General features: G+C 67.1%; 46 protein-coding genes and 1 pseudogene (2 of these 47 only partly in view). 24 read left to right on the plus strand and 23 right to left on the minus strand.

All coding sequences use genetic code 11. From position 1 onward, the window contains the following. Positions 1–587 carry the 5' portion of an SDR family oxidoreductase gene (locus DB30_RS06260; RefSeq protein ID WP_052547058.1) on the minus strand. Its footprint begins 328 nt before the window's first position, so only the first 587 of its 915 coding nucleotides appear in the window; its start codon is at positions 585–587; the stop codon falls past the left edge of the window. Continuing rightward, positions 584–1252 carry a TetR/AcrR family transcriptional regulator gene (locus tag DB30_RS06265; protein ID WP_146658141.1) on the minus strand — a complete coding sequence of 223 codons (669 nt, stop codon included), beginning with the start codon at positions 1250–1252 and terminating at the stop codon, positions 584–586. Before DB30_RS06265 ends, DB30_RS06260 begins: the two co-directional genes overlap by 4 nt. Before the next feature lie 220 nt (positions 1253–1472). Here DB30_RS06265 and DB30_RS06270 point away from each other — a divergent pair, with 220 nt between their 5' ends. The 4 genes from DB30_RS06270 (at position 1473) to DB30_RS06285 (ending at position 7871) form a co-directional block, all read left to right on the plus strand. Continuing rightward, complete coding sequence (locus DB30_RS06270; RefSeq protein WP_052547060.1) at positions 1473–2390, plus strand: penicillin-binding transpeptidase domain-containing protein; 918 nt, start codon at positions 1473–1475, stop codon at positions 2388–2390. Positions 2391–2501: 111 nt separating this feature from the next. Then, positions 2502–3884, plus strand: a complete 1383-nt coding sequence (locus tag DB30_RS06275; protein WP_052547061.1) for a DUF4215 domain-containing protein — start codon at positions 2502–2504, stop codon at positions 3882–3884. Between the two features lie 93 nt (positions 3885–3977). After that, positions 3978–6311, plus strand: a complete 2334-nt coding sequence (locus DB30_RS06280) for a protein kinase domain-containing protein (protein WP_052547062.1) — start codon at positions 3978–3980, stop codon at positions 6309–6311. 42 nt (positions 6312–6353) lie between these two features. Continuing rightward, a complete protein-coding gene (locus DB30_RS06285; RefSeq protein ID WP_052547063.1) occupies positions 6354–7871 on the plus strand; it encodes a flavin-containing monooxygenase in 1518 nt (505 codons plus the stop codon). A gap of 52 nt (positions 7872–7923) precedes the next feature. Here DB30_RS06285 and DB30_RS06290 read toward each other — a convergent pair whose 3' ends face one another. From DB30_RS06290 to DB30_RS06335, 10 genes are all read right to left on the minus strand, one after another. Beyond that, a complete protein-coding gene (locus DB30_RS06290) occupies positions 7924–8373 on the minus strand; it encodes a Fur family transcriptional regulator (protein ID WP_240480176.1) in 450 nt (149 codons plus the stop codon). A gap of 7 nt (positions 8374–8380) precedes the next feature. Further along, entirely contained in the window at positions 8381–8944 is a 564-nt protein-coding gene (locus tag DB30_RS06295) for a hypothetical protein (protein ID WP_052547064.1), read from the minus strand. A gap of 262 nt (positions 8945–9206) precedes the next feature. Continuing rightward, complete coding sequence (locus DB30_RS06300; protein WP_052547065.1) at positions 9207–9671, minus strand: hypothetical protein; 465 nt, start codon at positions 9669–9671, stop codon at positions 9207–9209. A 29-nt stretch (positions 9672–9700) separates the two neighbouring features. Beyond that, positions 9701–9919 carry a hypothetical protein gene (locus tag DB30_RS06305; RefSeq protein WP_146658145.1) on the minus strand — a complete coding sequence of 73 codons (219 nt, stop codon included), beginning with the start codon at positions 9917–9919 and terminating at the stop codon, positions 9701–9703. A 96-nt stretch (positions 9920–10015) separates the two neighbouring features. Continuing rightward, entirely contained in the window at positions 10016–11059 is a 1044-nt protein-coding gene (locus DB30_RS06310) for an FAD binding domain-containing protein (RefSeq protein WP_052547067.1), read from the minus strand. Next, the gene (locus DB30_RS06315) at positions 11059–13404 is read right to left on the minus strand and encodes a xanthine dehydrogenase family protein molybdopterin-binding subunit (RefSeq protein WP_052547068.1); all 2346 of its coding nucleotides are present in this window, start codon (positions 13402–13404) and stop codon (positions 11059–11061) included. The genes DB30_RS06310 and DB30_RS06315 overlap by 1 nt, the downstream gene beginning before the upstream one ends. Beyond that, positions 13404–14105 (minus strand): (2Fe-2S)-binding protein, encoded by a 702-nt coding sequence (locus DB30_RS06320; protein WP_146658146.1) that lies wholly within the window; start codon positions 14103–14105, stop codon positions 13404–13406. The genes DB30_RS06315 and DB30_RS06320 overlap by 1 nt, the downstream gene beginning before the upstream one ends. A gap of 254 nt (positions 14106–14359) precedes the next feature. Continuing rightward, entirely contained in the window at positions 14360–15295 is a 936-nt protein-coding gene (locus DB30_RS06325) for a hypothetical protein (RefSeq protein WP_052547069.1), read from the minus strand. 75 nt (positions 15296–15370) lie between these two features. Continuing rightward, a complete protein-coding gene (locus DB30_RS06330; RefSeq protein WP_052547070.1) occupies positions 15371–17383 on the minus strand; it encodes an MYXO-CTERM sorting domain-containing protein in 2013 nt (670 codons plus the stop codon). 173 nt (positions 17384–17556) lie between these two features. Continuing rightward, positions 17557–19395 carry a tetratricopeptide repeat protein gene (locus DB30_RS06335; protein WP_052547071.1) on the minus strand — a complete coding sequence of 613 codons (1839 nt, stop codon included), beginning with the start codon at positions 19393–19395 and terminating at the stop codon, positions 17557–17559. A 31-nt stretch (positions 19396–19426) separates the two neighbouring features. On the opposite strand from DB30_RS06335, the gene DB30_RS06340 reads away from it, so the two are divergent. Both DB30_RS06340 and DB30_RS06345 read left to right on the plus strand, forming a co-directional pair. Beyond that, positions 19427–20149, plus strand: a complete 723-nt coding sequence (locus tag DB30_RS06340; protein WP_165703647.1) for a DUF1415 family protein — start codon at positions 19427–19429, stop codon at positions 20147–20149. Positions 20150–20499: 350 nt separating this feature from the next. After that, complete coding sequence (locus DB30_RS06345; RefSeq protein WP_052547073.1) at positions 20500–21807, plus strand: AAA family ATPase; 1308 nt, start codon at positions 20500–20502, stop codon at positions 21805–21807. 5 nt (positions 21808–21812) lie between these two features. On the opposite strand, the gene DB30_RS42710 is transcribed toward DB30_RS06345, so the two are convergent. Beyond that, on the minus strand, positions 21813–22994 hold the full coding sequence (locus tag DB30_RS42710; protein ID WP_052547074.1) for a hypothetical protein: 1182 nt from the start codon (positions 22992–22994) through the stop codon (positions 21813–21815). Positions 22995–23014: 20 nt separating this feature from the next. Beyond that, positions 23015–24685, minus strand: coding sequence for a choice-of-anchor I family protein (locus DB30_RS06355; protein WP_146658148.1), 1671 nt, complete (start codon positions 24683–24685; stop codon positions 23015–23017). Between the two features lie 333 nt (positions 24686–25018). On the opposite strand from DB30_RS06355, the gene DB30_RS41240 reads away from it, so the two are divergent. Both DB30_RS41240 and DB30_RS06360 read left to right on the plus strand, forming a co-directional pair. Next, entirely contained in the window at positions 25019–25189 is a 171-nt protein-coding gene (locus DB30_RS41240; RefSeq protein ID WP_205632919.1) for a hypothetical protein, read from the plus strand. Between the two features lie 52 nt (positions 25190–25241). Then, positions 25242–26672, plus strand: coding sequence for a hypothetical protein (locus tag DB30_RS06360; RefSeq protein ID WP_052547075.1), 1431 nt, complete (start codon positions 25242–25244; stop codon positions 26670–26672). A 162-nt stretch (positions 26673–26834) separates the two neighbouring features. Here the strand turns inward: DB30_RS06360 and DB30_RS06365 are convergent, their stop codons facing one another. Further along, positions 26835–27716 (minus strand): hypothetical protein, encoded by an 882-nt coding sequence (locus DB30_RS06365; protein WP_052547076.1) that lies wholly within the window; start codon positions 27714–27716, stop codon positions 26835–26837. Positions 27717–27818: 102 nt separating this feature from the next. On the opposite strand from DB30_RS06365, the gene DB30_RS06370 reads away from it, so the two are divergent. The 3 genes from DB30_RS06370 (at position 27819) to DB30_RS06380 (ending at position 30330) form a co-directional block, all read left to right on the plus strand. After that, a complete protein-coding gene (locus DB30_RS06370) occupies positions 27819–28649 on the plus strand; it encodes an NYN domain-containing protein (protein ID WP_052547077.1) in 831 nt (276 codons plus the stop codon). Between the two features lie 168 nt (positions 28650–28817). Continuing rightward, positions 28818–29309 (plus strand): hypothetical protein, encoded by a 492-nt coding sequence (locus DB30_RS06375; protein ID WP_146658149.1) that lies wholly within the window; start codon positions 28818–28820, stop codon positions 29307–29309. A 565-nt stretch (positions 29310–29874) separates the two neighbouring features. Beyond that, positions 29875–30330 (plus strand): hypothetical protein, encoded by a 456-nt coding sequence (locus tag DB30_RS06380; RefSeq protein ID WP_205632920.1) that lies wholly within the window; start codon positions 29875–29877, stop codon positions 30328–30330. A 221-nt stretch (positions 30331–30551) separates the two neighbouring features. On the opposite strand, the gene DB30_RS06385 is transcribed toward DB30_RS06380, so the two are convergent. The 5 genes from DB30_RS06385 to DB30_RS06405 form a co-directional block, all read right to left on the minus strand. Beyond that, positions 30552–31922, minus strand: coding sequence for a carotenoid oxygenase family protein (locus DB30_RS06385; RefSeq protein WP_165703649.1), 1371 nt, complete (start codon positions 31920–31922; stop codon positions 30552–30554). Between the two features lie 145 nt (positions 31923–32067). Beyond that, positions 32068–33588 carry a hydroxymethylglutaryl-CoA synthase family protein gene (locus DB30_RS06390; RefSeq protein ID WP_052547082.1) on the minus strand — a complete coding sequence of 507 codons (1521 nt, stop codon included), beginning with the start codon at positions 33586–33588 and terminating at the stop codon, positions 32068–32070. 167 nt (positions 33589–33755) lie between these two features. Then, positions 33756–34265: a hypothetical protein gene (locus DB30_RS06395; protein ID WP_052547083.1), complete on the minus strand. Its 510-nt coding sequence runs from the start codon at positions 34263–34265 to the stop codon at positions 33756–33758. A gap of 104 nt (positions 34266–34369) precedes the next feature. Further along, positions 34370–35854, minus strand: a complete 1485-nt coding sequence (locus tag DB30_RS06400) for a DUF4215 domain-containing protein (protein ID WP_052547084.1) — start codon at positions 35852–35854, stop codon at positions 34370–34372. Between the two features lie 129 nt (positions 35855–35983). Then, positions 35984–37009, minus strand: coding sequence for a sigma-54 interaction domain-containing protein (locus DB30_RS06405; protein ID WP_240480178.1), 1026 nt, complete (start codon positions 37007–37009; stop codon positions 35984–35986). Between the two features lie 138 nt (positions 37010–37147). Here DB30_RS06405 and DB30_RS06410 point away from each other — a divergent pair, with 138 nt between their 5' ends. The 12 genes from DB30_RS06410 (at position 37148) to DB30_RS06465 (ending at position 52305) form a co-directional block, all read left to right on the plus strand. Continuing rightward, entirely contained in the window at positions 37148–38887 is a 1740-nt protein-coding gene (locus DB30_RS06410) for a SulP family inorganic anion transporter (RefSeq protein WP_052547086.1), read from the plus strand. Between the two features lie 36 nt (positions 38888–38923). Then, positions 38924–39685: a TetR/AcrR family transcriptional regulator gene (locus tag DB30_RS06415; protein ID WP_052547087.1), complete on the plus strand. Its 762-nt coding sequence runs from the start codon at positions 38924–38926 to the stop codon at positions 39683–39685. Beyond that, positions 39682–42333, plus strand: coding sequence for a phosphoenolpyruvate synthase (locus tag DB30_RS06420; protein ID WP_052547088.1), 2652 nt, complete (start codon positions 39682–39684; stop codon positions 42331–42333). The genes DB30_RS06415 and DB30_RS06420 overlap by 4 nt, the downstream gene beginning before the upstream one ends. A 59-nt stretch (positions 42334–42392) precedes the next feature. Next, on the plus strand, positions 42393–42905 hold the full coding sequence (locus DB30_RS06425) for a permease (protein ID WP_146658152.1): 513 nt from the start codon (positions 42393–42395) through the stop codon (positions 42903–42905). Positions 42906–43159: 254 nt separating this feature from the next. Beyond that, positions 43160–44689 carry a porin gene (locus DB30_RS06430; protein ID WP_052547090.1) on the plus strand — a complete coding sequence of 510 codons (1530 nt, stop codon included), beginning with the start codon at positions 43160–43162 and terminating at the stop codon, positions 44687–44689. Between the two features lie 368 nt (positions 44690–45057). Then, positions 45058–45921, plus strand: coding sequence for a PstS family phosphate ABC transporter substrate-binding protein (locus DB30_RS06435; RefSeq protein WP_205632921.1), 864 nt, complete (start codon positions 45058–45060; stop codon positions 45919–45921). Between the two features lie 28 nt (positions 45922–45949). Further along, positions 45950–47029, plus strand: coding sequence for a phosphate signaling complex PhoU family protein (locus DB30_RS06440; RefSeq protein ID WP_052547091.1), 1080 nt, complete (start codon positions 45950–45952; stop codon positions 47027–47029). An 84-nt stretch (positions 47030–47113) separates the two neighbouring features. Beyond that, positions 47114–48013 carry a phosphate ABC transporter permease subunit PstC gene (gene pstC / locus DB30_RS06445; RefSeq protein WP_052547092.1) on the plus strand — a complete coding sequence of 300 codons (900 nt, stop codon included), beginning with the start codon at positions 47114–47116 and terminating at the stop codon, positions 48011–48013. A gap of 9 nt (positions 48014–48022) precedes the next feature. Beyond that, entirely contained in the window at positions 48023–48892 is an 870-nt protein-coding gene (pstA, locus tag DB30_RS06450) for a phosphate ABC transporter permease PstA (RefSeq protein WP_146658153.1), read from the plus strand. Between the two features lie 23 nt (positions 48893–48915). Next, positions 48916–49665, plus strand: coding sequence for a phosphate ABC transporter ATP-binding protein (locus DB30_RS06455; protein WP_052547111.1), 750 nt, complete (start codon positions 48916–48918; stop codon positions 49663–49665). After that, entirely contained in the window at positions 49658–50467 is an 810-nt protein-coding gene (locus tag DB30_RS06460) for a phosphate ABC transporter ATP-binding protein (protein ID WP_052547093.1), read from the plus strand. The genes DB30_RS06455 and DB30_RS06460 overlap by 8 nt, the downstream gene beginning before the upstream one ends. A gap of 29 nt (positions 50468–50496) precedes the next feature. After that, entirely contained in the window at positions 50497–52305 is a 1809-nt protein-coding gene (locus tag DB30_RS06465) for a HAMP domain-containing sensor histidine kinase (RefSeq protein ID WP_052547094.1), read from the plus strand. Positions 52306–52433: 128 nt separating this feature from the next. On the opposite strand, the gene DB30_RS06470 is transcribed toward DB30_RS06465, so the two are convergent. Together DB30_RS06470 and DB30_RS06475 are read right to left on the minus strand one after the other, a co-directional pair. Then, positions 52434–53600, minus strand: coding sequence for a hypothetical protein (locus DB30_RS06470; protein WP_052547095.1), 1167 nt, complete (start codon positions 53598–53600; stop codon positions 52434–52436). 108 nt (positions 53601–53708) lie between these two features. After that, positions 53709–54035 (minus strand): hypothetical protein, encoded by a 327-nt coding sequence (locus DB30_RS06475; protein ID WP_052547096.1) that lies wholly within the window; start codon positions 54033–54035, stop codon positions 53709–53711. A 1103-nt stretch (positions 54036–55138) separates the two neighbouring features. Here DB30_RS06475 and rpoD point away from each other — a divergent pair. Then, positions 55139–56701, plus strand: a pseudogene (gene rpoD / locus DB30_RS06480) (RNA polymerase sigma factor RpoD); the annotation flags it as partial. A 149-nt stretch (positions 56702–56850) separates the two neighbouring features. Here rpoD and DB30_RS06485 read toward each other — a convergent pair. After that, a protein-coding gene (locus DB30_RS06485) for a serine protease (protein WP_052547099.1) crosses the window boundary here: on the minus strand, positions 56851–57671 show its 3' end. 1042 nt of this gene lie beyond the right edge of the window; the window shows 821 of its 1863 coding nt (coding positions 1043–1863); its start codon lies beyond the right edge, outside the window — the gene reads right to left on this strand; its stop codon occupies positions 56851–56853.

A 57671-nucleotide genomic window follows, 5' to 3' on the forward strand; every position in this document is an offset into this window, starting at 1 on the left:
ATCCAGCCTGGCGCGACCGCGTTGACCCGCACGCCCGTGCGCGCCCACTCGACCGCGGCGGTCTTGGTCAGGTTGATCATGCCCGCCCGCGCCGCGCCCGAGTGACCCATGCCCGGCATGCCCTTCCACATGTCGGCGACGATGTTCACGATCGACCCGCCGTGCTTCATGAAGTGCTGGGTGAACAGCTCGCGGGCCATCAAGAAGCCGCCGGTCAAGTTGGTGCGCACGACCGTCTCGAAGCCCTTTTGATTGATCGCCTCGAGCGGGGCCGGGTACTGACCGCCAGCGTTGTTGACCAGGCCATGCACGGACCCGTGCTGTTCGAGGATCGCGGCGATCGTGGCGGCCACGCCCGACTCCTCGCGGATGTCTTGAGTCAGCGCGCTGGCCTGGCCGCCGTCTTCGAGGATCTCGGCCTTGACCCGCTCGACCTTCTCGAGCTTGCGGCCTAGCAGCACCACGTGGGCGCCGAGGGCCGCGAGCTCGTGGGCGGTGCAGCGGCCGATGCCGCTGCCGCCCCCGGTGACGATGATGGTTTGACCGGCGAACAGGTCGCTACGAAATACGGAACGGTAGTCGCTCACGCTGGGGGCTCCTCTGCGGGTGGGGTTGGGATCGGGCACAGCGCCTCGATGCGAGCGGCGTCGCTGCCAAGGCCGCGCAGCAAGAAGCGCGTGGCGTGAACCAGCGTCTGCGCGGGCGGGGCCGGGCGCTGCCAGACCATGGACTCGAACAAGAGATCATCGAGCAGCGCCAGCGCGAGGTGGGCGGCCATGCGATCGTCGTCGACGACGAAGCTGCCGTCGCTGCGGCCAGCGGCGATCAGCCGCGCGAACGGGCGCGACAAGGTCTCGCGGCCCTCCAGCCAGATCTGCTCGATCTCTTCGCTGCTGGTGGCCTCACGAAACACGCGGATCAGCGGGACCTGCTCGCGCATCACCGCGTGAATGCGGACCAGCGCGGCGACCAAGCGCTGGTCGGCGGGCTCGAGGGCGTCGGCGGTGCTCTCTTCGAAGGCCTGCAGGTAGTGGCCCAGCACCTCGGCGCGCAGGTAGGGCAGCACCGACTGCTTGGACTTGAAGTACAGATAGAAGGTGCCCTGCGCGACGCCGGCCTCGCGGACGATCGCCGACACGCTGGTCTGGGCGAAGCCGCGATCCAGGAACAGGCGCTTGGCCGTCGCCACCAATTCTCGACGCCGGCCGGTGTTCGGGCCAGTGTTCGCGCGGGCTGCTTCGGAGCGGGGCATGGCTTCCGACTGGGCGGGTGACTGACTGTCAGTCACCACGCGAAAGGTGCCCGATGCTGTGAACCTATGTCAAATGCGATGATCACGCGCAGCTTGGGTTCGCGCCCGTCCCAGCGGGTCCAGGGCGCTCGGGCGGCGCAAATCTGGGCGGCTTGGATGCCCGCGCGCGATGGAACAAAGTCGCAAACCCGGGCGTCGGCCGCCGATGTCAGGAACTCGCGTGAGTGCCAAGGTCGCTTCGCTGCTCACGGTCGCCGCGCTGCTGTGCAGCTGCCGTCCCGCCGCCGAGCCCACGCCGCCTGTGGCCCAACCCAAGCCGACCGCAGCTGCTGCGCCCGCGATCACGATCGAGCACCGCCCCGCCCTCACCAAGCGAATCACCGAAGCCGGCTACGAGGGCGTGTTCGTCGTCCTGGATCCCGCGACCGCGACGCTGATCGTCTCGGACCCGGAGCTGGCCGAGCAGCGCTTCATCCCGGCGTCGACCTTCAAGATCCCGAACTCACTGATCGCGCTCGAGACCGGCGTCGCCGACTCGCCCGCGTTCACGCTGAAGTGGGACGGCGTGCAGCGCTGGGCCTCGAGCTGGAACCGCGACCACGACCTGCGCAGCGCGTTCGCGGTCTCGGCCCTCTGGTACTACCAAGAGCTCGCGCGGCGGATCGGCGAGGCCCGCATGGCCAAGTGGGTGACCGCGGCCAACTATGGAAACGCGGACATCTCAGGGGGCATCGACGCCTTTTGGCTCAACGGTGCCCTGCGGATCTCCCCGCGCGAGCAGGTCGAATTTCTTCAACGACTGGACACTGGCGCGAGCCCGTTCACACCCGCCACCGTCACGCGCTTTCTCGATGAGGTCATGATCTACGAACCTCGCCCGGGGGATTGGACGGGCGCAGCCCCGGGCACGGTTCGGGCCAAGACCGGCTGGGCCAGGTCCGAGGACTTCGCGGACCCGCTCGCGGCCGGGTTCAACGGCAACCTTGGGTGGTTCGTGGGCGCCGTGACCCAGGCCAACGGTGGGTGGGTTTACTTTGCGACGCTGCTGGTCAGCCCCGAGCCGGCCCCCGACAGCTTCGCGGACGATCGGCCCAAGCTCACCGCCGTGACCCTGCGCGAGCTCGGCTACCTGGACTGAGCAGGGGCGCACGAGCTTTGGCGACGTCGAGCCAACCCGGACCCATTCACAGCTGCTGGGTCTAATTCGATGGCCTGGACACGGGGGCCCAAGGTCGGCTCCAATGCGGGCATGCAACGGCTCCGCCTTGGCTCGCTCCTGACCTGCTCCCTGCTCGGCTCGCTCTCGGTGTCTTGTGTCGGGACGATCATCGAGGCCGACACCGTCGACACGGACACGAGCGGCGACGGCGACGGCGACGGCGACGGCGACGGCGAGACCGGCGACGGCGATGGCGAGACCGGCGACGGCGACGGTGACCCCGGAGACGGCGACGGCGATCCCGCCGGGGTGTGCGGCGACGGCGTGCTCGACCGCGGCGAGGAGTGCGACGACGCCAACATGGTCGACACCGACAGCTGCACCTCCACGTGCAGGAACGCCGAGTGCGGCGACTCGTTCGTGTTCGCAGGTACCGAGGCGTGCGACGACGGCAACACGACCAACGGCGACGGCTGCTCGAGCACCTGCATGCTCGAGAGCTGCGGCGATGGCAGGGTCCAGCCTGGGGAGGCGTGTGACGACGGCAACGAGGTCAACACCGACGACTGCACCAACTTGTGCGTGGCGGCGGCCTGCGGCGACTCCTTCGTTCACGCGGGCGTCGAGCAGTGCGACGACGGCAACCAGGTCGACACCGACGCCTGCACCAACGCCTGCGAGGACGCGGACTGCGGCGACGGGATCGTTCAGATGGGCGTCGAGATGTGCGACGACGGCAACATCTCCAACACCGACGCATGCGTGGACATGTGCGTCCCCGCGGTGTGTGGCGACGGATTCGTGCACGCGGGCGTGGAGGAGTGCGACGACGCCAACGAGATCGACAACGACGAGTGCAGCAACGAGTGCATCGCGGCGGCGTGCGGCGATGGCCTGCTGCAACTTGGGGAGGAGTGCGACGACGAGAATATCGTCGCGCTCGACGGGTGCTCGCCCACCTGTACATGGGAGCAACGCTATGTGTTTGCGACAAGCACCGAGCACAATGGCAATTTTGGCGGGCTCGCGGGCGCGGACGCGATCTGCAACGCGCGCGCGCAAGAGGCCAACTTGCCCGGTACCTACATGGCTTGGGTCTCGACGAACCAGAACACGCCCGCTGGGCGCTTCGTTCAGTCGAACGTGCCCTACGTCCTGGTCACGGGACTACAGGTCGCCGACAACTGGCTCGACCTGATTGACGGCTCGCTAGACAACTCGATCTCGCGGACCGAGCAAGGCAACATGTCGATCAATACTGGCAGCTCGTGTGGCAACAGCGTGCGCATTGTGTGGACGGGGACTTCGGGGAACGGGCTGAGCAGCGGGAACAACTGCGCCAACTTCTCCTCGAGCTCGAACGGCTCGAACGGCACGGTTGGGCGCAGCACCGCGCTGGACGACGACACCTGGACGGCGTGTGGTGGGGGGGCCTGCAACCTGACCGCGGCTCTCTACTGCTTTCAGCAGTGATGGTTCCTACCCTGGTGCCCTCGGCAGTCGCTGCTCCGCGACTGTCGGCGTTACACGGGATGCCACCAAGTACAGTATCGTCGCCGCTCCGGCATGGGGCTCGCCACACAGCTACAACTCGGCACGGTCCTCGGCGAGGACTTCAAGATTCTGCGTCGACTCGGCGAGGGTGGGATGGGCGTCGTCTTTGCTGCGCTGCAGATCACGACCGGACACGAGCGGGCTGTGAAGGTCATGCACGCGCCCTTCGCCGTCGATGCGCGAGCTCGCGCTCGCTTCGAACAAGAGGCGCGAATTGGCGCACGGATCAAGAGCGACCACGTGGTCCAGGTCGTCGCGGCTGGGGTCTACGAGCGCACGCACACGCCATGGTTGGCGATGGAGCTGCTGCAGGGCCAAGACCTCGAGCGCCACATTCAGACCGGCGGGCCGCTGCCGCTCGCCGACGCGGCGTTGGTAAGCGGCCAGATCATGCACGCGATCGCGGCCGCGCACGACGTCGGCGTGGTCCACCGTGACATCAAGCCCGAGAACATCTTCTTGTCGGTCTCGCGGGTGGTCGGCGTGCCCTACATGGTCAAGGTGCTCGACTTCGGCATCGCCAAGCTGCGCTCGAGCGCGCGCTCGGCCACGGTCGCCGTGGGGACGCCGGGCTACATGGCCCCGGAGCAGAGCCAGTCCAGCGAGGACCTCAGCCCAGCCGCCGACGTCTGGTCGCTTGGGCTCTTGGTGTTTCGCATGCTCACCGGTCGCCCGTTTTGGCGGGCGATGGCCGAGGGCCTCGACATGCCGCAGCTGTGGCGAGAGATGCTGATCGACCCGATCCCGCTGGCCAGCGAGCGCGCCGCCGAGACAGCCACGCAGGCCCGACTCCCCCCGGGCTTCGACGAGTGGTTCGCGGCCTGTGTCGAGCGCGAGCCCGAGCTGCGCTTCCAGAACGCGCGCGCCGCTGGGGTCGCCCTCAACCATCTGTTTCGTGACGCTGGCGTCACCAATCTATCCACACAAAGTGGCTTCAATACGCCGCCGTCGGGTCTGTCGGCGGCGATCCTCGAGGTCGACTCGCGGACCGTGACACCGGGCGGCACGCTGGCGATGTCCAGCGCCGACGCGACCCTGGTCGGCTCGAGCGAGGTCACGCGCCAGTCCGGAGCCGGCCTCGCCTCGTACCGGGTCAGCTTCCGCGAACCCGGCGAGCGCGTGGTCGCAACCGCCGCCGAGGGCGACAGCCTGCTCGACATCTCGCTCACGGCTGGCCTGCCCCACTACCACGCGTGCGGCGGTCAAGCCCGCTGCTCCACCTGCCGCGTGGTCGTGCTGCAGGGCGCGGATCAGCTGAGCCCGCGGACCACCGCGGAACAAAAGATCGCCGAGCGCCGCAAGTGGCCCGAGACCACCCGCCTCGCCTGCCAGGCGAGGGTCTACGGGCCGTGCATGGTCAAGCGCTTGGTCGTCGATCCAAACGACGCGTCGCTGGCCGACATCCGCCGCACGACCGAGGGCGGAGCCAGCCGCTCGCAGCCGTCCACCACCTTGATGTTGCGCCTCGACGGCATCGACGAGGTGCTCGCCGACGGGTTCCCCGACGACGCCATCCACGTGCTCGAGCGCTGCCTCGCGCCGCTCGAAGAGCTGCTCGCCGACAACGGCGGGCGCATGGCCGGGTTCGATGGCACGAGCGCGATCGCAGCGTTCGAGCTTGGCGAAGACGGCGTGCGTCGAGCCCTGCGCGTGGCCTTGCGCGCAGCCGCGAGGATCCGGCGCCTCAACCCCTACTTGCTCAAGCACTTTGGCGCGCAGGTTGGCGTTGCTGCGGGCCTTGGCAGCGGGATCTTGCTCGAGGGCAAGGCAACCACCGAGACCAGCACCGGCCGGGTGCTGATGGGCGCCGCGATCCGCCAAGCCCGCTTCGCCTGCGATCTCGCCACCCGCGGACAAGTCTTGGCCCCGACCGCCCTGCTCCGCGGCCAAGACTTGATCTGCGGCCAAGGACCCCGGCCGCGGCTCTCGGTCGTGCACGACTTCGCCAAGAGCGACGTCGTGTTCTTGGTCCAGAGCAGCTTCGATCGGCTTGGCGACAAGGCCACCGCCTTCGCCGCCGCCTTCTACGACGAGCTGTTCGAGATCCACCCCGCCGCGATCGCGGCGTTCGAGCACACCGACATGCAGCGGCAGCAGAAGATGCTGGTCGACACCTTGGCGTTCGCGGTCCGCGGTCTCGACGACTTTGGCAAGATTGAGGTCGCCGTGCGCGAGCTCGGCGAGCGCCACGTCGACTATGGTGCGACCTTGCAGGACTACAAGTTCGTCGGCCAGGCGCTGCTCACCACGCTCGAGAAATTCTTGGGCGACGCGTTCACGCCCGAGGCCGAGCTCGCGTGGCGCGAGGTCTACACAACCCTGGTTCGCACGATGAACGCTCAGTGAAAGCAGCTTTCTAGCGACGTCGAGTCGGCATAATCTGGCCCCATGCGAATCGCCATCATTGGCTCGGGCATCTCGGGGATCGCGTGGGCCGCTACATTGCAGCGAGACGGCCACGAGGTCGTGGTGTTCGAACGCAGCGGCCAGATCGGCGGGGTCTGGGCCAACGCCTACCCCGAGGTTCGCCTGCAGAACACTTGGACTCAGTACCACCTCGCCGAATTCCCCTGGCCGTTTCGTCCCGACGACCACCCGACCGGCGCGCAGATCCTTCGCTACCTCGCGGCTGCGGTCGAGCACGCGAAGATCGACCTTCGCTGCGACCACGAGGTCGTGGCGTTGACCGAGCTTCCACATGGTTGGCGAGCGACGATCCGCACCCCCACGGGCACCCACGAGGCAGCGTTTGACTATGTCGTCGTCGCGGTCGGGCAGTACACCCAACCCAAGACCAAGCTCGAGATCGCCGACCGCGAGCGGTTTCGTGGTGAGATCGTGACGGAGCGCGAGCTCGATGACCTCGATCGACTCGCCGCCAAGCGGGTCGCGGTCGTTGGCTACGGCAAGTCCGCCGTCGACCTGGCCACGTTCGCCGCCAAGCGGGGCTCACGGGTCGAGCACGTGGTTCGCACGCCTCGCTGGCTGATCCCCTTGAAGATCGCGGGCGTGCTGCACTACACCTTCGCCCTGTTCACGCGCATTAGCTCGGTCATGGTCCCCTGCTGGGCCCACCCAACCGCGGCTGAGCGGTTCTTGCACAGCTCGCTCGCCGGCCTGGTCCCGGGGTTTTGGGCGATGGTCGGCGCGGTGGTTCAGCTCCAGTACCGGGCCGCTGCGCTTGGCCACGGCGCCGCCGCGCGAGCCCGCATCCGCCAGCTGATGCCCACCCACTCGCTGGTCGCCGACATGCGCTCGGCCGCGGCCCTGGCCCCGCAAGGCTACTTTGGGGCCGTCGCCCGCGCCGAGATCACCCCACACCGAGGCGTGCTCTCGCGCTTCGTAGAGAACGGCATCGTGCTCACCAACGGGACCGAGCTACCCTGCGAATTAGTGGTCTTGTGTCTGGGCTCGGGATCTCCAGTATTTCCGTTCATGCCGGCGCGCTACCGCGAGCTGCTCGAGGCCGAGCCCGACGGCGTGCAGCTCTATCGTCACTTGATCCACCCACGGATCCCCCGGCTGGCGTTCGCTGGTTACAACCATGGGTTCATGCATGTGCCCGCGGCCGAGGTCGGTGCGCTGTGGATCAGCGCGACGATCCGCGGTGAGCTCGAGCTGCCCTCGGTCGAGCAAATGGAGGCCGCGATCGAGCATGTTCGGGCGTACAAGCGCGCCCACGTCAACTTCGAGCCGTCCCGCTCGTGCGCGGTCAATACTCGCTTTCAGCAGTATCTCGATATTTTATTGGCCGAGCTTGGCGTCTCGCCCTATCGCAAGCCCCACCTGCTCGCGGAGCTGTTCTCGCGCTACGAGGCCGCCGACTACGCCGGCATCATCGCCGAGTACCACGCGGCCCAGACCGGCCGCGATCAGCCCCGCCGGCCGTCTGATCTGGCAACTTGAGTCACGACTCGAGGACGCAACGACACGCCATCATCGCGCCTTGTCAGCTCGCTCAGTCGGAGCAGCTGTCGCATACACCACGCAGCTGGACATCGAAGGCGCCCTCGGCGGCCGAGCGCGGCAGGCCCTGCGCTCGCGGCAGGCGAACCTCGACCTCTGGCAGGCAGCTGACCGAGCCACAGTCCGTGCACAAGAAGTGTGGGTGCTGGTGCTCGGTCTTCGAGGCCGAGCGGGCTCGGTCCTCGAAGCGCCAGCGCCGGTCGCCGTGATCGGTGCGGACGATCAGGTTGGCGTCCGTGATCGCAACTAGGTTGCGATAGATGGTCGCGGCGTCCCAACCGTTCCCGTCGAGCTGACGCGTGAGCTCGCCGTGGGTCAGAGGCGCCGAGGCTTGGCGAACCGCGTCGAGGACGGCGATGCGCGCGGGAGTTGCGCGCATCCCCGCTTCATGTAGCTCCGCGACGATCTCTCGACGCTTGGTCTTGCTGATCCGCGAAGCCACGTTCCGCTTAGATTACCGTCAAATCGAAGGTGAGGTCGACGTCGACGTCACCAGGCAGGGCCTCGCCCGCCGCGAAGTCATCCTCGAGCCCCGCCGTCTTTTGTGGGGTGCCGTTGAGCTCGGGCAAGTGGCGCAGCATGACGCGGAACTTGCTCGTGCCCGCGGTCCCCGCCGTGACAGTGTGGGCCAGACCGACGGGCAGATCCTCGTTGACCGCGTTGGTCCCGTAGTCGGACTCGACGTCGGCGTAGGCGGTGGTTAGGAGCATGGCGTCGTCGACGATGAACACCTGGTGCTCCTCGGCCTCCTCGGCGATCTCCTCCGTGATGTCGACGGCCGGGTCCGCGAGGTCGTTGCTCAAGGTGATCGTGAGCGTGTACTCGGTCCCGGCCGAGAGCTCGATCGGCTCGGACGAACCCGACATGCCGCCGTCGCCATCGGGGTCGGAGAACGCAGCCACGACCGCGGTCCCACCGTCCGAAGGTGTGAAGATCAGCTCGACGCGCGAGATCACCTCCGTCTCGTGGTCGTGGTCGTGGTCGTCGTCGTGGCCGTGCTCATCTTCGCTCATGGCGCACCCCGTCGCGGCGCAAATTGTCACGAAGCACACTCCGAGAGCCTTCTTGATATGCATTGCGGTTGCTTATGCAATTACATTGCAGCTGTCAAGATCTCGCATTCTGCGCCGCCGGGCCAAGGGATCTCCGAGCTTTGTCGTCATCGAGTACACCCGTTCGCGCGGCCCAACTGCAATGACTGGAGCCCCGCCAAATTCTGCCCCGTCGGCAAGGTCGCCTCGCGCATCAACTTCCAGCGGAGGGGTCGCGGGAGCGCTACGCGACCTGGGTCCGCAGCTGCTCCACGACCTGCGTGAGCTGGTCCGGGTCGATACCAACGAACTCGAGCGCCAGCCGCTGGATCAAGGCAGACAAGCTGATGTCGACCAAGATCGTGCAGCCCTCGAGGCGGATCCGATGATCCGCGAAGGCTCGCGCCCGCTCCGCCCAAAAGCCCAGCCCCAGCAGCGCGTAGCCAACGACCAGCTTGTCCGCGCGCGCCTGCAGCTGCACATCGATGCTGCGCCGCACGTCCTCGTCAGGAACGGGGGCACCATGCTCGACGACGATCAACATCGCCACGATTGGGTACTCGGACAGGACCTGATCGACGAACCCGTATAGCTCGGGGACGCGGGCGAGCGGGGTCTTGGCGCAGCCGACGACCCGAATCACGACAGGGCCCAATTGCGCGAGGATCTCGCCCGCTGAGCGCTTGTGAATCCTGAGCGACGATCGCATGAGCCCGGAGCGCCGCGATCATACCCGATCTAGCGCGGCTCGAAGCAGCCGCGACCTGGCTGGCAGGCCTCGGGGACGCACAGCTGGCGATCCGGCCCGGTCACGAAGCAGGTCTTGAGGCACTGATAGCTGCTCGACCGGCTCGTGTGAAAGGCGTCGTGGGTCTGGGCACCGTAGGCGTGCAGGGCCTTGGTGCGCAGGTGCTTGCAGACCGGACGGGAGTCGTCGACGCGGATGAACTCGGGCATGGGGTTCTCGTGGGGCTTGGGTGGGGTGGCTCGGCGTGAGGGCTTCTCACCCGCTTGCGGACGCATTCGTAAACTGGCTCATCGAGGGCAGCGATCTCATTCTGGCAGGGCCAGGCCGGAGGCGCGATGTAGCACCTGACGCAGCAGGCCCTTGGCCATGGGGATCTTGTAGGCGTTGCCTTCGAGCGCAGCGGCGTCGGCGAGCGCGGCGTCGGCCGCCTGGGCGAACAGCTTGGCGCTGGGTGTCTGCCCCTCGAGCAGCGCGGCCGCTTGGCTGGCGTTCCAAGGGATCGGCGCGACGTGGCCCAGCGCGACCCGAACGTCGCGCATGCTGCCGCCTTGATCCAAGCGCAGCCGGGCCGCCGCTTCAACGAGGGGCCAGTCGTGGGACCGCTTCTCCCGCACGGCCTGGTAGGCGCTGCGCATGTCGTCGAGCACGGGGATCCACACCCGCGTGAGCAAGTCGCCCGGCGCCAGCTTGTGCTCGCGCGTGGGATCCTGCTCGGGGCCAACAAACAGCTCGTGGAGCGGCAGCACGGGCTGCGGCGACGCTTGTTCGTCACCGACGAATACCGACGCCACCGCGTCGAGGGCCAGCAGCGCGGTCGCCAGGCTCGAGGGATGCACGATGAAGCTAGGCCCGCCGCCCAGGATCGCGTGGTAGCGGCTGTCCCCGGTGATCGCCAAGCACGTGTCGCCGCCCTTCTTGAGGCAGACCAGCTCACGGTTGCGGAAGTACCAGCAGCGCGGCCGCTGCAGCAGGTTGCCGCCAAGCGTGGCCGTGTTGCGGATCCCCGGCGTCGCGGCCTGACCGGCGGCTTGATGCAGCGCGTCGACGCCAGGTAGCGCCGCGGCAGCGAGCTGCGCCAGGGTCGTCAGCGCCCCCGCGGACACGTAGCGGGGCGCGGGCGGCAGCGGGTTGGTGTCGACCGGCACCAAGGGCTGGTCCTTGGTGAGCTCGACCCCAGCCGTCAGCGCGTCGCGCAATTCGACGAGCAGCTCGGGATCCTCGATGCCTTCTTTCATGCGGTCGAACAGGTCGACGCCGCCCGCTCGAAACACGCGCAGCTCGGGCTTGCCCACGACCAGCTCGCGGGCCTGATCCACGCGCTTGGGACGGATGATCGCAAAGGGCTGCATTACTTCGTTCCCCCCTGGCTCGCGCGCTGCTGCTGTTCGAGCGCGTCTAGGATCTTCGCGGGTGTGATCGGCAAGCTGCGAACGTGAACCCCGAGCGCGTCGCCGACCGCGTTGGCGATCGCCGCGGCCGTGGGGATCGTCGCGGGCTCACCGATCCCATAGGCGCCGGTGCTGTTGTTGCCGCTGATGACCTCGGTCAGCACAATCGAGATCTCGGGCACGTCCTTGACCCCGCAGGCTTTGTACTGCTCGAGGTTGGCGTTGAGCATCACGCCCAAGCTGGGATCCATGACCCGCTCCTCCATCAGCGCGTAGCCAGTCCCCAAGATGATCCCGCCGTTGATCTGCGAGCGCAGCGTGAGCTCGTTCATGACCCGGCCGCAGTCGTGCAGCGCCAGCACCTGCGTGCAGCGGACCTCGCCGGTCCAGGTGTCGATCTCGACCTCGGCGAATTGGGCCCCCGCGATCTCGGGCGTCTCGAACCCGGGAAACGACCGGGGATGCGCGGCGCTGTTGCGGGCGCGAAACCCCACCGCGACGATCGCCTCGCCTTCGATGCGCTTGCACAGATCCGCCCAGCTCAGGGTCTGGCGGCCCACGCTGACGCCCTCGGCGGTCCAGCGCAGGTTCTTGGTCGAGTTCACCTCGAGCGCGGTCTGGGCCAGCTCGGCGAGCTCGGCCTTGGCCAGCTCGGCCGCGTTGCGAACCGCGGGGGTGATCGAGGACGTGGTCTTGCTGCCGCCGCTGCCGACCCCGGGGCCGAGCTTGCTGTCACCGATCTGGATCTCGATCTCCTCGACCGGCCGGTGCAGCACCTCGGCGGCGACCTGGGCCATGACGGTGCCGATCCCCCCGCCGATGTCCTGGACCCCGTTCTTCACGACCACCCGACCGTCACGGCCAATCTCGATCGTCACGCGGGCCTCGGTGCCGCCAAAGTCACCCCAGATCGAGACCGCGCAGCCGACCCCCTTGCGGACCCGCGTGTTGCGAGCACGCATGTCGGCGGCGGCCTTGCGTCGGGCGTCCCAGTTGAAGCGCTCGCGGCCAAGCTCGAGCTGCCAACGCCGGACCGGGTGGGCGTCGTGGGCCAGGCGAAGATCGATCGGATCCATGCCCAGCTGCCGGGCCAGCTCGTCGATCGCCGACTCCATCGCAAACGCCCCTTGCGTGTGCCCTGGGGCCCGAAACGCGACCGCCGGCCCCGCGTGGGTGAACACGTCGGCGCTCTCGACCAGCACGTCGGGCACCTTGGTGTACACGCTGGCCGCGTTGCGCCCGACCCCCGCACCTGTCCCGATCCCCGCCGTGCCGTGGGCCTGCACGTGGATCGCCGTCAGCTTGCCCTTGTTCGTGGCGCCAAGCTTGACGAGCTGGATCGAGTCCGGACGGTTGCCGGTGCACACGTGCTCTTCGGCGCGATCGAGCATCAGCTTGACCGGCTTGTCCGCGGCCCGAGCCAGATCCCCGGCGATCTTTGCGAGCGCGGTGCCCGAGGCGTTGGCCCCGAACTTCGAGCCAAACCCGCCGCCCATGAAGTTGGTGATGACCTGGACCTTGCTGGGCTCGAGCCCAAACAGCGCCGCGAACTCGTCGCGCACGCCGAAGATCGACTGGGTCGAGGCCCACACGGTGGCCGCCTTCTTGCCGTTCCAGCGCACGACGACCCCGTGGGTCTCGAGGCAGCTGTGCGTGTGGCACTGCGTCGTGTAGGTCGCCTCGAACCGGACCGGGGCCTTGTTGAGCGCCCGCTTGGCGTCGCCGCGCTTTTGGCTGCGGCCGGGTCGGACGTTGCCCGACAGCTTGCCCTGCGCCCGCTCGGCCCCAGGCTCGTCGGCGCCCGTGCGCCGCTCTTCAACGGCCGCCTCGTGGACCTGCGGCGAGCCGTCGCGCATCGCGTCGCGGGTCTGAACGACGAAGGGCTGGGGCTCATACTCGACGATGATCGACGCGAGCGCGGCCCGGGCCAGCTCGGGCCGGGTGGCCGCGACCGCGGCGACGTCCTGGCCCGCGAAGATCAGCTTGTCCCCCACGCCGACCAGCGCGATCGCAGCGCCAACGCCGGCCTGCTTGGCGGCCGGCCCCACGTCTATCCGCGAGACCTTCGCGCACGGCCACGGCGAGCGCAGCACCGCAGCATGGAGCAGGCCTTCGAGCGCGATGTCGTGGGTGTAGCGGGCCTCGCCGCTGACCTTGAGCGGGCCGTCGATCCGCGGCTGCGGCGTGCCGACGACCGTCATGTCGTCGACGGTGTCCCACGGGCGCGGCTCGCTGGGCGGCAGCTCGACGTTGATCGTCTTGATGTTGGGGCCGTAGCCAACCGACAGCTTGGTCTTGCCTGGCATCACGCACCTCCCGACTTGGTGGATGGTTTGGCGCGAAGCAGCACCACGTTGTGAGCAGACCCGCCCCCACCGTTGGCGACCGAGAGCACCGCGTCGACCACGTGCGGGTAGGTCCCGCAGCGGCACAAGTTGCCCGCGATCGCGTCTTCTACGTCTGCGCGCTCGAGGGTTTGCCCGGCGCTTCGTCGCAGCAGCGCGCTCGAGCTGATCAACATGCCAGACGTACAAAAGCCGCACTGCAGCGCGTCGTGCTGAACGAAGGCCTGCTGTAGGGCCGACAGCTGCGACGACCCACCCAGCCCCGCGACCGTGGTCACGGTCGCCCCGGCGACGTCGAGCGCGAGCATCATGCAGCTGTTGCGCGGGACATCGTCGACCATGACCATGCACGCCCCACACGCGCCGCGATCACACACGAGCTTGGTGCCCGTGCGGTCCAGATCCAAGCGCAACAGGTCCAGCAAGGTCGTGCGCGCCTCGACCTCGAGCTTCTGTGGCTGGCCATCGAGCACGAACTCGAGCGGCGTCGGCGTGAGACCGATCGCCCCGTCGACGTCGGCGACCGCCCGCGACTCGGGGTGCAGCGGCGGATCTTCTTTCGTGCAACCGGCCACCAAGGTCGCGGCTCCGATGCTGCGAAACAACCCGCGCCGCGTGAGGCCGCGGGTTTCGTCGTGCTCGGGACCGTCTCGCTTCGCCATGCGGCGCGAGAGTACCCCGCCCTGCGCGGCGGTGGCCAAGCTGGGCGAAGCGCCCGTCGCACGAGCCCCTCACGCCGCTTCGTTTGGCCGTTTCGGCGTGCGCAGCGTCCACGCGGCGCGCTTCGTTGGCACCCCTGGAGAGCGCGGGATCCAGCACAGCGCCACCGAGCGCCTCAACGGGCGGTCGACGCCGCGCACGTCGCCGAGATCTACACCCGGCAGACGCGCTGAAGCTGCAGCGCCAAGCCAGCGAGTCAGCACTGCGCTTGGCAACTGTTGACCGCGATCCCCACGCAGGTCTGATCCCACTCAGTGTCGCAGCAATACGGATCTAGCCCGCACACACAATTTTCAACGAACGGCACCTGGCAGCCCGAGGTCATCTTGGCCATGCAGCAGTTGCCATCGTTGCACAGCCCAAACTCGTAGCCGCTGCAGTTGTCGTTGCACAGCAAGGTGCCGTCGGCGAAGCCAACGGACGAGCAGCTCTCGCCGTTGAGGTTGTTGCCGTCGCACTGCTCGTCGTTCTCGAGCACCCCGTTGCCGCAGGCCTCGCTGGTGCAGGCGTTGGTGCTGAAGCCGTCGCAGTTGGCCAGGCAGGTCAGCGTGCCGCCGGTGAAGCCTTGGGTCACGCAGGTCTGACCGTTGAGCAGCGCGCCGTCGCAGGCCTCGCCGTCGTCGAGCTCACCGTTGCCGCAGGTGTTGAGTGTGCAGCCGCTGGTGTCCAGGCTCGCGCAGCCCTGGCCGCAGACCAGCGTGCCGCCGTCAAACCCCAGCGACATGCAGGTGTTGCCGTCGAGGTTGGTGCCGTCGCAGACCTCGGGCCCGTCGACCACTCCGTTGCCGCAGGTCTCGCTAAAGCAGTTGCTGGTGTCGAAGCCCGAGCAGTCGTGCGCGCAGCTCAGGATCCCGCCGTCGAACGCGAGGGTCGTGCAGCTCTGGCCGGCGAGGTTGTTGTTGTCACAAAACTCGTCGCCCTCGACGACACCGTCGCCGCAGGTCGGGCCGTCATCGGTGTCGCCGTCGCCGTCGCCGGTCGTGTCGTCGTTGTCGGTGTTGGTGTCCTGGCCCAGCGACAGTGACGAGAAGGTGGTCGCGCCGCTCCCCGCGTCACTGTCGCCACCCGCACACGCGAGCGTGGGCAACACGCACAGCCCAAGGACGAGGGAAGAGGCGCGGGTCCAAGCCATCGCCGGCCATGGTACCCAATCGCGGGCCAGTCGCGGGCCGATCGCTAGTTCGGCCCGCTCAATCGCGCCGTGGACTCAGTCTTTGCGCCGACGAATCGCCGCTGCGAGCAGCAATAGACCAAACGCGAGGCCACCGGCCGGGGCGTCTTGATCCGTGACGGAGCAGGCCACGCTGCCACCGCCATCCCCGCCGGACTTGGGCGGCCTCTCGTCGCCTGCACCGCCGCCGCCCGCATCGGCCGCGACCGGGGTCGCCTCGGTGGCGGCCGGCTTGGCACCGCCCGCGCTCCACAGCGCGTTGGGACAGCCCGCCGCGTCGATCCGCGCGAGGATGCCCTTCGCAAGCTTCACGTCGCCGCTGTGGCGAGGATCCGACGCGTCGACGTTGGTCGTGAAGATGGTGAACGCCTCCTGGGCCCGCTCGCACTCCTGGCCCTTCCACGCCGCGTCGCCGATCCGAAACGCCAGCGCATGGTTGGTGGGCAGGATGTAGTAGGCGCGCTCGTACTTGCCGATCGCCGCCTTGAAGTCGAGCTCGAGGTCCAGCGCCTGCGCCTCTGCGTAGAGATCGCGGGCGTGGGTCTCTTTCTCGCCAACGGCCCACTTGGGGCACGTGCCCGCGGCGGACTCTTCTTGGTAGCGCTTGGTCTCGCGCAGCTGGGTGCGATGAAGCTTGGGATCACCGACCGTCAGGAAGTACGCAAAGTAGGTGTCTGCGTCGGCGCACTCGCGCGAGTTCCAGCTCGCAACCGCGACCTGGAACGCCAAGGCGTGGTTCTCTGGGGTGAGCTGGTAGGCGATCGCGTAGGTGGTTGCGGCCCCGCCCCAGTCCTCTTGCTTGCCCAGCTCCTCGGCCTGCTTGACCAAGGTGTCCGCGAGCGCGGCATCGTCGGCGGGCGTGCGGGGCGGGCACTCGAAGGTCTTGAGCTCGCCGAGGGTCTTGTTGGCCAGCGCCAGCTCGGGGGCGAACAGGGTCTGGTCGCCGTACTGAACGAAGCGCTCGAGGTGGACACGCGAGCGCTCGCAGTCCTTGGCCTTGGCCGCCGCGTCGCCGGTCTTGTAGGCCAGCACCAAATTGTCGGGCGCGAGCAGGTACGCCTCTTCGAAGGCGTCGGCGGCCGACAGCCAGTCGCCGCGGTCCCCCGTCTCCTTGCCGATCTTTTGTAGCTTGGCGACCCGCGCCGCCACGGCCTGCGGAGGCAAGCCCGCGACCGAGCTCTGGTCGGCGCCGCCGTGGGGCGGCAGGGTGACGGGCTTGGGCGCGTCGGCGGTGGCGACCGCGGTGGTCCCCGCGTCCGTCGTGGTTGTCCCCGCGTCCGTCGTCGCGGTCGCGGCGGCGTCGTCGGTCGGCGTCTCGGCAGGATCGCCAGCAGCGACCGCGACATCACCCTCGGCCTCACCCTCGACCGCGGCGTCGCCGGTGGTCTCCATGGGCTCGATGGCCTCACCGTTCATGGCGGCCAGCAAGTTCTTGGTCGCCCTCGCGGCCTTGTCGGGCAGCGTGGCGAGGGTGTCCTTGGACTCGGCCGCCGCGTTCTTGACCGTGTTCGGGAGCTCCTTGGCGGTTGCGATGTCGGCCTCGATCTGGACGCCGCCATCACCCACCGCGACCGCGAGCTCACCCGACAGCTCCTTCGTGGTCTTGAGCGCCAGCTTGGGCGTTGACATGGCCAGCTTGCCGATGTTCTTGCCAGCCACCTTGATCCGGCCAGGCACGCCCTGCAGATCCACGCCGACTTGCTTGATCTTGGCGAGCGTCGCCTCGATCTTGGCCTTCGTCTCTTCGACCTCCGTGACCGCGCCGATCTCGATCTGGCCGTCTTTGAACGCGACCGTGCACATCGCCGAGAACGCGGCGGGATCGAGGTCGAGCTCGGCCCGCAACGCCGCGATCTCGTCGGCGAGACGGACCGCGTTGTCGATGGGCTCCGCCGCCCACACGACCTGCGCGGTCATCTGGTTCGGGACATCCGCAAACTCGTCGAAGGTGCGCTCGTACTCGGGCGCCGCCGGACCCTCCATGGGTGCAGTGCTGCCGCTGGCGCTAGCGCTGCCGCTGGCCGACAGATCGCAGCCCAGCAGGGTCACGACAGAAGCGGTCAGAATGGAGCATCGGATCCAACGCGACGCTGGGCTCATACCTCGAGATTTACTGGTCATCATCCGCCGGAGAGTTTCGGGGTCGGAGGCTCGCAGAAAAGAACACGACGCTCAACGAGCGTTGCATGCGCATAGTCACGAATGACCGGTACGAGCGCGAATCAACGCGGGTTCGAGCGGCGTTCGATAGCGACGTCGTCGCGATAGATCCGCGCCTGCACGAGCACCCACTCGGGCACCTCCCCTTGTGTAGCAAGGTCGAACACGACGGCCAGATCCTGCTCCGACCCATCGAGATCGCCAAGGCGAAACCGCAGGTGGGCGCGACGCATGAGGAAGATTGGCTGGGCCGGGCGCAGCTCGAGCGCGCGGTTCAAGCTCGCCAGCGCGTCACGGGGCTCACCAATCACGTCTTGGACCATGGCCAAATTGTAATAGTGGACTGGGTGTGGCTGGTCACGATGACTGCGCGGCCATGGTCCCTGCAAGAGCGCGATTCCGGCCAGCACCAGCAGCCAGCGCGGGAGCGTGAGCTGGACCGATCCTTTTGGTGCCAGCTCCCCCGGCTCGTGCCCGCGACCCCCAACCAACGCCCCAAGCCGCGGGCCCGCCCACGCGACCAGCCCCAGCACGCCCGGCCCGGCCAACACCGCCAGGGGCACGACCAGCGGCAGCCGATGCTGGGCCGACGTGAAGTACAACAAGTTGGCGGCCAGCACCGCCCCGACTTGCCCAGCCAAAAACCACCCCAGCGCCCGTCGCGAGCTTGCGGTGCGAACAAACGCCGGAGCTCCGGTTGCCGGCTCGTTGCCCTCGCGCGGCTGCCAGCGCCCACCCAGCACCACGCCGGCCCCAAGCAGCCCAAGCGCCAGCAACATCGAGAAGCTGACGCCCACCCGGTGGGCCCACGGCAGCAGCTCGCGCTCGCCCAGCCAGTCGTAGTCCTGGGTCAGCTGCTGGTCGCCGAGCGTGAGCCACAGCTTGTGAAACTCGAGCTTCACCCAGGTCCCAGGGTGGTCCGCGATCCACTTGAACGAGCGGGCATAGAGCGCGTCACCGATCGCCCGCGCTCGCTCGCGCGTTGGCAGCCCGGGGTCGATCCCCAGCGCCACCACCAGCTCCTGACTCTCGGTGCCGAGCCGGGCGCTGAGTAGATCTGCGTCGTTCCACACGCCCTTCGACTTGGCGTTGTTGCCGATCAAGAACGAGGTTCCGCCCCCGTGGACAGGCTGGACGTCGGGGTAGCCCGTCACCGCGAGGTTGCGCGCGGCCATCGGCGCGAGCGCGAGCGTCGTGCCGAGCAGGGTCGTCGCGACCGTGAGCCCAGCCCGCTGCCACGGGCGAACACCGGACCCCGCGTCTTCGCGCGCGAGCAAGGCCACCGCGATCAGCGTGAACGGCAGCGCGACCACCATGTTCGGCCGCGCGAGGATCGACAGCCCCGAACCGAGCCCAAGGCCGAGCGCCGCCAACAAGCGCGGACCCTGACGCGCTTCGCTGCTGTTGGGCCCGAGCGTGACTCGCAGCAGCGCGACGAAGCCTGCGATCACCAACACGTTGCACGCGACCCCAAGCTCGGCGCTGACGTACTTGTTCTCGTAGAACGCCAGGCCCGGGTGCGCGAGCAGGGCGATCGTCGACAACAGCCCAGCCCGGCGCCCCCACAGCCGCACGACGACGCGATGAAACAGCCACAAGGTCGCGAACGCGAGCAGCAGCTGAACGAGCAAGCCCAGCGAAGGCCACGCTTGGATCGCCATCCCGAGCGCGAGCAAGTACGCGTAGGCGCCCTGCAGGTAGAACGCCTCGCTGCCGAGCGGCGGATGGGCCAGGATGTCACGCGCTGCCTGTTCGTAGACGGCGCCGTCGGCAAAGGTCGCGTGGGCGAACGGCACCTCGCCCAGGTAGCTCGCGTGGTAGGCCACGCGGTACGCGACCAAGATCACGACGACCCACACGAGCGCGCGCTCGAGCTTGTTGTCGTCGTCCGCGCTCGCCACGGGCACAGCATAGCCGGCTATGCTGTGCCCCGTGTCCGACCCCCTCAGCTGGCCGCCAGACGAGGCCGTGATCCAGGCGATCCACGATCGCTACCAACGCGAGATCGTCGAGGGCCTGAACCTATGTCCCTTCGCTCGGCGCTCGCGCGAGCAGGGCCGCGTGCACCGGCCGGTGTTCGCAGCAACCAACGCCCACGATCCGACCCCGCTCGAAGTCGCGCAGCAGCTCGGCGAGCTCGTACACACCAACCGCGACGCCGAGATCGTCCTGCTCACCTTCCCGATCCCGCCGGGCCACGCGTGGCACCGCCCCCCCGCGTTCGAGCGCTTCTTGACCGCGCTGCGAGCCGAGTGGTCCAAGCTCCCGCCCCCGCGCGAGTTCTACATGGTCTCGTTTCACCCGCGCCTCGAGGTCCCCCCGGACCGCTCACTGACCGCCGACTCGCTGGTCTCGGTCTTGCGGCGCAGCCCCGATCCGGTGATCCAGTGTGTCGACGCCGAGCTGCTCGACCGCGTGCGCAAGCAGGCCCAACAGACCGGGCGCGAGCGGATGCTGCGGGAGCTCGAGCAGCAAGATCCCGCGCTCGCGGCCTTGTTTGCCCGAAGCATCTCGGCGGACCCGGAGCTGTCGGGGGACATCGCGCGCCAGAACTTTGCGGCGCACGGTCGCGGTGAAGCCCACGCGGCGCTCGAGCGGGCGATCGCGGCGTTGTTGCTCGAGCGGGATCGGGTGTATGGGGTGTCGGAAGATTGACGCGGGCCAACGGGCGCCCGGCCGCCGCGAGCGGGCGACCCGCTCACCGCGTGCTTGCTAGATTTCTCCGCACGTCGTGCATCCCATGGACGCCGAAAATGCGTTCAGAGCCCCCTCCTAAGGTCGCTGTGGGGGTCAAAGACTTTCTTGCTAGCGCGTGCTTGCTAGATTTCCGCATGTCGTGCGTCCCATGGACGCCGGAAATGCGTTCAGAGCCCCCTTCTAGAGCGCCACACATGCGAACGCGAACAAACGGCCCCGAGGAGCGAAGCGACCAGACGCGAAGCGGCTGCAGTCGGCGAAGGGCCAAGGTCGCTGTGGGGGTCATTACTTGCTAGGATCCGCCCGGCATGATCACGCGCCTCGAAGTCGACGGCTTCAAGTCTCTGCTGGGCTTCGCGGTTGATCTCGAGCCCTTCACCGTGTTCATCGGGCCGAACGGCGCGGGCAAGTCAAACATCCTCGAGGCGCTAGGGCTGCTCTCGCGGCTAGCGAGCGAGCCGATCGTCGATGCCTTTCGACACGGGCGCGGGCGGCCGAGTGATCAATTTACGCACCTCGGCGGTGAGGTGGCGCAGGAGATTCGTTTCGGGGTCGAGTTCTTGTTCTGGGGCCCGTGTCCCTCAGGAGCGGGGACGACCGCGAGCCGACTTCGCTACGAGTTGGTGATCGAGCGAAGCCAGCAGGACTCCGGGACCGAGCGATTGATCGCTCGACACGAAGAGCTCCGATACATCGGACGCGACGAGGACACGTGGATTGGGTCGCACCCCGAGTTCGCCAACGTCGCCGATTCCTTCCGCGGCGGTGACCGACAGTTTGTAGCGACGCGCGACAGCACGGTGCTCGACCCCGACGTATCGCCACAGCCGGTTCGTGTTGACCCTCACCGTACCTTCCTCGCCCAGTCACGGGAATCGATCCCGTTCAACCTTGCAACGGGCAACTTGCGTGGGTGTCAATGGATTCGCCTGGATCTGGCGAACCTCGCCGGGCCAAGCGACCGCGTTGACACCGGGGCGCTGCGTCCCGACGGCTCAAATCTACCCACCGTGCTCGCCGACCTCGCCCCGCGGTTGCTCGGCGAGGTTCGGGCCGATCTCGTCGCCCTCGTGCCGGGCATTTCGTCGTTCTTCGTGGTGCCCGAGGGTGAGTCCTTTCGCGTCGAGTTCGAACTCTCCGGCGGTGAGCGATCGCCCGCTCGCTTGACTTCAGACGGCACGCTGCGGCTGCTCGCACTGCTGACATCCCTGCATTTGCGTCCACGTCCGCAACTCATCGGCATCGAGGAGCCTGAGAACGGGATCTACCCCGGGCGCCTACGCGCCCTCGTTGATCTGTTGCTGCACGAAACCCAGCGACGCATCCATGAGGAAGCCGAGCACACCGAGCAAATCGCGGACACCAAGGCAGACCCGCTCGTTTGCGATTTCGTGCCCACACAGATCCTGCTCACGACTCACTCGCTCGTCATCCTCGCCGCGCTGCGCGAGCATCCAACCCATTTACGCTATGTGGACACCGTACACCGAGAGGGCCGCCGGGCCTCCCGCGCCAGGCGGGTTGGGCGAGCGAGCAAGGAAAATCGCCACCTCGTCATCTCGGCGCGAGAGATCGAACAACTCCTCGACGTCGCTAAATCTGAGGCTATCGGATGATATATTTACGCGCTGGCCTGTACGCCGAAGGCCCGAGCGACTATCAATTTTTGTTGCCCATGCTCGACCGGTTGCTCCGCGAGACTGCGACGCGGGTGTTTCCCGTCGCCAGCGAGATCGAAGACACCCGAGCCATCGACAGCAGCGGAGCAGAGAAACAGCGGGCTGCTCGAATTGAAGCGGCCGTGCGCGAGAACGAGGACCTCCTCGACTTCCTGATCATTCACGCGGACGGCGACAGCGATCCTCGCAGGGCGCGTAGCGAGCGAGTCGAACCCGGCATTGTTGCCGCACAGACGGCGATCCCAGACAAGCCGTTGCCCGCCCTCGCGTGTGTTCCCGTCCGTGAGCTCGAAGCCTGGTTGCTCACCGATGATCGGGTCTTTGTCGATCAACTCGGCCTGTCGGTCGAGCTGCCCAAGGCGCCCGACCGCGAGCGCGACCCGAAGCAACTGCTCCGTGCGATCCTCGGTCAACGCCACCGCCGCCCTGAGAACTTCTTCGCCCTGTTCGGCGAGCAAGTGCGGTTCGAGCGGCTTCGGCAGCTCGAGGCATTTCGGGAGTTCGAGGCAGAACTCGTAGACGTGCTGCGTAGCCTCGTTCCCATGCCTTCTCGAGCCGTCTGAAGCGATGCAAGCTGGTCGCTCTAGCGACGACGATCCCCGATCCCCGACCGGCTCGGGATCGATCCCCTTGCCCCCGCTCGCGTCGCCAGCCCCCAAGAGCAAGATGTTGCCCCGCAGACTCATGGGTGGCCTAAATGGTGTGCCACAGCGCTCGGGCACCGGCGCGACGGTCATCTCGTCCCACGTGTCCCCGCCGTGGCTGCGCCGAAACACCCGCAGCTCGCCGGTGTAGACCGCCAAGAGGTCTCCATCGACGGCCGCGGCCTTCGCGCCCAGGACCCACGTGCCGGTTCGCGTGGTGGCGCCGTCCTGCCCAACCGCATGCACGTGGAGCGCCTCGTCCACACGGGTCACGATCGAGTGGCCGTCGAACGCCAAGCCCCAGCCCAAGCCAAGCAGGTCTCCGGTGACGAGCTTGCACGCGAGGCCGTCTGTCTCAAACAGCTGGCCACTCGAAAAATTCACAAGACGGTTCCCGGCCGCGACCATTGGATGGCCCTGCGAGTCGGCGGCCGCGACCCGCACGGTGTCCGCCCCATCGAGGGTGAATCCCGTCAGCATCTCCCAAACCCTGTGATCGCTCACTCGCCGATCAGCTGATACACCCGCACCGTCCCGCTCACCTCGTTCGCCACAATCAACAGCGGCTCGCCGTTTGGGCTGTCCGCCGCCGTCACGATCTCGAGCCCCTCGGGCCCAAGGTCGCCCGCGGTGCCCAGCTCTGGATCACCCCCGTAGTCTCGAGTCGAATTATCGTAGAATACCAGGCTCGGCTTCAGCGGTTTCGACACATCGTAGACCACAATCCCGCCGACCCGCTCGAGCCCAACGAATGCGTAGGTTCGGCCCCACAGACTTGCTGTGACCACCCCCTCGGGCTCGGGGCCCTTGGCGTCGCTGCGGCTCTCGAATGCCTCGTTCGAGCCGTTGGTTGTGTTGAAGTGGCCCGGGTCCGATTTAGCCGTGATCCGCTCGAGCTGCTCGCCGCTGTCCCACACCAGCGATCCATCCACAGACCAGATCGACACCGAGCGCGAGCCAAACGCGTAGAGCTGCTCGTGATCGCCGTCATTGTCCAAATCCCCGATTGCCGCCGACACCGCCAGCCGACCCAGCTGCTCGTCTTGCTGCAAGCTCTGCGCGTCGGGGAACACGTCGGGATCGAGGACCAAGTTCTTGACCCGCACCTCCTCGCTCAGCGCGTCGTAGCCCCGGGCGTCGCCCTCGTTGGCGGTGATGAGATACTCGCGACCCTTCGCACAAAACCGATGGATGCCGTCGGGCTGGTACATGCCAAGCACCGGCCAGTTGGCGATGTTGATCTGCCCGTCCGCGTCGCTGGCGTCGAGACCGTTCGCGCCCATCGTGTGGTCTTTGTAGCCCAGCGCGACGATCTTTGTGATCGTCGCGCCATCGAGATCGACGATCGCCAGCGCGTTGTTCTCTTGCAGCGTGACCCAGGCGGTGCGCGAGTCCGCAGACACAGCGACGAATTCGGGCTCGAGGTCCTGGGCCACGCTCGACCCCACGCCAAACACCCGTACGCGCGGATCGATGTTGCCCAGGTTGAACGCCCCAAAGTCTGCGATCTGCACGTCGCCGTCGCTCAGCCCGCCCACGTCTTCGCTGACATCGATGATCGCCACGACTCCCTCTGGATCGACGAGGTAGTCGTCCTGCGGCTCGCCTTCACACGCGACGACGAGCTTGCGCGAGTCGGGCGTGAAGGTCAGCATGTCTGGGAGCGCGCCGACCTGTAAATCGTTGATGTAGGTCAGATTCACGGCAGAGAAGAGCACGACGCGCCCTGGCGCTTGGGCCGGGTCAGCCGCGACCGCGACCGCCACGATGCCGTTGGCCACGTCCACGCTGGTGGGCGCGTCACCGTAGGGGCTCACGTCGAAGCTGCCGTCCAGCGTGGGTGCAGCCGGGTCCGAGAGGTCGAGCACGTCGACGAGCTTGGCGTCACCGTTGACCACGAACAGTCGCGCGCTGTCTGGGTCGAAGGCCGTGATCTCGGCGGCGCTCGCGTCAAACACTCCCGTCTCGTAGACCCCGATTGGCTCGAGGCCGACCAATCTCAGGTCATCATCGTCATCATCGTCATCATCGTCGTCATCGTCATCGTCGCAACCGCGATCATCGTCATCATGTTTTTTCTTGGCCTTCTTCCTTTTGTCCTTGTCCTTGTCCTTGTCCTTGCCCTTGCCCTTGCCCTTGCCTTCCTCTGGCTCGTCGAGAATCACGCTCATGGGGCCAGCACGCCCCTTGCGAACACCGAGATCGGCCCCTTCGCTCGCCGAAGGTGCATCACACCCCTGAAGCAGAGCGACAGACACAGGGAGCATGAGACAGACTCTATTTGCGATATTATGCGGACACATGGCACACACCTTCACTTGGGGCCGTTGATCTTGCAGCAACCAGCGTGCTCGACGAGAGTTACAAACACACAACATTCACATCACGCGATTGCAAGAAGATTTACGCGCATGACTTGCGCGACTGGCATTCGCTACCCTTTTCACACATGCCAAAATTTCTGACCCGCGATCCGGCCATTGCCGACTACGATCAATACCGCGATGCCCCCCGTCAAGCCCACACCCGAGGTCCCACCGCCGTCTCCCTCGCCAGAGATCACGCCGCCGCCGTCAGAGATCCCGGATCCTCGGCCGCCCGAGGTCGAGCCACCACCGCCCACACCGCGGCCCGAGCCACCGACCGAGGTACCACCGCCGATGACGCTGAGGTAGGCGATCGGCTGAGGTCTTGCGCGTGCGTGCTGGACCAAGGCATGGTCGCAGGGTGACCTCGTCCAAGCTGCGCTCACGTCTGCTGCCCGCGCTCGCCCTGCTGTGTGCTTGTGGTGCGCGCGAGCCCGCCAACGCCAACGCCAACGCCGAACCAGCAGCCGAAGCGGCGACGCCCAGCCCAGACGCCACACCCGAGCCCACCACCGCCGAGCCAACACCCCCAGCAACCGACCGGACCGCCAAGGCCAACGTCACCCCGCGGCCAGACAGCGACCAGCCTGGCGCGGTGTACTTCGTGATCAACACCAAGGGCCTCGTCAAGCTCGACGGCACCGGCACCAAGCTGCTGCTCGCCAACCCCGAGCGCAACATCTCGGATCTGTTCATTGGCCCAAGCGGCGAGGTGTTCATGCTCGACGCCCACTCGCTGCGCAAGCTCGAGGGCGACACCCTCGTCGAGGTCGAGCGCTTCGAGCTCGGTCGCGGCGGCCCCGTCAACGCGCTCGCGCTGGCCCGCGACGGGACCACGTGGATCAGCAACAGCGAGGGGATCGGCGCCCGCGTTGACGGAGCGTGGCGAACCACCAGCTTCGAGGCGCTCGGCGTCGAGCCCAGCGCAGCGCTGGCGATCGCGGCGGACGACACGGTCTGGGTGATCGGCTCGCGGGTCTTGCTGTACCGCGAGGCAGACCAGTGGATCCCCGTTGATCCCATGCTGCTGCGCACCCTTCCGCTGTTTCTCAACGCGACCGCCTCACCGATCGGCCCGGTCAACACCACCACCGGTCACAAGCTCACGCGTCTAGGCAAGACCGCCCTCGACTCGGTCCTCATCGATCCCAAAGAGAAGATCAGCTACACGGCGGCGCTCGACATCGCCGCAGATGGCCACGCGGGCTTGGCCAGCAGCGCGTGTGATCTGGTCCGCGTGAACCCCAAGCCGCCAACTTTGATCTGGCGATTCGCGGGCGGCGACTACGACTGCCAGACCGCCGAATCCATGGCCATGGACGCGCGCCATCGGTTTTGGGTGGCCTCGCGCGAGGGCTTGAGCGTCGTCGAAGAAGACCGCAGCGTGCACGAGTATCCCGCCGGGAGCTTCGCCGACCTCGCGGGGCGCGTGAGCCACATGGTCGTGACGGGCGATGGCCCCGAGCTGCCGCAGCCCAGCGCCGTGCGAACGACAACGCTGACCGCCACCTTGAGCGTGGGGGACGATCCGGCAGCCAACGCCGCGGTCGAGCTGTGCCCAAGCGTCCGCCTGCAGGGTGAGGGCAGCCCCTGCGCCGACGCCAAGCAGCGCTACACAGCCACGACCGACGCGAAGGGTCGCGTTCGTGTGGCCGAGCTCCCGATCGGCGACTACAGCGTCGCGCTCGAGATCGATGGGACCTGGCGGTGGAGTACGCCGCCAAGCTTCGCCGCCAAGCTGCGTCCGGGCGAGGTCCACGACCTCGGCCCGCTCGTGCTGCCCAAGCTCTGACCTCGAAGAATCTCGCGGGCCCAGGGCGTTACTCGAAATCGCTCATTTGCAACCGCGTACGCGTGACGTGCTGGCCGATGCGCTCGCGCGCTGGGTCGCGGGTCGCTATCTCGATCACGGGTTGTTCAATGGTTGTTCGAGGGTTGGCCGATGGACTGACGATCAAGGCGATATACACACACCCACGTGCTCGAGGCCCGGTATCGGATCGGCCTCGAAAAAGGGCACGCAGCTGGTGCCCGGTACCGCGTCACATTGGGCGTCGCCGAGGTCGATGTCACAAAAAGGCGTGCAGCAGGCCCCCGCTTCGCACGCTGGAAGCGCGTCGGCGCTCGTGCAGCCAAGGCCAGCCGCACAGTCGTTGACAAAGTTGCAGGGCTGCCCGGCCGGAGCATCATCGGTTGTAAACATGCAATTGAAGCCGTTGTTGGTCCAATAGCAAGCCTGGCCAACATCGCAGTCTTGCAGCGTGGGGTCGCACCCGAAGATGCACAACGAGATCGTGCTGTCGCCCGAAATCAGGCACGAACTCCCCGGCGGGCACTGGGGGTCGTCGGGGCTACCGGTGCAAAAGGCAGCGCAGGTCCCAACCGGCTGGCCATCCACATCTTGCACATCCCAGCAGAAGCTGGTGCCGTCGCAGTCATCCGTGGCCTCGACAATGCCGTGGGAGATGCATGGCTCGCCGGGCGCTTGGTCGCCCATGATCGGCACGCACTTGTGCGCGTCCCAGCCGCTGCCGTGCGGGCTATAGGGGACACACTTCTCGCCGTCGGGGCAGTCTTGCGCGAACGTGTCGCAGGGCTCGATCATCGAGTCGTCGTTGGGCGGGACGAAGCCCGACGTCTCGGTCCCGTCCTCCGTGGACGGCGCTTGGGTCTCGCTGGTGCTCGTGGCGTCCGCCGTGGTGCTGCTCGACTCGAGCGTGGAGTCGCTCGTGCTCCCCGCGTCCGCGCCCGCGTCGGCTGCGATCCCCGCCGGCCCGCAGGCGATCGCGGTTGGCAGCAGCGGCAGCAGGATCCAGAGCGGCGCGAGCTTGGTCATGGCGGGTCCAGATACGCTGACAATGTCCCACGACGCCAGCAAATCTGCCATCCCCGCGTGGGGGCTTCGAGAGCCTCGCGGAACGTGGTACCTCCTCCCAACATGGCCCAACCCGGCAGCGACACCCCCAACATCGCCGTTTTTGCCGACTACGAGAACGTCGCGCTTGGTGCCCGGGACGCAAAGTTCGACAAGTTCGACATCAACTTGGTGCTCGAGCGCCTGCTCGAGCGCGGCAACGTGGTGGTGCGCAAGGCCTACTGCGACTGGTCCCGCTACAAGAGCGACCGCACCGCGCTGCACGAGCGCAGCTTCGAGCTCGTCGAGGTCCCGCACGTGAAGCTGGCCGGCAAGAACTCCGCCGACATCCGCATGGTCGTGGACGCGCTGGACCTCGCCCACACCAAGCGCCACGTGGGCGTGTTCGCGCTGATCACCGGCGACAGCGACTTCTCGCCGCTCGTCAGCAAGCTGCGCGAGAACAACAAGGCCGTGATCGGGATCGGCGTGCGCCAATCAACCAGCGATCTGCTGGTCGAGAACTGCGACGAGTTCATCTATTACGACGATCTGATCCGCGAGCACAAACCCAAGCGCCCGCGCGCCAAGGTTGAAAAGCGCGAGCCCAAGTCCGCGGGCAACAGCGGCGGTGGTGGCGGCAGCGGCAAGACCGAAGGCCAGCGCAAGGCCGAGGCGATCGAGCTGGCGCTCGACACGGTCGAGGCCATGTTCCGCGATCGCTCCGGCACGCTGTGGGGCTCGATGGTCAAGCAGGCAATTCAGCGCAAGAAGCCCAATTTCTCCGAGAGCTACCACGGGTACCGCAGCTTCAATCAGCTGCTCGAGGACGCGGAGCAGCGCGAGTTGTTGGTGCTGCAAAAAGACGAGAAGTCGGGCGGGTACATCATCGTCGAGCTTGGCGCCAAGGCGTAGCCCCGCGTTGTCGGGTTCAGCGCTCGCTCTGGGACGAGGGGCCCCTGGGTCGAGCCTGCAAACGCTTCGCGTTGCCTGAACCCGACCTGTCACTAGTTTTTCGCCATGATCCTCCACGCGATCTTCTCAGTCGCGCTGGCTTCGTCACCAACCTACGAGCCGCCCCCGGTGACGGTCGTCGACGAGTACACGACCCAAGATGGCACCCGCACACGCTGGGCATCGGTGAGCTACTCGCTGCCCCAGGGCCAAACCGCGGAGGTTGTGTTGGTTGTCGACGACGCGAACCACGGCGATGGCTACCTGTACGTCGATGGGGAGGCGATCGTGCACTCGACCTGGGACGCCTCAACCGGTTTGACCAACTGGATATCATCCACCCCCGAAGCCAGCGAACTCGCCTCTGCGGCGCTGGTTGGTCTCGCGGGCGGACCTGGCACCGAGCTTATGGACGCGTTCGGTGGTGAGTCCCAAGCGTTCAAGTGCAGCGCATGGGGCAAGAAAGTGCTGCGAGCGGGGAAGTACATCTGGTCCGGAGTAGTGGCGGCCTCCGCGGGTGTGTGCTGTCTTTCGGCTGGGGCGGGCTGCCCGTTGTGCCTCGGGGCGGGCGCGGTGGCACAGGGTATTGGAGCCGATGCGCTGGAGGACTACTGTGATTGAGGACGCAGTCCCCACGGGTCATTTCCTCACCTTTGCGTATTTGCGGAAGTGGCGGCAGCGTGATCGTTTTACCTTTCTCACCGGTGTGCTGATCACACTCATGCTCCCGATGCTATTGGACGCGGGGCCATGGACAGCCGGCTTGGTGGCGACTGGCGCCGGTCTGGGCTTGTTCAGTGCCGTTGAGGCTGTGCTTCGCTGGCGGGCTTGGCGTCAGGGGTCCCGGGGGCGTCAGTAGCGACGCCGCTCTGCCATCGGCCTTGGCCACACCACGCTCGACATCCAGGGCGCTTGGCTGAAGCTACCGTTGCGTCCGCTTGCGCGAGGACCTTGGATTCCGACCGCGCGATGCGCTACTCTCCCTTTGCATGGGCAAGCCCCCCGCCAGGCCCTCCGAAAACGACGCCGTAGAGTGGACCCTCGAAGGAAAAATTAGCGGCAAGGATGTCTCCCACACAAATTTCGACGTCCCGACCGTGCTCGCAGCTGCCGCGGCCTACCTCCAACTGTTGGTCTGGGTCGCAGGCGAGGCCGATGTGCCGCTGCATTTACCGGCCTCGAGATCATGCCAGGAAGTGTGAGGCTGTGCGCAGTACCTGATCGCCCAGATGTCGCCCGCCTCGCAGTCAAGCAAGCCGATCAGTATATCGATGGCTCGATTCCCGTGCCACGCGGCGCCAAGGGACGGGTCGACACCGTCGTGTCCCATCTGCGCCTGGTGGGCAAAGATCAACATGTTCGCGTTTCAATAGGCAAGTACCGGAAAACACTAATCGTACCTGACGCAGAGCAAGTCTCTGCCCGCATTGAAGTTGCAGATATCCGCGCGCGACTCGTTCAAGTATCGATTGATCCACCGACGGGAAAATTTCGAACCGAGCGCTTTGGATTGTTGAAGCTCAACGTCACCGAAGAGCAAGCCAAGCAGCTCGGAGCTACGCTCGGCCGCAACATGAAGTTCTCAAACTCGAGCGAGAGAGGCAGACCATCCCGCTCTCGCATCTCAAATATGACGCGATGATCTGTGCGTGTGCCAAGGTTGCACGCGTTGACTGCATCGTCGATCTTGACGGTGACTTCTGGAAGCTGGCCCCGCGGATCAACATCGCCGTAATGGCGCCAGAGCAATTCCGTCCCAAGCAGTTGTCGTTTGGGCCAAGTGACGACAGCGCTGAGTGACAAGCTCTTGGCCGCCGCTCCGCGACACGGGTTGGTGGCAGCGCACCTAACAGGTGCGCCCACCTACCCGACCCAGTCGCCGTGATAGGTCTCCGGCAACGCCTGATCAAACCACAGCTTGGCCACCGGCCCGTCCGCGAGCGCGCCCCCGTCGAGCACCGCGACATAGCTGTGATCACTTTGCTCGTCATGGCAAAGGCTCAAGATCCAAGGCTTCCCGTCAGGATCCCCGCTGCGGGCCACGGGCACAGGCTCACTCGGCTTGACCTGCGCGCCCAGCTCCCACACGTCCGCATCCCCAGTATCCACATCAACCCGGGCGAGCCCAAACCCGTCAGCCTCATCCCGCGCATAGAACCACGCATGGGGATGCTCCGCCCCTTCATACCGTGAATCAACCCGCGGAAACTCGCACGAGCGTTCCCACCGCTGCTCACTGCGCCACGCCCCGGTCCGCAGATCCAAGGTCCCCCGGTGCAGCGTTGGCGGCTCGATCCGCGATCCGTCCCCCAGCGAGGTCAGCGAGGCCAGATCCGCATACCGACAATAGTCGATCACCAGCTCGTCCCCACGCTCGAAGGCGTTGACGAAGTGCCACACCCAAAACGGCTCAACGGTGAATCGCTTCGCCGCCCCAGGGTCCGCAAACGGCACCACAATGATCTCGCACCCCTGCTCGGGCGCCCACCCAAACCAACTCGAAAAGTCGCCGAGCTGCAGCAGCGCCCGCGCCAGCTTCAGCTTCGCCGGACAGTTGATGAATATGGCGTGGTTCTCGGTCACGACAAAGTCGTGTACCAACCCGGCCCAGCCACACTCGAAGCTGCCCAACAGCCGAGGCTCTCCATTGTCCGGCAGCGCAAACAGATCCAGCATGGTCTGCTTGCCATAGCGCAGCCCAAAGTTGAAGCTCGTCTGCAATCGCGCGACCCGGTGGGGGTGAGCAGAGAACGCGCTGATCACCGCGCCATCAAAGTCCCGCTCACCCAGCACCTCGAGCGTGTCCGGATCCAGCTCGGTCGGCTTGCACGCCTCCATGATCGTGAACAAGCGGCCCCGCCAGGTCCACGCTCGCGTGTTGCCAGTGTTCTTCACCCGACCCCGCAGAGTGTTGAGCACGCGTCGCCCCCAGGGCGCGCCAGTGCCGTACAAGTACCGCCCAGCCGCCTGCTCCTCGAGGTAGCCCGCGCTCTCGATCACCCGCGCAGCCCCAAGCGCCCCGCCGTTGCCGTCAAGCCGCGCGGCCATGATCACGCCGTCGGCCTCGAAGGGGTGCGACATGCGGTGGCCAAAGCGCTCGATCTGCCCCGGACCGCTGCGGTACAGGGTCCCGGCCACCCCCTCGGGCAGCTGCCCCTCCACGCGCAGGGGCTCGAACCCATGCGGGCGGCTCAAGTTCTCGTACATGCTGGCGTGGGCGCGTGGGTCCGACACACCCACGATATAGCCGGGCGCGGTCGAACGCTCAAGGTGACCGGGGCGTGACCGCGGCAAACTCCAGGTCCAACGCAACCCCTTCCCCTGGAAATACCACGACGTCCCGACCACCGATTCAGCCGACGCGACCCACGCGGCGACGTCAGGCCAAATGGGTCCGTTCCGCCGACGTTGGGCCCCGGTACTCGTAGTACTCGATGCCGATGTCCTGGAACGCGTCTTCGTTGCTCGCCCCGACCTCGCGGACAGCAAAGGCATCGCTGGCGTTAGCCAGGCCGGCTGCCGGGCGGCCGTCGTGGAGGGCCTCGTACTGGTCACGATCGAGCGCGTGGCTGGACTCCAGCGCCCGCGCAAAGCCGATCCGCGCGGCGGCGCGCTGCCAGCCGGGGACCACGGTCGCCGGGATCGCTTCGGCCGCGTCGCCGCTCCCATAGCCGACCAGCAACATCGGCTTGCCGGCGAGCTCGAGCCCGCGGCAGAGCGCGTCCTCGAACGCCGCCGCCAGCCAGGCCGGCAGCGACGCGGTGTAGAGGTTGCCGACGTCACGCACGAGCTCACTGCCGAGACTGAGCTTGGCGGCCTGGAACTCGCGAAACCACGCCGAACCGCGCAGCTGCTTGGCAACCGCCGTGACGGCCGCGAAGGGATCGTGATCGGGCCCGTGCGCTGCGACTGCGTCGCGGAGATCGAAGCTGGCGGCGGCGTGGAGCTCGACCTGCGCGCGGACCTGTTCGGGGTCGACCCCGGCCGCGAGCGCGAGCTCGTCGAGCTGGCCGGGCGCGGCCCGATCGCGGGCGATGTCGAAGGTCAGCGCGGTCGCGAGGGCCGTGATCGGCAGCTGTTGATAGGGCCGATGAAACACGGCCGCCGCGAGCTCGGCGTAGAAGCTGCGCCGCTCGACGTCGAGACCGGCGAACATCCCGTCGAGCGCGGCGATGATCTGGTCGACGTAGCAGGTCGTCGAGTACTTGCCGTTGAACACGGGGAAGTCGCGGGCCCGCTCACCGCTGGCTCGGTAGTTGGGCATGAAGTGGCGGGCGAACGGCTTGCGGAAGTCGTAGCCGCGGTAGCGCGAGGCCGAGCCGGCGTGCTCGAGGTCGAGCGCGAGCAGCTTGGGCGCGGCTTCGAGCAAGAACGCGACGGCTCCGGCCCCCTGGGTCTGCTCGCCCGAGCTCCCGCGCTGGTACTCGGCGATGTCCGAGCTGACGACGATCGCGACCTGGTCGCGGCCGTCGGCGGCCAGGTAGCGGGCGGCGGCCTTGGTCGCATAGATCCCACCAAGGCAGGCGTGCTTGAACTCGGGGACCTCACAGCTACGCGCGATGCTCGGCAAGCCGAGGCCGCGCAGGGCGTCGTCGACCATGCCTCGGACGATCACGGCTCCGGCCGCGTTGTCCGTCGACGACTCGGTCCCGAGCGCGAGCATGCCGATCCGCCGCGGGTCGACCCGGTTGTCTCGGATCAGCCGAAGCACCGCGCTCGCGGCCATGGTGTAGGCGTTTTCTTCGGGCCCGCAGACCCGGAAGCTGCGCCCGACCACGGCCGCGACCTTGGGCCAGGTCGCGTCGGTCCACTCGCACCAACGCTCGAGGTCGACGCGGTGACGGGGGACGTAGATCGAGATGGCGCTGATGCCTGGGTGCCTGGCGTGCACGGAGTCCATGGCCCGGGCTGTACGCGCGCTCGACCGCGATTGAATAGAGAACTGGGTCACGCGCAACGCCGCGCGGGCTCGAGGGGTGGTTGGAATCACGTTCGCCGTGGCGGCGAAGCGACACCGAGCGGTTCACACCGCAGCGAAGATCCCTGCGCGCCCGGCCGGTCCAACCCTCAGGGTGACGCGGGCGTGACCAGGCGATGGCCCGCGACCGAGATCTCGATCTTGGTCGCGCGCTCGAAGAACAGCTTCCACGAGTCGCCTTTGGCGCCCGTGAACAAGCCGTAGACCCCGACCCCCTCCGGCTGCGCGGCAAACTCCAGATCCAGCGCATAGCCTTCCCCCGGAAACACCACGACGTCCCCGACCTCCACCATCACGCGCGCCTGCGAGCTCGACCGGCTCCGCGCTGGCATCGGTCCACCCAGCACACCGTGCGGCTCCGTCTGCGGCGTGCTCGAACCAGCGAGGGCGGCGCGCTCGGCCTTGCGCGCGGTGAAGGTCGTCGTGCACGAGACCGAGGCGCCGGTCTCGATCGCCGTCTTTGGCTCGAGCGGGCCGTGGATCCGCCAGCTCACCGCGTCGGGCGGACGAACGCCCAAGACCAAGCGTGGCGGGGGCGCCTGCTCTTCGGCCGCGTCGTCTGGCTCGACTGGCGCGGCCGCGACCTCGCTCGTCGCCACGTCTCGGTCTCAGTCTCCTCGGGCGGCACCTGCGTGACCCTAACACGAACCCGGTCCAGATCCCGCCCGAAGCCAAGCTTCGGGCGGGCGATCGGACAGCGCGGTTACTGCTGGAAGCAGTAGAGCGGCGCCGTGACCGTACAGGCCGCCGCCGCGTTGCACACCGACCAGGTCGAGTCGGTCGTCGTGTTGCGGCCAACCGCCCCGGTGCTGTTCGTCGAGGTGAAGTCGCTACAAGTATTCGCGCCCGCCGTACCGTCGGCGTTGGTCCCCGTCCAGGTCATGCGATTGCTATTGTTGCAGCTGATGCTCGCAGCCGTCGGGGTCCCGTTGGTCTCGGTCTTGTTGAACGAGGTGTCCAGCGTGCCGTCGGTCAGATCGGCCCAATCGTCGGCGATCTTGTTCCCATTGGTCATCTCGTAGCGCACGCTGGACTGCACGAAGCGGGTCGAGGGCGAGCCCTGAGCGGTCGAGATCCACGCCATGTAGGTGCCGGGGAGGTTCGCCGCGGCCGCCCGCAGGTTGCAGATCGCGTCGGCGCCGTCGAGGCCGCCAAGGTCACCCATGTGGGTCGTGGAGGTCACGAACACCATGCGCTTCTCCCACAGGCAGCTGTCCGAGCAGCCGTCGCCCGGGTTCACATCGCCAAAGTCGCACTCTTCATTCAGCTGGACGACGTTGTCACCACATTGCGCCGCGACGCAAGTATTGCTGCAATCATCATTGTCGACGTCGTTGCCGTCGTCGCACTCTTCGACGTTGGCGTGGACAAACCCGTCACCGCAGACCGCGGCCACGCAGTCCCCAACGCAGGCGTCGTCGTTGCTCATGTTGCCGTCGTCGCACGCTTCAACCCCAGCGTGGAGCGAGCCGTCACCGCAGACCGCGTTCGTGCACGCGTTGGTGCAGTCGTCGGTGTCGTCCATGTTGGCGTCGTCGCACTCTTCCGCGCCGTCTTGAATGATCATGTCGCCGCACACCGCCGCGAGGCACCCGCTGGTGCACGCGTCGGTGTCGATGTCGTTGCCGTCATCACACTCCTCGACGCCGTCTTGCGTGACCATGTCGCCGCACACCGCCAGCGCGCACAGGTTGGTGCACTCATCGGTGCTCACGTCGTTGCCGTCGTCGCACTCCTCACCGTCGTGGAGGACCCCGTCGCCACAGCTCTCGAGCAGGCACAAGATGCTACAGCCGTCGCCATCTTCGTCGTTGCCGTCGTCACAGCCCTCGACGCCGGTCTGGGTGATGCCGTCCCCACACTCGGCGTTCATGCACTTGTTGGTGCACGCGTCAGTGTCGAGGTCGTTGCCGTCGTCGCACTCTTCGCCGGGGTCGACGTTGCCGTCGCCGCACAGGCCCGGGTCGCCGTCGCCGTCGCCGTCGCCGTCGCCGTCTCCGTCGCCGTCTCCGTCGCCGTCTCCGTCGCCGTCGCCGTCGCCGTCGCCGTCGCCGTCTCCAGGATCACCGTCGCCGTCGCCGTCGCCGGTCGTGTCGGTCGCCGTCTGCGTTGTCTCGGCCGGTTGATCATCAGAGCAGGCAAGCACCAGGGTGCAGGTAAGCAAGGACGTCAGGGGTAGGTAGCGCATGCCGCAGTGGATGCGAATTCGGGTCGGCGAGTCCAGTCAAATTCGAGCCAGCCCTCCAACACTTCGCTACGACCCGGCCTGCGCGGTGATCGCTCCGCCGGTCGGCCACCGCAACCGTGGACCGCCAGCTCAGCCGCCGAGCTCGAGCTCTCGCATCTTTCGCCACAGCGTCGTCCGGCTGATGCCGAGTAGCTCCGCCGCCCGGCTCTTGAGCCCCTTCGCGATCCGCAGCGCCTCGAGGATCCGCGCGCGCTCGTCGTCGGCGGGCGAGATCGTGTAGGGATGGATCCGCGTGGTCCGGGGCGGCGGCTCGCCGCGCAGCTCGGGCGGCAGCTCCTGGCCCTCGAGCACCTCGCCCTCACCGATCGCAAACACATACTCGATCACATTGCGCAGCTCACGAACATTGCCCGGCCAGTGATAGGCCAACAGCCGCGCGTGGGCGTCGGGGGCGAGGGCCTCGATCTGCCGCCACGGCACATCGTCGTCTTCATGGTTCCCGCGCTGGCGCTGATCTGCCCGCGCGTTGAACTGCCGGATGAAGTGCCAGATCAGCGTCTCGATGTCGCCCTCGCGCTCGACCAAGGGCGGCAAGAACAGCGGGACCACGCGAATCCGATACATCAGATCCTCACGAAAGCGCCGCTGCTCCACCTCGTCTCGCAGCGACTTGTTGGTGGCCGCCAGCAAGCGCACGTCGACCTGGACCGGCTCGGTCCCGCCGATCGGCACGAAGGTGCGCTCTTGCAGGACCCGCAGCAGCCGGGCCTGAATGTCGGGCGACAGCTCGGCGACCTCGTCCAAGAACACGGTCCCGCCGTCGGCCAGGGCAAACAAGCCCGCGCGCTCGCGGATCGCCCCAGTGAACGCCCCGCGCACGTGACCGAACAGCTCCGAGGCCGCGAGCTCCGGCGTCAGCGTTGCGCAGTTGATCGCCTTGAATGGCCGCTCGCGCCGCCGCGACAGCCGATGGATCGCGGCGGCGGCCAGCTCCTTGCCGGTCCCGCTCTCGCCGCGGATCAAGATGCTCGCGCCGCTGCGAGCTGCCCGCCGCAGCAGCTCGAAGAACTCGAGCATCTGCGGCGACTGGGTCACGATCCCGTGAAACACAGTGACGTCGAGCTCAGCGGGAACGGGGATCGGGTCGAGCAGCATGCCTGCACCCATTGTTTCCGGGACTGAGCCACGTTGCAACGTGTGCAACGCGATGTCACGGGGCCCGCTCGCGGATCGCATGAACGCGCGAGCGTGACCAAGACAGGGCTTGGCCCGTGGTCTGCACTGGCGTCCACCATGAACGCTCGGACCTGGCTGCCAATCCTGACCTGGCTGCCCAACTACCGCCGCGCTGACTTGCGCAGCGATCTGGCCGCGGGGCTGACCACGGCGATCATGTTGATCCCGCAGGCCATGGCCTACGCGATGCTCGCCGGGTTGCCGCCGATCCACGGGTTGTATGCGGCCACGATTCCGCTGCTGGCCTACGCGGTGTTTGGCAGCTCGCGGCAGCTCGCGGTTGGCCCGGTTGCGATGGACTCGCTGTTGGTCGCGGTCGGGGTCGGTGCGCTGGCCCGCGCGGGGACGCCAGCGTTCATCGCCTACGCGATCTCACTCGCGGCGATGGTCGGCGTGATCCAGCTGGGCATGGGCTTGGCCCGCTTGGGTGCGCTGGTCAACTTCTTGTCGCGCCCGGTGATCAGCGGGTTCACCTCGGCGGCCGCGTTGATCATTGGGTTGTCGCAGCTGCCCCACTTGCTGGGCATCGAGCTGGGCCGCAGCGCCCACGTGCACGAGCTGCTGCTCGCCGCCGCCCAAGCCATTCACCAGACCTCGCTGCCGACCCTGGCGATCGGTCTGGGCAGCGTGGTCGCGCTGGTGCTGCTCGCCCGCCTGCGTCCAAGGTTCCCGCGCGCACTCCTGGTGATGGTCGCAGGGACCGTGCTGGTCTGGGCGCTTGGTCTGGACGCCCGCGGCGTCGCGATTGTCGGCGAGGTCCCGCGCGGGCTCCCTCGACCCGCGCTGCCAAGCCTCGAGCTCTCGACCCTGCGCGAGCTCCTGCCCACGGCCTTCGCCATCGCCTTGGTCTCGTTCATGGAAGCGATCTCGGTCGCGAAGGCGGTCGTCAGCAAGTACGCCAACCCCGACGCCGCCGGCCCCACGCCGCGGGTAGACGCCAACCGCGAGCTGGTCGGGCTTGGCGCGGCGAATCTATTTGGCAGCCTGTTTGGCGGCTACCCGGTCGCGGGTGGGTTCTCGCGCACGGCTGTCAACGCGCAAGCCGGGGCGCGCACGCAGCTCGCTGGCGTGTTCACGGCGCTCGTCGTGATCCTGACCCTGGCGCTGCTGACCCCGCTGTTTCACGACCTGCCCAAGGCCACCCTCGCCGCGATCATCATGACGGCGGTGTTCAGCCTGGTCGACGTGGAGATGGTTCGCAGGCTGTGGACGCTCGAGCGGACCGAGCTTGGCCTGCTGATCCTGACCTTCGTCGGGACCTTGGCGCTGGGCATCGTTCAGGGCCTCGCGATGGGGGTCGCGGGCTCGATGGTGGCCTTCGTGGTCCGCCAGACGCGACCGCACACGGCGGTGCTCGGGCGCCTGCCGGGGACGACGATCTACCGCAACGTCGCGCGGTTTCCCGAGGCCGTCACGGTCCCTGGCATCGTCGCCGTTCGCGTTGACGCGCAGCTCTACTTTGGCAACGTCGAGTTTCTCGAGCGCACGCTCGCGCAGCTGCTCGACCAAGCGGCCGCCAAGGGTCAGGTCACGCGGGCGCTGGTCCTGGACGCGAGCGCGGTCAACCGACTCGACAGCTCGGCCGATCTTGGGCTGCGCGAGCTCGACGACAGCCTGCTCGCCCGCGGGGTCGAGCTGCACTTTGCGGGGGTCAAGGGCCCCGTGCGCGACATGATGCAGCGCTCGGGGCTGGCCGAGCGGCTTGGCACCCGGCGGCTCTGGCCAAGCGTCCACGAGGCGATGACCCAGCTGTGCTCAGGCGCTGAATTCGAAGCGCTTGACACGGCGTGTTACTGATCCATAACATCGCGTACCACCTCACGGAGGGTTGCGATGGACGAGACCGAGACCGAGCAGATCATCGAGGCTGCGCGCGCGCTGGCGAACACCGACGGCGTCGGCAGCCTGACCATGAACGCCGTCGCCCGCCGAGCGGGCATCTCTCGCGCGACGCTGTACCGCCGGTTCGCCAGCAAAGACGCGCTGTTGGACCAGCTGCGCGCGGGCGGGGTCGAGCTCGATGAGCCGGCATCCGCCCGCGAGCGAATCCTTCAGGCCATGCACCAGCGGGTCGGCGTTCAGGGTGATCTCAACGTCACAATCGAAGAGATCGCCCAATTGGCGGGGGTCAGCGTGATGTCGGTGTACCGCAGCTTCGGCGACCGCGACGCCCTGATGACAACCTTCTTGGATCAGCTCAGCCCCCGCGAAGGCGCGCTGCGGCGGATCTCGACGGGCAAGCCGATCGAAGAGGTGCTGGGCTACGTCGCCCGCGCCGGGATCACCATGGCCGAGCGCAGCCCCGGCTTGCTGCTCGCCGCGATGACCGACTCGAGCGCCGCCGCCTCGCTGCAACGCCTACGCGACAGCAACAAGACCACTCGCAAGGTCCTCGCCACCTATTTCAAGGCCGCCTCGGCCCGCGGCGAGCTCGTCAACGAGCACCCCAATGTCTTGGTCGCCTACTGGATGGCGATGACGCTGGCCGAGCCCGTGTTCCTGCGACGCATGGATCCCGACGCCACGATCAACATCGAAGCCAGCGCAACTCGGGTCGTGAACGCGTTCCTGGCCGCCTACGGAGCAAAATCATGACGCACTACACTCTGCCCTTTTCACAGGTCCGGGCGGCGGATCTGCCCCGCGTGGGGGGCAAGGGCGCCAACCTGGGCGAGATGGTCGCGGCCGGCGTCGCGGTCCCCGATGGGTTTTGCGTCACGACCGAAGCCTTTGATGCATTCCTGGCCGCCAGCCCCCACGCCGCGCAGTTAATGGCCCGCGTCGACGCGCTCGAGCCCACCGATCTCGAGGGCGTCCGCGAGCTCGGGGCCCAGCTGCGCGAGCAGCTCGAGGCCACGCCAATCCCCGCCGAGGTCGCCGATCAGATCCGCGCCGCGTTCGCGCAGGTCGAGGGGGATCCCCCGTGGGCCGTGCGCTCGTCCGCGACGCTCGAGGATCTCGCCGAGGCCTCGTTCGCAGGCCAGCAAGACACCTATTTGAACGTGCGCGGGCTCGACCGCCTGCTCGATCGGGTGCGCGCGTGCTGGGCCAGCTTGTTCACGGATCGAGCGATCTCGTATCGGCGTCAGCACGGCTTTGGCTCCGACATCGCCAAGCTCAGCGTGGTCGTACAGCGCATGGTCCAGTCCGAGATCTCGGGCATCATGTTCACCGCCGACCCGCTCAGCGGGCACCGCGGCGTGGCCTCGATCGACGCGAGCTGGGGTCTGGGCGAGGCGCTGGTCTCGGGCATCGTCGAGGCCGACAATTACCGCGTCGATCGCCGCAGCGGCGCGCTGCTTCACCAGCGGCTCGGCGCCAAGGCGATTGAGATCGTCGGCACCAGCAGCGGCACCGAGCAGCGCGACGTGGCCCCCGAGCGACGGGCCACGCGGGCGCTGGACAATTCGCAGCTGGGGGCGTTGATCGAGCTCGCCGGCCGCGTCGAGGACCACTACGGCACACCGCAGGACATCGAGTGGTGCTTCGAGGGCGGTGAGCTGTTCTTGGTCCAGACCCGGCCGATCACCACGCTGTTTCCGATCCCTGCTGGCGGCGAGGATCAGGGCCTGCACGTCTATGTGAGCATCAGCCACATTCAGGTGATGACCGATCCCATCTTGCCGCTGGGAATTGACACGATCACGCAGGCGTTTCCGGTTGGAAAGCGGAAGATCAACGAGCCCTGCCCGCTGATGCGTCGGGCCGCCGGGCGCATGTACATGGACGTGACCCCCGCGATGCTGCGCGGCGTCACCCGCAAGCTGGTCCCCAACGTGATGACGCTCGTCGAATCGCAGATGGCGGGGCTGCTCGAGCAGATCATCGCGCGCAAGGACTTCGCCCAGCGCGACGGTCGGCCCCAGGCAGACCTCGGGTTCTTTGCCAAGGACATGGGGTTTACGCTGGGTCGCAACCTGTTCGCGAGCCTGACCTGGCGCGACCCTGCCGTGAACCGAGCCGCGGTCGAACACTTGGCGCAGACGCTCCCGGACCAGTGGGCGCGACAGATCTCGAGCTCAGGCGACGCGGCCCAGCGGCTGCAGGCCGCGCGCGAGGTCCTGTGGGGGGCGCTGCGCTCGGTGATGCTGGGCGCCTTCCACGTGATGCTGACTGGCATGATCTCGTGGAAGCTGCTCGACAAGCTGTGCGGCAACGACCCGCGCGTCGCCGAGCTCGCCCGCGGCCTCGACGGCAACGTCACCACCCAGATGGATCTCGAGCTCGGCGACCTCGCCGACATCGTGCGGACCCACGACGGCCTGTACGCCCGCCTGTCGGCCGACATCACCGCCCTGCAGCGGCCCACCGAGATCGACGCGCTGGACGGCGCCGCGCAATTGCTGGCTGACTGGCAGACCTTCCTGGCGACCTACGGCCACCGCGCCGTGGGCGAGATCGACATGACCAAGCCCCGCTGGGCCGAGGATCCAAGCAGCTTGCTGCACGCGCTCTCGGGCATGCTGCGCGATCGCAGCATTGGCGGGCATCGGGCCCAGCAACGCGCCACCGAGCAGTCGGCGGATCAGGCCGGCCAGGGGCTGATCGCCAACGCGAAGTTTGGCCGACGCTGGCTGATCCGGCGGCTGATCCCGCGCATGCGCACCGGCCTGTCGCTGCGCGAGCACCCCAAGTTCGTCTTCATGCGCGGGCTGTACCTGGTCCGCGGCGCGATCCTGCAGGTCGCGGAAGACCTGGTCCAGGCCCAGCGCTTGGCCAAAGCCGAGGATATCTGGTGGCTCAACTATGACGACATCGAGCGCGCGGTCGCAGGCGAATCCATGCACGCGCTGGTCGAGTCGCGCCGCCTGGAATACCGCGGCTACGCCAAGCTCCGGCCGCCCCGGGTGATCACCAGCGAGGGCGAGATTCCGCGACCGCCCCGCGCGGCCGCGCTCCCACCGGGCACCTTCGCGGGTGTGTCGGCCTCGGCTGGCATTGTTGAAGGGGTCGCGCGGGTGATCATGGACCCCACCACCGAGGTCATGCACGCGGGCGAGATCCTGGTCGCGCCATTCACCGATCCCGGCTGGACGCCGCTGTTCATCCACGCCTCGGCGCTGGTGATGGAGGTTGGCGGGCTGATGACCCACGGCTCGGTCGTCGCCCGCGAGTATGGGATTCCCGCTGTCGTGGGCCTTGACGACGCGACCCGTCTGATCACCAGCGGCCAGCGGATTCGCGTGGACGGTGACACTGGGATCGTCACGATCCTCTCGAGCGCGGAGCCACAGCAGACGTGAGCGAGACCCCAGCCGCAGACCCATCAACACAACCGCAGACACAGCGCAAACGGGGCGGCATGACCAATGTATTGATCTTCATGGGCGCGCTATTGTTGGTGCTGATTGGCGCGACCTACGTTCGCGCGGGCAGCGAGGGCCTGACGCTAGCGCTTCGCGCCTCGGGCGACACTGGGTTGAAGTTCCTCCCGGTGCTCGTGCTCGCAATCGCAATGATGGGATTCATCGAGGTGTTGCTGCCCCAGCAGGTCGTCGAGCGCTGGCTCTCGGACGCCTCGGGGCCGCGCGGGATCGTGATCGCCACCCTCGCCGGCATCGCAACGCCCGCCGGCAGCCTGGTCGGGCTGCCGCTCGCGGCAGGGCTCGCGAAGGCGGGCGCGGGCGCGGCGGTCGTCGTCACCTACCTCGTGTCGTTCAGCTTGCTCTCGCTGATCCGGCTGCCGATCGAAGTCGGGATCCTTGGCCCGCGACTGACCGCGCTGCGCGTGCTCGCGTGCTTGCTGCTACCGCCGCTCGCGGGCCTGATCACGCTGGTGATCGCGCCAGCATTCGCGCGCTTCACACCAGGCTGAGACACCCACGTATACGGGTACTCGATGGCCGCGCGGTATCGTGTGTGTGTCAGGACTGTGACAACTCCAATGTGGTGATTCGCGTGATTTGCGTGACTCACCCATCGTGTCAGGATGGAAACTGGATCGCGTCAAACTGGCTGAGCTCAGGTTACAGAGCTTGATCTTGGTAACAACGACACCGTGCTGTGACGGTGCCGTGACACTTGCTGAGTAGCTTCGCCGCGATTCGGGCCTTGCCTGATTGGAGACTGGTGAACCTCTCGATTCTGTCGTTGTTCTCGCTGCTATCGTTGGCACCACCCGCCGACGCCGCTGCTTCTCAACCCGACGCGCCAGTCGCGGTCACACCCGAGACCGACTCCAGCTCAACGCCAGCGCCCGAGCAGCCCGAGCAGCCCGTTCCCAGCGTGGACGCGCCGGAACCGGAACCGGAACCGGAACCCGCGCCAGCCCCCGTCCCCGCGACCCCAGAGCCCGTCGAGGCACCCGCGGAACCCGCGTCCGAGGACCCGGGCCAGGGCCCCCCAGTACAGACCGCCAAGCCAAAGGCCGATGAAGATGAAGTCTCCCCGCTGGTCCCCAACAAGCAGTGGGCGCTCACGCAAGACGTCCCGATCAACGCCCAGAACATCCGGTTTCGGCCGGGGAAGGGCCTGACCTTCGCCAGCAAGGACGACAAGTACAAGCTCGCGATGGGCCTGCGGGTCCAGATGCTCTACACGCTCGACCACGACAACGACGCGGCCCCCGACGTGGAGCCGGTCACACACACGTTTCAGCTTCGGCGCGCGCGCCTGGCCTTTCAGGGCAACGTGTTTGGCGAGCACAACAAGTACAAGCTCGAGCTCTCGTTCTCGCCGCGCGACATCTCGCTCAAGAACAGCACCGCCAAGTTCACGATCCTCCGCGACTTCTACGTGGAGTTCGACTACCTGCGAAATCTGACGGTCCGCGTGGGTCAGTACAAGCTGCCCTACAGCCACCAACGCGTGATCTCGTCGGGCAAGCTGCAGCTGGTCGATCGTTCAATCGTGGGCTCCGAGTTCGACCTCGACCGCGACATCGGCATCGACATCCGCTCGAAGGACTTCTTGGGCGTCAAACGGCTGCGCTACTACGCGGGCGTGTACATGGGTGGCGGACGCGACAACTACACGCTCGAGCCCGTCGCCGGCCGCGGTGGCTTGGTCTACATCGCCCGGATCGAGGTCGCGCCCTTCGGGCAGTTCGACGACTACACCGAGGGCGACTTCGACCGGACCAAGAAGCCGCGGCTGTCACTGGGTGTCGCGTACTCGTACATGGACGACGCCGTGGTCAACCGCGGGACCAAGGGCAGCACGCCGACAGACGGCGGCACCACCGACTACCACAACGCCAACGCCGGCCTGCAATTCAAGGTCCTTGGCCTGGCGATCTCGGGCGAGTTCTTCTGGCGGCAAGGTCGACGCCACGTCGGCGACGCCGAGGTCGAGGACGAGCTGGGCAACCTGGTCCTGGCCCCGATCGAGGCCCCACGCAACGGGCTGGGTTGGTTCGTGCAGGCCGGCTACATGATCCCCCACGCACCGATCGAGGTGGCCGCGCGCTACAGCGAGATCCGAGCGCTGGGCACCGAGACCGAGACCGCGATCAGCGATCGTCGCGAAGCTGGCGGCGGGCTCAGCTGGTACATCGCCGGCCACCCCTACAAGCTGCAGGCCGACTACTTTCGAATCTGGGATGACGCGATCGGCCGCGGGCTCGATGAGATCCGCGTGCAGGCGCAGATCTCGTTCTGAGGGCGAACTCCATGAGCGTGATCTCGCTGTGCGGTAATTTCGCGTACGCAGGCGTCTCGGCAAAGTTCGCGCGGCGCCGCGATCGGCACCCGCGCCGGAGCGGTGAACGCGACCGAGATCCCGTTCGTGCGGAAAATCGTGAGCGCGGCGGTGCCCCGCTTCAGGCCCGCGTGGCGGCCAGGCGCGGGCCGTTTGCGACAAAGTGTTACATCTGTGTGCCAGCCAAGAATCGGGCTGTCCCCGCGACGAGGCTTGAGTACCTTCCCCCCGTCATGCGCAACCAGACTCCGCTCCTCAGTTTTCGGCTCGGGCGAGAGCTTCTCGCCGGCTTGCGAACGCCTTCGTGGACTGGTTCACCCTGGGCAGCGGTGTCCGTTGCCGCCCTCGCCATGCTGGTCGGCAGCGCCTGTGGTCGCGGGTCTTCCGGGCGCACCGTGATTCAGAACAAGGGCTCGGACACCCTGGTCAACGTGGCGCAAGCCTGGGCAGAAGAGTACGCCAAGGTCGAGCCGAACACGGTCATCGCCGTCACCGGTGGCGGCTCGGGCACCGGCATCTCGGCGATGATCAACGGCACCGTCGACATCGCCAACTCCTCGCGCCAGATGAAGAACGAGGAGATCGAGCTGGCCAAGAAGAACGGGGTCGAGCCGATCGAGCACGTCGTTGGCTACGACGCCCTCGCGGTGTTCGTTCACGAGGACAACCCCCTCAAAGAGATCACGATCGCCCAGCTCGCCAGCATCTATGGCGAGGGTGGCGGCGTCGAAAAGTGGAGTCAGCTGGGCATCACCGTGCCGGGCTGCTCGAGCGACGAGATCGTGCTGGTCAGCCGCCAGAACAACTCCGGTACCTACGCCTACTTCCGCGAGGCCGTGCTCGGCAAGACCATCGAGTACAAGCTTGGCTCGCGCGACATGCATGGCTCCAAGGACGTCGTGGACCTGGTCGAGAAGACCCCCTGCGCGATCGGCTACAGCGGCTTGGCCTACGCCACGGACAAGCTCGCGATGCCCTGTGTCAAGAAGGACGACGGGGCCCCCTGTGTCGCGCCGACGATCGCCACCGCCAGCGATGGCTCGTACCCGATCGCCCGCCCGCTGCTCATGTACACAGCCGGCAAGCCAACCGGTGCGCTCGAGAAGTACCTCACTTGGGTTCTGAGCGACACGGGGCAGTGTATCATGCAGGCGAAGGGCTACGCCCCCGTGAAGGCTGTCAGCTGCGGGTAGCGTCCCACAGCGCAGCGAGCCACCACAGATGTCACACTACGAACGCCGACTCTCTGAAGATCTCGAGGCGATCCGCAACGCGATCGACCTCGTCGGTAAAGACGTCGCCTCGGGGCTCGAGCGCTGCGTCCGGGCGGTCCGCACCGAAGACCGCGACATGCTGTACCAGATCGCGGTCGACGACCTCGCGATCAACCGGCAGATCCGCGAGATCGACGAGCTGTGTCACGCCTTCGTCGCTCGGCATCTACCCGCCGCCAGGCACCTGCGCTTCATCTCGTCGGTGCTGCGGCTCACGATCGCGCTCGAGCGCGCGGGCGACTACGCGGTGACGATCAGCCGGGTCGTGCTTCAGCTCGAGAACGCGCTCTCGGACGACCTGGTCAAGCAGATCGGCGACATGGCCGAGATGGCCTGGGCCATGCTCGCCGACGCCGTGCGTGCGTTCTTGGAGGCCGACGTCGAGCTCGCGCGGGCGACCAAGCGGGTCGGCAAGCGGATCGATCGCCAATACGACGAGCGCTTCCAAGACCTGATCGAAGGTGCGACCCAGCGTCCGGCCCTGCAGCAGGCCTCGCTGCTCAAGATCTTTGGCAAGATCGAGCGCTTCAGCGACCAAGCCAAGAACATCTGCGACGAGGCCATGTTCGTGGCCACCGGGGAGCTCAAGGCCCCGCGGGTGTTTCGGATCTTGTTCCTGGACGAGCGCAACGATCTGGTCAGCCAGCTCGCGGCCGGGCTCGCAGCCAAGCAGTTCCCCGATCACGGCGTGTACTCCAGCGCCGGCTGGGCAGCAGCGGAGTCCCACGACGGCGACCTCGCCGCGGTCGCCGACCGATTCGCGCTCACGGTCACGCGCCCGCGCCTGATCACCGAGCTGGCCGAGTCGCCGGTCGAGTATCACCTCGTCGTAGCGATCAACGTCCCGTCCGAGCACCTGCCGCGCATCCCCTATCACACGATCCTCCTGCGCTGGGACGACATCACCGTCCCCCCGGCGAACCTCCCACCAGAGGCCCGCGCCGAGGCCCTGGACGCCCTCGTCCGTGAACTCAGCGCAAACCTGAGCTCCTTGATGGAGCGACTGCGTGGGACTGAGCCCGACTGACGCGCCGCGCTCAGCTGGTCCTGCTCCTCTGGTCTTGCTTCTCTGGTCTTCTTCCCTGGTCTTCCCTGGCCTGTTTCGATTCGCATGCAACACGAAGACGTCCGCGACTTCCACTGGTACGTGGATAAGGCGATGGCAAGCCTGGTGTTCTTGGGGGGGATCTCCGCGATCGTCTTCATCATCGGGATCTTCTTGTTCATCACCCGCGAGGGGTTCGCGTTCATCACCCAGTCGATGGACATCCGCGAGTTCTTCTTCGACCCGGCGTGGCGACCCACGTCGGACTCGAACCCGACCTACGGCGCGTTCGCGCTGATCGCCGGCACCGCCAGCATCACCGGGCTCGCGGTCTTGCTCTCGATCCCGTTCTCGCTGGGCGCCGCGATCTACATCGCGGAGTTCGCCGAGGGTCGGACCCGCGAGATCCTCAAGATCCTCATCGAGCTGCTCGCGGCGATCCCCTCGGTCGTGTGGGGCTTCATCGGGCTGTCGATCATGAACCCGCTGATCATCGACATGTTCGATGTGCCGGTTGGCCTCAACATCCTCAATGCCGGGGTGATCCTCGCCTTGATGGCCGCCCCGATCATGACCACGATCGCCGAGGACGCGCTCAAGGCCGTGCCCGATCGCTATCGTGAGGCCGCCGAAGCGCTCGGGGCCACGCGCTGGCAGGTGACCTTGAAGATCGTGCTGCCCGCGGCCAAGCACGGGCTGATGGCCGCGGTGCTGCTGGGCGTGGGTCGGGGCTTCGGCGAGACCATGGCCGTGCTGATGGCCAGCGGCCACTCGATCAACGTGCCCGACGGGCTGTTCGACTCGGTCCGCGCGCTCACGGCAACCATCGCCGCCGAGCTTGGCGAGACCGCCGTCGGCAGCGAGCACTACCAGGCCTTGTTCACCCTCGGCATCCTGCTGTTCGCCGTCACCTTCATCATCAACCTCACGGCCGACCTGGTCATGCGTGGGATCAAGCGATCCTAGGACCCCACGATGTTCGAATCTACCGAGCTCAACGCCCGCAACTGGCGCATCCAACAAGGGATGCGGCTGCTGTTCTTGGGCATGACGCTGCTGCTGGTCCTGCCCGTGATCATCATCCTCGGGGTGCTGATCTACAAGGGCAGCCCCGCGCTGTCGTGGGCGTTCCTGACCGAGAACCCCACCAACGGCATGACCGCGGGCGGCATCTTTCCGGCGCTGATGGGCACCATCGCGCTGGTCCTCGTCGCCCTGATCGCCTCGATCCCCGTGGGCGTCGCGGCCGCGATCTACCTGAGCGAGTACGCGCCCGACAACTGGCTCACGCGGCTGATCAACCTGGCGATCATCAACCTCGCCGGGGTCCCCTCCATCGTCCACGCGCTGTTTGGGCTGGGCGCGTTCGTGCTGTTCTTTGGGTTTGGCACCAGCATCCTGGCGGCCAGCTTGACCCTCGCAATCATGACCTTGCCGGTCGTGATCGTGTCCACCCGCGAGTCGCTGCAGGCGGTGCCCCAGTCGTTCCGCGAGGCGTGCTGGAACATGGGCGCGACCCGCTGGCAGACCATCGTGCGCGTGGTCCTGCCCAACGCGGTCAGCGGCATCCTCACCGGGATCATCCTCGAGGTCTCGCGCACCGCCGGCGAGACCGCGCCAATCATGTTCACGGGCGCCGCGTTCTTCCTGCCGTTCTTGCCCGAGAGCGTGTTCGACCAGACCATGGCGCTCTCGCTCCACTTGTTCGTTGTCGCCACCCAGGTCCCCAACGTCCCCGAGTCCCTGCCCTACGGCGTCGCGCTGGTGCTGATTGGCATGGTCCTGATCATGAACTCTGCCTCCATCGGCCTGCGGATGGTGCTGCGCAACCGCAAGAAGTGGTGATGAGCGACTCGCCCCCAACACGCATCAAAGAGATCGAGGCGCGCAAGCTCTCGGTCCACTACGGGCGATACACGGCGCTCTCGGGCGCCAACCTCGACGTGTACCGCAACGAGATCTTCGGGATCATTGGTCCGGCGAACAGCGGCAAGACCTCGTTCTTGCGGGTGCTCAACCGCATGGACACCTTCACGCCGGGCATGCACTTCGAGGGCACCGTCATGTACCGCGGCAAGGATCTGCGAGACTGGCGAAACCTCTACGCGCTGCGCCGCAGCGTGGGCGTGGTGTTTCCGCTGCCGGTCGGCCTGCCGCTGTCGGTCTACGACAACGTCGCGCTCGCGCCCCGGCTGCGCGGGGTCCGGGCCAAGGCCGAGCTCGACGTGACCGTTGAAAAATGCCTGCGTCGCGCGGCCCTCTGGGACGAGGTCAAAGACCGGCTGGGCGCGCTTGGCAGCCTGCTCTCGGGTGGCCAGCAGCAGCGGCTCACGATCGCCCGGGCGCTCTCGCAAGAGCCCGATCTGCTGCTGCTCGACGAGTTCTCGATCGCCGTTGACCCGGTCACGACCATGCGCATCGAGGACGTGCTCAAGGAGCTCAAGTCCGAGATGACCATCGTGCTGGTGACCAACCTGACCCAACAGGCCCGGCGCCTGGCCGATCGCACCGCGTTCTTCTTGCAGGGCCAGTGCGTGGAAGTTGGGCCAACCAGCGAGCTGTTCTCTGACCCCAAGCACGAAAAAACCCAAGCCTACATCGAGGGCCGTTTTGGCTGACGCACCCAAGCCGCCCAAGTGCGCGATCCAGACTCGCGGACTGAACCTGTGGTACGGCGACTTTCAGGCGCTGTTCGACGTTGATTTTGACGTCCCCGCCGGCCGGGTCACCGGCCTGATCGGCCCGTCCGGCTGCGGCAAGTCCACGCTGTTGCGCAGCGTCAACCGGATCGTCGAGCGGCTTGGCTACGTGCGCACGACCGGCACGATCGACGTGCTCGGCAACGACATCTTTGGCGCCAACGTCGAGCTGCTGCAGGTCCGCAAGCAGATCGGCATGGTGTTCCAGCGCCCCAACCCGCTGCCCTTGTCGATCCGCGACAACGTGCTGTTTGGCCTGCGCACCCATGGTTCGAGCACGGGCACGGGCGCAGATCACAAATCCAAGCCCACCAAGGCCGAGGAAGCCCAGATCGTCGAGCAGTCGCTGCGCACGGTGCTGCTGTGGGACAAGGTCAAAGATCGCCTGGGCGAGCCGGCGATCCGCCTGTCGCTCGAAGAGCAACAAAAGCTGTGCATCGCCCGGCTGCTGCCGGTCAAGCCCCGCGTGCTGCTCATGGACGAGCCCTGCTCGGCCCTGGATCCCGACGGCACCGCAGCCGTGGAAGAGCTGATCTGGTCGCTCAAGGGCGACTACACGATCCTGATCGTCACCCACAACATGGCCCAGGCCCGCCGCGCCACCGAAGAGTGCGCGTTCATGCTGCACGGCCGCCTGGTCGAGCACACCGAGACCGCCAAGATGTTCGTCTCGCCCAAGAACCAATCGACCGCGGACTACATCGAAGGTCGCTACGGCTGATTGTTGGCGGCGGGTCTCACACGCTGGCGATGAATTTTGGTGTTCGAGCGAAGTTCCTGATCGTCACGATCCTGATCGTGGCCGTCACGGATCTTGCCGCGGGTGTGTACTTGCAGTGGCGGCTCCAGGCCGCGACCGAGCGGCGCATGGAGGTCGAGCTGGCCCGCTTCGCGCGGGCCTCCCGCAACCTGCTCGAGCACGGCGCGTCGGCCAACTCTGACGCGTGGACCGCCGCGGCGATCGACCCACTCGCCGATCAGCTCGGCGCCTCGTTCAACGCCCGCGTCACCGTCGTTCGCGGCGACGGCAAGGTGGTCGGTGACTCCGAGGTGCCGCTGAGCGAGATCGCAGCGGTCGACAACCACGCGAAGCGCCCCGAGGTCCTGGCCGCGGGCGCGGACACCTGCGGCCTGTCGCGGCGCTACAGCAACACGGTCAACACCGAGATGCTGTACTGCGCAATGTTGGCGGGGTCGCCAGATGTCGCGGGCGCGGCGGTGGTTCGGGTCGCCACTCCGCTCGAGACCGTCGGCGACTCCATCGCGGGGATCCGGGCGATCTTGGTGGTCGGCGGGCTGTTGTCGCTGGGCTTGGCGATCGGCGCGGGCCTGGTCGCTTCGCGCATGATGTACGGACGCGTCCGCGAACTCATGGAGGCAGCACGAGCGATGGCAGAGGGTGACAAGGATCGACGCTTACCGATCGCCAGCAGCGACGAATTTGGTGGGCTCGCGGGCTCGCTCAACCGGGTCTCGGAGGAGCTCGAGCGCACGGTCAAGGAGCTGGCAGCCGAGCGCGACCTGTTCGAGACCGTCATCCATTCCATGGACGAGGCCGTGCTCGCGGTCGACAGCGACCAGCGCATCATCTCGAGCAACCGCTCGGCCCGCGAGCTGCTCTCGCCCAGCGCGGAACTGCACGGCCGCCTGTTGCTCGAGGCGTTCCCCATCCCGCAGCTGTCAGAGGTGCTCGACCACGCCGTGCGCGGAGAGGCCCGCAGCATCGACATCACCGTCGAGTCGTCCGCCGGGCTGCGCCACCTGATGGTCCGGGCCACGCCCCAGGGCGAGTCGGGCGGCGCGGTGTTGGTCATGCACGATGTCACCGAGATCCGTCGGCTCGAGACCGTGCGCCGCGACTTCGTGGCCAACGTCTCACACGAGCTGCGCACCCCGGTCAGCATCATCCAGGCCAACACCGAGACCCTGCTGTCGGGCGCGCTCGAAGAGCCGGTCCTGGCCCGGCGCTTCCTCGACGCGATCAGGCGCAACTCCGAGCGGCTTGGCCAGCTGATCTCGGACTTGCTCGACATCTCGCGGATCGAGGCGGGCAAGTACACGATCGAGATGCGCGCGCTGTCGATGGCCTCGGTCGGCCACGCGGTCAGCAAGTCGGTCAGCGAGTCTTGCCGACGGCGAACCGTGACCCTCGAGCTCGACATCGATCCAGATCTGCGGGTGCGCGGGGACGCGAGCGCGCTCGAGCAGATCCTCGTGAACCTGGTCGAGAACGCGGTCAAGTACGGGCCCGAGGGCGGGCTCGTGGAGCTCGGGGCGGTCCGGCAGGGGTCCAGCGTTCGCATCGAGGTGCGCGACCGCGGGCCAGGCATCGCCCCGGATCAGCGCCGCCGCGTGTTCGAGCGGTTCTATCGGGTCGATCCAGGCCGCTCGCGCCACATGGGCGGGACCGGGCTCGGTCTGGCGATCGTCAAGAACTTGAGCGAGGCGATGGGCGGCGAGGTCGGCGTGGATCCGCGCGAGCCGGTCGGGTCATGCTTTTGGGTCCGCCTCGCCGCGTCGGTCGGCGACTCCGACGACGACGACGACGAGTTCGGCTAGCGCCCCCCCTCAACCCCCCTCGAGCGGGTCTCGGTAGATCGTGTCGACTGCCAGGGACACGTTCACCCACCCCCGCTTCGCTGAGCCCCCACGTCCGGGTGCGTGCATCGCGGCGCGCTGGACGAGCCTCACCAGTCGAGGTCATCGCCTGGATCGGGCATGTCCATGTCGTCATCGAGATCGGGACCCGTCACGCAGGTCTCGAACGCGGCGCAGCCAAGCGTCGGCGCGTCGGCGATGCACTTGCGCGCCTGCGGCCGAGTGTAGTCATTGATCATCACGCGGGTCAGCGCGGTGCAGGCCCGCATCTGGCGTTGATACGCGTCGCCCTCTGGCGGCAGCATGCCCGCGCGCTGCGACTCGCACTGCATCTGGATCTCACACAGCTGCCACGCGATCTCATCGTTCTCGGCTCGCTTGACGGCCTTGGCCTGATCGCGGGCCTGCTGGGCTTCGTCGGCGGCCCGCTCGTTGCTCACACACGCGCTGCCGTTCCACACGCTGCCCGGCTGACAGGTCGAGACAATTCCATCGAGGGCGCTGAGCTCGAGCCGCAACAGCGCGCCACACTCGGCCGGCGGCGTCGTGTCGCTTGGCGTCGAGCCCAGGCAGGCGTCAGCGTCGCCGTCGTGATTGAGGATCTCGCGGCTGGCGGTGCTGCGGGCTCCGACCCCAGCAACTTTTTCGACTTCGAGCTCGGTCCCGACCTCTGCGGCGGCGCCCGTGTAGAACTGGAACGCCCCGACCTGCGCCGCCGCGACCACGTGCGTGGCGCCATCGCAGCGACCCTGAAGCTCGCTGATGTCAAAGCGCGCGCGCTGGGCCTCGTAGTTGCCGACCAGCGCCATCGACACGTTGAGCTCACCCGCGGTCGCCAGCTTGGCCTCGAGCGAGACCGCGGTCAGCGGCATGTTGGCGTAGAGTTCGTCGGTCGTTCGGATCGTGATCTGATCACTCTTGCGGGTGATGCCAAGGTAGTCGTAGGCACCCTCCGGCGCCGCGCACTCCCGCAGGACCTCGACCACGCAGCCCTCGTAGCGGACCACGACCAACCCGCGTCGCAGGCGGCTCTCGAGCGAGGCCCGATCGGTCGCCGGCCACTCGATGATCAGCGGCCTCACCATCTGGCCGACGCCACCGCAGCGCGCCGTGGCCAGCTCGTGAGCAGGATCGCCGAGCATGTGCTCGGCCACGTTTTTGCGCTTGCAACCAAGCACCGAGGGCATCGCGCCCACGGCGACACACAGGGCGATGCACGAGAGTGACGAAGCGTGCTTCAGGATCGGGACCGACACCGTGCAAGGGTACAGGCAGGCCCCGCCGAGGTCTTCACGGTGCCATCAGCTCGGGCGCGACCGCCCGCTGACTTGCCCGAGCGCAGCGCGTGATGCTCGCAGATCCAGTCAAGCGCCCAGCTGATAGCCGTGCCCGCGCGACTTCCAAGTGCGCGTGATCTTCTTGGCTGCGGCCAGTCGCTGCAGCGCGGTGCGGGCGTCGTGGGTGGTTCCGCCAACGAGCTCGCACACCTCCGACGGTGACAGCGGCTCGTCGGCGTCACGCAGGGCCTCGAGGATCCGCGCGTCGTAGGTCTCGCGCAGCCGGGCCTTGCTGTGCAGCTCGACCGCGTCCTCGTTGGCCTCGCCGTCGCAGCACTCGGCGATCGTCAAGGTCCCGAGCAAGCGCCCGGTTCGTCCGGTCTCTACCAGCGCCAGCAGCTCGGATATGGGCATGCTCGCAGAGCCACGGACAATTTTTATGAGTCCCTGCCGCTCGGCTCGGGCGAAGCGCTCAGCCAGATCGTCCACAGGTGATCATTAACAAGCACTCGTCGGATCCTGTCAATCGCTGGTCGAACCACAGGCTCACGAAGTGCGCGCAAACATGGAATCTGAATAGTGCGCGGAGTGCCCCGAATCGACGCCGCAAATTTGGTGCACATCTGAACTCGAGAGTCTCGGGTGCCGCGCCATGGTCGCCCTGCGCGCGTTGTTCGAAGTCGCGCCTCATGCGCCAGGCCGGCTCAGCGCTCCAAACTTCCACTCCATACCTGGACGCCTGATGCGGCCCACCCAAATGAACGTGAGAGCGGTCTCGTTGGTGATCGCGCAACAAATGGGGGAGATCCGAGATCCATGGCCCGTGATTTGCTTCTCAAATTGCCTCTAAATTGCCGTGCGGCGCCGACTTCGTCGGCATTTTCGCTGCCGAGCGCCAAGTTCGTGGGATGTCGCACCGCTGTTTTCGTCACTCTCAGACCAATCACACCGTCCTTGCGGTAGGATGCGCGAATCAAACCGGTGGAGCCGATTCGCGTGGGTTGCGACCCACGCCGCGAGTTCGCTCGCGCTGATGATCAGGACGATCGAGGTCATCCATACCTCGTGCGTGAAGCTCGCGCGCGGGGGACTTTCCGGCGCGCGCGTGCTCGATCACGCGAGGCCGCCGCGACCCTCGACCCACCGCGGTCATCAGTGTCAGCAACCGGACCGGCCAAACCGGGTAGCCACAGTTGGTCATCATCATCGGCATCGAGCCATCGATCGCCGCTGGCGGCCGTGGCATGCCGCCCGTTGCCAGCGCAGGTGAACCACCAAGCAGCCCCGCTCGGTGGACCCACGCCGGTTTGCGGATATACCTGCACACCGTTTCGTGTCTGGCCAGTGGCCCGCGAGTGCTCGCTTCGGAGCGAGCGGCGTCGCCTTCGCCTGCATGAGCGAATCGATTCGATCCACCCCGGAGGGTGTTTATGAACAAGAGCCCGAGCTCCATCAAACCGCGCGCCTCAACCAGTCGAGCCAAGCCCCAGGCCAAACCGCGCCTGATCGACGAGCGCGGCCGGAGCGTCGATCCAGTACGGATGTATCTGCGCAAGATGGGTACGATCTCGCTGCTCACCCGCGAGGGCGAGATCGAGGTCGCCAAGCGCATCGAGACCGGTGAGAACAAGGTCATCGACATCGTCCTCAACAGCCCGATCGCCATCCCCTACGTGGTGGATCTGTGCGAGCGCGTCGAGCGAAACCTCGTCAGGGTCAAGGACGCGTTCGTGATCCCGGCCAAGACCGACGAGAAGCGTCCTGGCCAGGACGAGGAGCCGACCGGTCAAGAAGCCGCCATCGAGAACATGAAGGTCCAGCTCAAGCGCCTGCGCAAGCACCAGCGCGAGCTCGACCGCATCGACGAGAAGCTGCGCGAGTCCGACACCGACGAGGGCCAGCCCGAGGCCGACGGCGAACCCGACGCCACCGCGTCGACCGAGCCCGAGACCGACGCCGACGGCAAGGACAAGCGCGCCGAGCAGCAAGACGCCGCGGTCCGCTCGATGATCGACATGCGGCTGAGCCGAAAATCGATCGAGGAGATGAGCGAGGAGCTCAGCGAGACGGTCGAGAACGTGCGACGGGCGCTGCGCGAAGTGCAAGACTGCGAGCGCCGGGCAGGCGTCGATCTCGAGGAGCTCCGCTCCACCTTCGAGGGCGTGCGCCTGCGCGAGCAAGAAGAATTCAAGCTGTGCCGCAAGCTGGGCCTGCACCCGTGGGAGCTGCACGAGCTGATCTCGCGGATGAAGGTCGCCAACAAGCGGATCCGTCGGGTCGAGCAAGAGCTGGGCGTCTCAGCCGACGACCTGGTCGCGCTCTACGATGATCTGCGCCGGGCCCGGCGCGAGCGCGAGGCCGCCAAGGCCGAGCTCGTCGAGGCCAACCTGCGGCTCGTGGTCTCAATCGCCAAGAAGTACACGAACCGCGGACTGCAGTTCTTGGACCTGATCCAAGAGGGCAACATCGGTCTCATGAAGGCCGTGGACAAGTTCGAGTACCAGCGCGGCTACAAGTTCTCGACCTACGCGACCTGGTGGATCCGCCAGGCGATCACCCGGGCGATCTCGGATCAAGCCCGAACGATCCGCGTCCCGGTCCACATGATAGAGAGCATCAACAAGCTGATCCGAACGACGCGGCAGCTGGTCCAAGAGTACGGCCGCGAGCCAACTCACCAAGAGATAGCGACCAAGATGGGCATGCCCGTCGAGAAGGTCCGCAGCATACTGCGCATCGCCAAAGAGCCGATCAGCCTCGAGACCCCGCTGGGTGAAGACGGCGACTCGAGCCTCGGTGATCTGATCGAAGACAAGAACGCGCTCGATCCAGGCTCCGGCGTGGTCGACCGCCACCTGTCCGACGAGACCCGCCGCGCGCTCGCCAGCTTGACCCCGCGCGAAGAGAAGATCCTGCGCTTGCGGTTTGGCATCGGCGAGGCTTCGGACCACACGCTCGAGGAGGTCGGCAAGGACTTCTCGGTGACCCGCGAGCGGATCCGGCAGATCGAAGCCAAGGCGCTCAGCAAGCTGCGCAAGGCCGAGCGGTCCAAGCAGCTGCGCGAGTTCGTCGAGGACTGAGCGGAGCCAGGACCCAGGACCGCCAAGCAAATCCCCGCGATTTGTTTGGCGGTCGCTCGTTTGGTTTGAACCGCCCCCCCTGACCTGCCGGAGGACGCTGCGGGACCCATGACCGACGCGGGGCTCGGCCGGTTGGAGAGATCCTGCGGTTACTTGTCGCGGACCACGAGTGATCGCACGTAGCCGTTGATCTCGATCTCGCGGGGGGCTGGCTCCGCGCTCGCGGGCAGCGGGGCGGCGCCGCGCTCGAGCTCGCCAAACCGACCCCGCAGCAGCAAGGGTGCCCCGGCCGCGCTCAGCTCCGGCCCAAGCTGCACGCGCCGATCAAACTCGTGGCGCTCGACCTTGGGATCGAGCCGCAGCGTGCGGACGTCGGGCCAGCAGTACACGTGCTCGAGGTCCGCGCCCAAGCCGTCGCCGATCCACGCGATCGCACCAACATCATAATCGTCTCCGGCGCGCGTGGGCGCGGCCATGATCGTGAGCTCCGGCGGCGCGACCAGCTCGCACAGCCCCGGTCGATCGAGCACGCCGGCCAGCAGCCCAAGCACCACGACGTCCCGCCCGCTGGCCAGCGCGAGCTCGCCCAGGACCCGGGCGAGCTCGTTGCGATGCGCACGCGAAGGCAAGTCCCGGCCGGCCAGAATCTCCACGTAGATCAGATACAGCGCGCGCGAACCCGAAGCGCCCGGCCGCGCCAGCGTGATCTGCAGGCGCACGAAGCCCTCCGGCAGGACCCGGCGACCGTTGCACACGCTGCCCGCGGCCTCGGCCGTGGCCTCGTCGGGCGCGCACGGCTCCGCGTCCACGGCGGGATCCAGACACAGCAGCGCGTGACTCCCCAGCTCCAGCGTGCCGAACCCGGCGTGGCCGAGCAGCTGCGACAGCCCAGCTCGCAGCGCGCTCGGGATCCCCTCGAGCACCATGAAGTCGGCCCCCGCTTCGACGACGACACTCACGATCGCGTCGA

Origin of the sequence: Enhygromyxa salina (assembly GCF_000737335.2) — a bacterium.
GTDB classification, from domain to species: domain Bacteria; phylum Myxococcota_A; class Polyangia; order Nannocystales; family Nannocystaceae; genus Plesiocystis; species Plesiocystis salina_C.

Coding starts and splice junctions, on each gene's coding strand:
- DB30_RS06265 (WP_146658141.1), bottom strand. CDS start 1,252: ATGCCCCGCTCCGAAGCAGCCCGCGCGAACACTGGCCCGAACACCGGC.
- DB30_RS06275 (WP_052547061.1), top strand. CDS start 2,502: ATGCAACGGCTCCGCCTTGGCTCGCTCCTGACCTGCTCCCTGCTCGGC.
- DB30_RS06280 (WP_052547062.1), top strand. CDS start 3,978: ATGGGGCTCGCCACACAGCTACAACTCGGCACGGTCCTCGGCGAGGAC.
- DB30_RS06285 (WP_052547063.1), top strand. CDS start 6,354: ATGCGAATCGCCATCATTGGCTCGGGCATCTCGGGGATCGCGTGGGCC.
- DB30_RS06295 (WP_052547064.1), bottom strand. CDS start 8,944: ATGAGCGAAGATGAGCACGGCCACGACGACGACCACGACCACGACCAC.
- DB30_RS06300 (WP_052547065.1), bottom strand. CDS start 9,671: ATGCGATCGTCGCTCAGGATTCACAAGCGCTCAGCGGGCGAGATCCTC.
- DB30_RS06305 (WP_146658145.1), bottom strand. CDS start 9,919: ATGCCCGAGTTCATCCGCGTCGACGACTCCCGTCCGGTCTGCAAGCAC.
- DB30_RS06310 (WP_052547067.1), bottom strand. CDS start 11,059: ATGCAGCCCTTTGCGATCATCCGTCCCAAGCGCGTGGATCAGGCCCGC.
- DB30_RS06315 (WP_052547068.1), bottom strand. CDS start 13,404: ATGCCAGGCAAGACCAAGCTGTCGGTTGGCTACGGCCCCAACATCAAG.
- DB30_RS06320 (WP_146658146.1), bottom strand. CDS start 14,105: ATGGCGAAGCGAGACGGTCCCGAGCACGACGAAACCCGCGGCCTCACG.
- DB30_RS06325 (WP_052547069.1), bottom strand. CDS start 15,295: ATGGCTTGGACCCGCGCCTCTTCCCTCGTCCTTGGGCTGTGCGTGTTG.
- DB30_RS06345 (WP_052547073.1), top strand. CDS start 20,500: ATGATCACGCGCCTCGAAGTCGACGGCTTCAAGTCTCTGCTGGGCTTC.
- DB30_RS42710 (WP_052547074.1), bottom strand. CDS start 22,994: ATGCTGACGGGATTCACCCTCGATGGGGCGGACACCGTGCGGGTCGCG.
- DB30_RS06355 (WP_146658148.1), bottom strand. CDS start 24,685: ATGAGCGTGATTCTCGACGAGCCAGAGGAAGGCAAGGGCAAGGGCAAG.
- DB30_RS41240 (WP_205632919.1), top strand. CDS start 25,019: ATGCCCCCCGTCAAGCCCACACCCGAGGTCCCACCGCCGTCTCCCTCG.
- DB30_RS06365 (WP_052547076.1), bottom strand. CDS start 27,716: ATGACCAAGCTCGCGCCGCTCTGGATCCTGCTGCCGCTGCTGCCAACC.
- DB30_RS06370 (WP_052547077.1), top strand. CDS start 27,819: ATGGCCCAACCCGGCAGCGACACCCCCAACATCGCCGTTTTTGCCGAC.
- DB30_RS06380 (WP_205632920.1), top strand. CDS start 29,875: ATGCCAGGAAGTGTGAGGCTGTGCGCAGTACCTGATCGCCCAGATGTC.
- DB30_RS06390 (WP_052547082.1), bottom strand. CDS start 33,588: ATGGACTCCGTGCACGCCAGGCACCCAGGCATCAGCGCCATCTCGATC.
- DB30_RS06400 (WP_052547084.1), bottom strand. CDS start 35,854: ATGCGCTACCTACCCCTGACGTCCTTGCTTACCTGCACCCTGGTGCTT.
- DB30_RS06405 (WP_240480178.1), bottom strand. CDS start 37,009: ATGCTGCTCGACCCGATCCCCGTTCCCGCTGAGCTCGACGTCACTGTG.
- DB30_RS06410 (WP_052547086.1), top strand. CDS start 37,148: ATGAACGCTCGGACCTGGCTGCCAATCCTGACCTGGCTGCCCAACTAC.
- DB30_RS06415 (WP_052547087.1), top strand. CDS start 38,924: ATGGACGAGACCGAGACCGAGCAGATCATCGAGGCTGCGCGCGCGCTG.
- DB30_RS06420 (WP_052547088.1), top strand. CDS start 39,682: ATGACGCACTACACTCTGCCCTTTTCACAGGTCCGGGCGGCGGATCTG.
- DB30_RS06425 (WP_146658152.1), top strand. CDS start 42,393: ATGACCAATGTATTGATCTTCATGGGCGCGCTATTGTTGGTGCTGATT.
- DB30_RS06440 (WP_052547091.1), top strand. CDS start 45,950: ATGTCACACTACGAACGCCGACTCTCTGAAGATCTCGAGGCGATCCGC.
- pstC (WP_052547092.1), top strand. CDS start 47,114: ATGCAACACGAAGACGTCCGCGACTTCCACTGGTACGTGGATAAGGCG.
- pstA (WP_146658153.1), top strand. CDS start 48,023: ATGTTCGAATCTACCGAGCTCAACGCCCGCAACTGGCGCATCCAACAA.
- DB30_RS06465 (WP_052547094.1), top strand. CDS start 50,497: ATGAATTTTGGTGTTCGAGCGAAGTTCCTGATCGTCACGATCCTGATC.
- DB30_RS06475 (WP_052547096.1), bottom strand. CDS start 54,035: ATGCCCATATCCGAGCTGCTGGCGCTGGTAGAGACCGGACGAACCGGG.